This is a genomic window from Acinetobacter sp. H1(2024), assembly GCF_046557555.1.
Classification (GTDB): Bacteria; Pseudomonadota; Gammaproteobacteria; order Pseudomonadales; family Moraxellaceae; genus Acinetobacter; species Acinetobacter seifertii.
On the sequence record NZ_JBKGFO010000001.1, the window covers coordinates 576,714 to 634,384 of the forward strand.

The 57,671-nt window shown below is 38.6% G+C and carries 54 protein-coding genes (2 of these 54 cut by a window edge); 30 read left to right on the top strand and 24 right to left on the bottom strand.

Annotated elements, in window-relative coordinates; genetic code table 11:
• Positions 1-237: the 5' end (the start) of a glutathione S-transferase family protein gene (locus ACLCEG_RS02740; protein WP_191105351.1), read on the bottom strand. It extends 528 nt beyond the left edge of the window; only the first 237 of its 765 coding nucleotides appear in the window; the start codon lies at positions 235-237; the stop codon falls past the left edge of the window.
• A gap of 345 nt (positions 238-582) precedes the next feature.
• Here ACLCEG_RS02740 and ACLCEG_RS02745 point away from each other — a divergent pair, with 345 nt between their 5' ends.
• From ACLCEG_RS02745 to ychF, 8 genes are all read left to right on the top strand, one after another.
• Positions 583-1,818 carry an SfnB family sulfur acquisition oxidoreductase gene (locus ACLCEG_RS02745; protein WP_191105352.1) on the top strand — a complete coding sequence of 412 codons (1,236 nt, stop codon included), beginning with the start codon at positions 583-585 and terminating at the stop codon, positions 1,816-1,818.
• 12 nt (positions 1,819-1,830) lie between these two features.
• Positions 1,831-3,054, top strand: a complete 1,224-nt coding sequence (locus ACLCEG_RS02750; RefSeq protein ID WP_032048245.1) for an SfnB family sulfur acquisition oxidoreductase — start codon at positions 1,831-1,833, stop codon at positions 3,052-3,054.
• Positions 3,054-4,466, top strand: a complete 1,413-nt coding sequence (locus tag ACLCEG_RS02755) for an LLM class flavin-dependent oxidoreductase (protein WP_410565571.1) — start codon at positions 3,054-3,056, stop codon at positions 4,464-4,466. The genes ACLCEG_RS02750 and ACLCEG_RS02755 overlap by 1 nt, the downstream gene beginning before the upstream one ends.
• A gap of 14 nt (positions 4,467-4,480) precedes the next feature.
• Positions 4,481-5,311, top strand: a complete 831-nt coding sequence (locus ACLCEG_RS02760) for a MetQ/NlpA family ABC transporter substrate-binding protein (RefSeq protein ID WP_410565574.1) — start codon at positions 4,481-4,483, stop codon at positions 5,309-5,311.
• Between the two features lie 13 nt (positions 5,312-5,324).
• Positions 5,325-6,158, top strand: coding sequence for a MetQ/NlpA family ABC transporter substrate-binding protein (locus ACLCEG_RS02765; RefSeq protein ID WP_410565577.1), 834 nt, complete (start codon positions 5,325-5,327; stop codon positions 6,156-6,158).
• Positions 6,159-6,163: 5 nt separating this feature from the next.
• Positions 6,164-7,240 (top strand): methionine ABC transporter ATP-binding protein, encoded by a 1,077-nt coding sequence (locus tag ACLCEG_RS02770; RefSeq protein WP_410565580.1) that lies wholly within the window; start codon positions 6,164-6,166, stop codon positions 7,238-7,240.
• A complete protein-coding gene (locus ACLCEG_RS02775; RefSeq protein WP_410565583.1) occupies positions 7,221-7,880 on the top strand; it encodes a methionine ABC transporter permease in 660 nt (219 codons plus the stop codon). The genes ACLCEG_RS02770 and ACLCEG_RS02775 overlap by 20 nt, the downstream gene beginning before the upstream one ends.
• Positions 7,881-7,973: 93 nt before the next feature.
• Entirely contained in the window at positions 7,974-9,065 is a 1,092-nt protein-coding gene (ychF, locus tag ACLCEG_RS02780; RefSeq protein ID WP_004642544.1) for a redox-regulated ATPase YchF, read from the top strand.
• 41 nt (positions 9,066-9,106) lie between these two features.
• Here ychF and ACLCEG_RS02785 read toward each other — a convergent pair whose 3' ends face one another.
• The gene (locus tag ACLCEG_RS02785) at positions 9,107-9,631 is read right to left on the bottom strand and encodes a DUF962 domain-containing protein (protein ID WP_200002375.1); all 525 of its coding nucleotides are present in this window, start codon (positions 9,629-9,631) and stop codon (positions 9,107-9,109) included.
• Between the two features lie 92 nt (positions 9,632-9,723).
• Between ACLCEG_RS02785 and ACLCEG_RS02790 the strand changes: the two genes are divergently transcribed.
• Positions 9,724-10,431 carry a Crp/Fnr family transcriptional regulator gene (locus ACLCEG_RS02790; RefSeq protein ID WP_410565587.1) on the top strand — a complete coding sequence of 236 codons (708 nt, stop codon included), beginning with the start codon at positions 9,724-9,726 and terminating at the stop codon, positions 10,429-10,431.
• 171 nt (positions 10,432-10,602) lie between these two features.
• Positions 10,603-10,899 carry a hypothetical protein gene (locus ACLCEG_RS02795; protein WP_410565590.1) on the top strand — a complete coding sequence of 99 codons (297 nt, stop codon included), beginning with the start codon at positions 10,603-10,605 and terminating at the stop codon, positions 10,897-10,899.
• Between the two features lie 62 nt (positions 10,900-10,961).
• On the opposite strand, the gene ACLCEG_RS02800 is transcribed toward ACLCEG_RS02795, so the two are convergent.
• The gene (locus ACLCEG_RS02800; protein WP_025465257.1) at positions 10,962-11,429 is read right to left on the bottom strand and encodes a hypothetical protein; all 468 of its coding nucleotides are present in this window, start codon (positions 11,427-11,429) and stop codon (positions 10,962-10,964) included.
• A gap of 119 nt (positions 11,430-11,548) precedes the next feature.
• Here ACLCEG_RS02800 and ACLCEG_RS02805 point away from each other — a divergent pair, with 119 nt between their 5' ends.
• The 6 genes from ACLCEG_RS02805 to dapC all read left to right on the top strand — a co-directional run bounded on the left by ACLCEG_RS02805 (position 11,549) and on the right by dapC (position 18,340).
• Positions 11,549-12,271 (top strand): AzlC family ABC transporter permease, encoded by a 723-nt coding sequence (locus ACLCEG_RS02805; protein ID WP_019458924.1) that lies wholly within the window; start codon positions 11,549-11,551, stop codon positions 12,269-12,271.
• 1 nt (position 12,272) lies between these two features.
• Positions 12,273-12,614, top strand: a complete 342-nt coding sequence (gene ygaH / locus ACLCEG_RS02810; protein WP_004702171.1) for an L-valine transporter subunit YgaH — start codon at positions 12,273-12,275, stop codon at positions 12,612-12,614.
• A 130-nt stretch (positions 12,615-12,744) separates the two neighbouring features.
• Entirely contained in the window at positions 12,745-13,134 is a 390-nt protein-coding gene (locus tag ACLCEG_RS02815; RefSeq protein ID WP_410565594.1) for a tautomerase family protein, read from the top strand.
• A 102-nt stretch (positions 13,135-13,236) separates the two neighbouring features.
• On the top strand, positions 13,237-14,454 hold the full coding sequence (gene purT / locus ACLCEG_RS02820) for a formate-dependent phosphoribosylglycinamide formyltransferase (RefSeq protein WP_410565597.1): 1,218 nt from the start codon (positions 13,237-13,239) through the stop codon (positions 14,452-14,454).
• A 27-nt stretch (positions 14,455-14,481) separates the two neighbouring features.
• Complete coding sequence (glnD, locus tag ACLCEG_RS02825; protein WP_191011312.1) at positions 14,482-17,145, top strand: [protein-PII] uridylyltransferase; 2,664 nt, start codon at positions 14,482-14,484, stop codon at positions 17,143-17,145.
• A 25-nt stretch (positions 17,146-17,170) separates the two neighbouring features.
• Positions 17,171-18,340: a succinyldiaminopimelate transaminase gene (gene dapC / locus ACLCEG_RS02830; RefSeq protein WP_410566541.1), complete on the top strand. Its 1,170-nt coding sequence runs from the start codon at positions 17,171-17,173 to the stop codon at positions 18,338-18,340.
• 60 nt (positions 18,341-18,400) lie between these two features.
• Here dapC and ACLCEG_RS02835 read toward each other — a convergent pair whose 3' ends face one another.
• The 4 genes from ACLCEG_RS02835 to msrB all read right to left on the bottom strand — a co-directional run bounded on the left by ACLCEG_RS02835 (position 18,401) and on the right by msrB (position 20,844).
• Entirely contained in the window at positions 18,401-19,033 is a 633-nt protein-coding gene (locus tag ACLCEG_RS02835) for a LysE family translocator (RefSeq protein WP_410565601.1), read from the bottom strand.
• 64 nt (positions 19,034-19,097) lie between these two features.
• The gene (locus ACLCEG_RS02840; protein ID WP_410566543.1) at positions 19,098-19,943 is read right to left on the bottom strand and encodes an AraC family transcriptional regulator; all 846 of its coding nucleotides are present in this window, start codon (positions 19,941-19,943) and stop codon (positions 19,098-19,100) included.
• A complete protein-coding gene (locus tag ACLCEG_RS02845; protein WP_004702185.1) occupies positions 19,943-20,428 on the bottom strand; it encodes a glutathione peroxidase in 486 nt (161 codons plus the stop codon). The genes ACLCEG_RS02840 and ACLCEG_RS02845 overlap by 1 nt, the downstream gene beginning before the upstream one ends.
• Positions 20,425-20,844 carry a peptide-methionine (R)-S-oxide reductase MsrB gene (gene msrB, locus ACLCEG_RS02850; RefSeq protein ID WP_004702186.1) on the bottom strand — a complete coding sequence of 140 codons (420 nt, stop codon included), beginning with the start codon at positions 20,842-20,844 and terminating at the stop codon, positions 20,425-20,427. Before msrB ends, ACLCEG_RS02845 begins: the two co-directional genes overlap by 4 nt.
• Positions 20,845-21,084: 240 nt before the next feature.
• Between msrB and ACLCEG_RS02855 the strand changes: the two genes are divergently transcribed.
• The 8 genes from ACLCEG_RS02855 (at position 21,085) to ACLCEG_RS02890 (ending at position 34,637) form a co-directional block, all read left to right on the top strand.
• Entirely contained in the window at positions 21,085-22,515 is a 1,431-nt protein-coding gene (locus ACLCEG_RS02855) for a pyridoxal phosphate-dependent aminotransferase (protein WP_410565604.1), read from the top strand.
• A 466-nt stretch (positions 22,516-22,981) separates the two neighbouring features.
• Positions 22,982-24,289, top strand: a complete 1,308-nt coding sequence (locus tag ACLCEG_RS02860) for a dicarboxylate/amino acid:cation symporter (protein WP_004702190.1) — start codon at positions 22,982-22,984, stop codon at positions 24,287-24,289.
• Between the two features lie 684 nt (positions 24,290-24,973).
• A complete protein-coding gene (locus ACLCEG_RS02865) occupies positions 24,974-26,041 on the top strand; it encodes a type II asparaginase (RefSeq protein WP_049065923.1) in 1,068 nt (355 codons plus the stop codon).
• A 203-nt stretch (positions 26,042-26,244) separates the two neighbouring features.
• Entirely contained in the window at positions 26,245-29,808 is a 3,564-nt protein-coding gene (gene dnaE, locus ACLCEG_RS02870) for a DNA polymerase III subunit alpha (protein WP_410565607.1), read from the top strand.
• Between the two features lie 14 nt (positions 29,809-29,822).
• Positions 29,823-30,662, top strand: coding sequence for an RNA methyltransferase (locus ACLCEG_RS02875; RefSeq protein WP_077164070.1), 840 nt, complete (start codon positions 29,823-29,825; stop codon positions 30,660-30,662).
• On the top strand, positions 30,655-31,470 hold the full coding sequence (gene cysE, locus ACLCEG_RS02880) for a serine O-acetyltransferase (protein ID WP_004702199.1): 816 nt from the start codon (positions 30,655-30,657) through the stop codon (positions 31,468-31,470). Before ACLCEG_RS02875 ends, cysE begins: the two co-directional genes overlap by 8 nt.
• A gap of 105 nt (positions 31,471-31,575) precedes the next feature.
• A complete protein-coding gene (locus tag ACLCEG_RS02885; protein ID WP_004702201.1) occupies positions 31,576-32,517 on the top strand; it encodes an ABUW_2363 family tetratricopeptide repeat lipoprotein in 942 nt (313 codons plus the stop codon).
• A 113-nt stretch (positions 32,518-32,630) separates the two neighbouring features.
• Positions 32,631-34,637: an esterase/lipase family protein gene (locus ACLCEG_RS02890; protein WP_410565610.1), complete on the top strand. Its 2,007-nt coding sequence runs from the start codon at positions 32,631-32,633 to the stop codon at positions 34,635-34,637.
• 53 nt (positions 34,638-34,690) lie between these two features.
• On the opposite strand, the gene ahpF is transcribed toward ACLCEG_RS02890, so the two are convergent.
• The 3 genes from ahpF to ACLCEG_RS02905 form a co-directional block, all read right to left on the bottom strand.
• Entirely contained in the window at positions 34,691-36,256 is a 1,566-nt protein-coding gene (gene ahpF / locus ACLCEG_RS02895) for an alkyl hydroperoxide reductase subunit F (protein WP_410565613.1), read from the bottom strand.
• Positions 36,257-36,431: 175 nt separating this feature from the next.
• On the bottom strand, positions 36,432-36,953 hold the full coding sequence (locus ACLCEG_RS02900) for a chromate transporter (protein ID WP_004702206.1): 522 nt from the start codon (positions 36,951-36,953) through the stop codon (positions 36,432-36,434).
• The gene (locus ACLCEG_RS02905; RefSeq protein WP_410565616.1) at positions 36,953-37,513 is read right to left on the bottom strand and encodes a chromate transporter; all 561 of its coding nucleotides are present in this window, start codon (positions 37,511-37,513) and stop codon (positions 36,953-36,955) included. Before ACLCEG_RS02905 ends, ACLCEG_RS02900 begins: the two co-directional genes overlap by 1 nt.
• Before the next feature lie 101 nt (positions 37,514-37,614).
• On the opposite strand from ACLCEG_RS02905, the gene ACLCEG_RS02910 reads away from it, so the two are divergent.
• Positions 37,615-38,517, top strand: a complete 903-nt coding sequence (locus ACLCEG_RS02910; protein WP_410565619.1) for a LysR family transcriptional regulator — start codon at positions 37,615-37,617, stop codon at positions 38,515-38,517.
• A 61-nt stretch (positions 38,518-38,578) separates the two neighbouring features.
• Here the strand turns inward: ACLCEG_RS02910 and arsH are convergent, their stop codons facing one another.
• The 3 genes from arsH to ACLCEG_RS02925 all read right to left on the bottom strand — a co-directional run bounded on the left by arsH (position 38,579) and on the right by ACLCEG_RS02925 (position 40,759).
• Positions 38,579-39,292 (bottom strand): arsenical resistance protein ArsH, encoded by a 714-nt coding sequence (gene arsH / locus ACLCEG_RS02915; protein WP_198071193.1) that lies wholly within the window; start codon positions 39,290-39,292, stop codon positions 38,579-38,581.
• Positions 39,279-40,325 carry an ACR3 family arsenite efflux transporter gene (arsB, locus tag ACLCEG_RS02920; protein ID WP_410565623.1) on the bottom strand — a complete coding sequence of 349 codons (1,047 nt, stop codon included), beginning with the start codon at positions 40,323-40,325 and terminating at the stop codon, positions 39,279-39,281. The genes arsH and arsB overlap by 14 nt, the downstream gene beginning before the upstream one ends.
• 104 nt (positions 40,326-40,429) lie before the next feature.
• Entirely contained in the window at positions 40,430-40,759 is a 330-nt protein-coding gene (locus ACLCEG_RS02925; protein WP_207693402.1) for an ArsR/SmtB family transcription factor, read from the bottom strand.
• Between the two features lie 84 nt (positions 40,760-40,843).
• Here ACLCEG_RS02925 and arsC point away from each other — a divergent pair, with 84 nt between their 5' ends.
• Positions 40,844-41,272 (top strand): arsenate reductase (glutaredoxin), encoded by a 429-nt coding sequence (gene arsC, locus ACLCEG_RS02930; RefSeq protein ID WP_207693403.1) that lies wholly within the window; start codon positions 40,844-40,846, stop codon positions 41,270-41,272.
• Between the two features lie 69 nt (positions 41,273-41,341).
• Here arsC and ACLCEG_RS02935 read toward each other — a convergent pair whose 3' ends face one another.
• The 3 genes from ACLCEG_RS02935 to ACLCEG_RS02945 all read right to left on the bottom strand — a co-directional run bounded on the left by ACLCEG_RS02935 (position 41,342) and on the right by ACLCEG_RS02945 (position 44,231).
• Entirely contained in the window at positions 41,342-41,503 is a 162-nt protein-coding gene (locus ACLCEG_RS02935) for a DUF1427 family protein (RefSeq protein ID WP_000784879.1), read from the bottom strand.
• A gap of 57 nt (positions 41,504-41,560) precedes the next feature.
• The gene (locus ACLCEG_RS02940) at positions 41,561-43,435 is read right to left on the bottom strand and encodes an amidohydrolase (RefSeq protein WP_410565627.1); all 1,875 of its coding nucleotides are present in this window, start codon (positions 43,433-43,435) and stop codon (positions 41,561-41,563) included.
• Between the two features lie 109 nt (positions 43,436-43,544).
• Complete coding sequence (locus ACLCEG_RS02945; protein WP_019458906.1) at positions 43,545-44,231, bottom strand: hydrolase; 687 nt, start codon at positions 44,229-44,231, stop codon at positions 43,545-43,547.
• A gap of 200 nt (positions 44,232-44,431) precedes the next feature.
• Here ACLCEG_RS02945 and ACLCEG_RS02950 point away from each other — a divergent pair, with 200 nt between their 5' ends.
• Positions 44,432-45,322: a LysR family transcriptional regulator gene (locus tag ACLCEG_RS02950; RefSeq protein WP_004792929.1), complete on the top strand. Its 891-nt coding sequence runs from the start codon at positions 44,432-44,434 to the stop codon at positions 45,320-45,322.
• Between the two features lie 39 nt (positions 45,323-45,361).
• Here the strand turns inward: ACLCEG_RS02950 and ACLCEG_RS02955 are convergent, their stop codons facing one another.
• Positions 45,362-46,111: a GntR family transcriptional regulator gene (locus tag ACLCEG_RS02955; protein ID WP_410565630.1), complete on the bottom strand. Its 750-nt coding sequence runs from the start codon at positions 46,109-46,111 to the stop codon at positions 45,362-45,364.
• Positions 46,112-46,509: 398 nt separating this feature from the next.
• On the opposite strand from ACLCEG_RS02955, the gene ACLCEG_RS02960 reads away from it, so the two are divergent.
• Together ACLCEG_RS02960 and ACLCEG_RS02965 are read left to right on the top strand one after the other, a co-directional pair.
• On the top strand, positions 46,510-47,979 hold the full coding sequence (locus tag ACLCEG_RS02960) for an NCS1 family nucleobase:cation symporter-1 (RefSeq protein WP_410565633.1): 1,470 nt from the start codon (positions 46,510-46,512) through the stop codon (positions 47,977-47,979).
• A complete protein-coding gene (locus tag ACLCEG_RS02965) occupies positions 47,976-48,710 on the top strand; it encodes an aspartate/glutamate racemase family protein (protein ID WP_410565636.1) in 735 nt (244 codons plus the stop codon). The genes ACLCEG_RS02960 and ACLCEG_RS02965 overlap by 4 nt, the downstream gene beginning before the upstream one ends.
• A gap of 66 nt (positions 48,711-48,776) precedes the next feature.
• On the opposite strand, the gene tauD is transcribed toward ACLCEG_RS02965, so the two are convergent.
• The 4 genes from tauD to tauA are packed head-to-tail and all read right to left on the bottom strand — an operon-like array spanning position 48,777 to position 52,377.
• Entirely contained in the window at positions 48,777-49,658 is an 882-nt protein-coding gene (gene tauD / locus ACLCEG_RS02970) for a taurine dioxygenase (protein WP_410565639.1), read from the bottom strand.
• 8 nt (positions 49,659-49,666) lie between these two features.
• Entirely contained in the window at positions 49,667-50,536 is an 870-nt protein-coding gene (tauC, locus tag ACLCEG_RS02975; RefSeq protein ID WP_410565642.1) for a taurine ABC transporter permease TauC, read from the bottom strand.
• Entirely contained in the window at positions 50,533-51,327 is a 795-nt protein-coding gene (locus ACLCEG_RS02980) for a taurine ABC transporter ATP-binding protein (RefSeq protein ID WP_410565645.1), read from the bottom strand. Before ACLCEG_RS02980 ends, tauC begins: the two co-directional genes overlap by 4 nt.
• A gap of 9 nt (positions 51,328-51,336) precedes the next feature.
• On the bottom strand, positions 51,337-52,377 hold the full coding sequence (gene tauA, locus ACLCEG_RS02985) for a taurine ABC transporter substrate-binding protein (RefSeq protein ID WP_081038546.1): 1,041 nt from the start codon (positions 52,375-52,377) through the stop codon (positions 51,337-51,339).
• 442 nt (positions 52,378-52,819) lie between these two features.
• On the opposite strand from tauA, the gene ACLCEG_RS02990 reads away from it, so the two are divergent.
• Positions 52,820-54,004 carry a hypothetical protein gene (locus tag ACLCEG_RS02990; RefSeq protein WP_410565648.1) on the top strand — a complete coding sequence of 395 codons (1,185 nt, stop codon included), beginning with the start codon at positions 52,820-52,822 and terminating at the stop codon, positions 54,002-54,004.
• 61 nt (positions 54,005-54,065) lie between these two features.
• Here ACLCEG_RS02990 and ACLCEG_RS02995 read toward each other — a convergent pair whose 3' ends face one another.
• The 3 genes from ACLCEG_RS02995 to ACLCEG_RS03005 all read right to left on the bottom strand — a co-directional run.
• Positions 54,066-55,532 carry an MFS transporter gene (locus ACLCEG_RS02995; RefSeq protein ID WP_410565651.1) on the bottom strand — a complete coding sequence of 489 codons (1,467 nt, stop codon included), beginning with the start codon at positions 55,530-55,532 and terminating at the stop codon, positions 54,066-54,068.
• A 194-nt stretch (positions 55,533-55,726) separates the two neighbouring features.
• Entirely contained in the window at positions 55,727-57,118 is a 1,392-nt protein-coding gene (locus ACLCEG_RS03000) for an LLM class flavin-dependent oxidoreductase (protein ID WP_410565654.1), read from the bottom strand.
• Between the two features lie 177 nt (positions 57,119-57,295).
• Positions 57,296-57,671, bottom strand: the 3' end of a protein-coding gene (locus ACLCEG_RS03005) for an acyl-CoA dehydrogenase family protein (RefSeq protein ID WP_410565657.1). 920 nt of this gene lie beyond the right edge of the window; 376 of the gene's 1,296 nt are visible here — the last part of the coding sequence; the start codon falls outside the window, past its right edge; it ends in the stop codon at positions 57,296-57,298.

Below are 57,671 nucleotides of genomic sequence, written 5' to 3' on the forward strand. Positions count from 1 at the left end.
AAGTGCATGTTCTGGATAAGTATCATCCAGATAAAGCGCAATTTTAGTTGATTCAGCAATCCAGCGATGGTCATCTTTCAAAATCGGCAATAAGTTTTGCCCTGTTTTGAGTTGTGCAAAAGCACGATGAAAGCCAGGAATCAAATTATGTGCAACGTAATCAAGTTCTTTATGGTCTAACAACCAGCGAGCTTTTTCACAATAATGAGATAAAGGAAACTGATACAAAACCCGCATAAAATCTCCATGTTTATTTTTATTTGACTATTCGTACAAAAATCGTCTTCGGTAAATAGATACTTTAGAAGCTATTTTTAATGAAAACAATGGATATTGTGCTCATTTTTCACTGACAGTTAGGTCTATATTTTTTATATCTTTTTTTACCGTACTTATAGCTCTTTTTCATATTAAAAAGGCTTTAGTAATTCATTTTGCAAATAAAAATCATAATTCTTTGATTTTTAATATGTTTCTATATCTCTATTTATCTATTAAAAATCAAAAAAAGTGCTTTGCATTTTTATTCATAAGCTGAGCATAAGTCCTCGTTTAGTGGAAAAATATTTCTTTTGTAAGGTAATGACAGCAATACAAGGTGTCATTATGTCTAATTCTCTATCTAAAACGACGGCATACGTCCAAGTCATTCAAAATGATCAACAAGCGATTAATGCTGCTTATCAAGTGGCTGATTTTGCTTTAGAGGGTCGTAATACACGTGATCAACAACGCCAACTTCCTTATGAGCAAATTGAAAGTTTTAGCCAAAAAGGTTTAGGTGGAATTCGCATTGCAAAAAAATATGGCGGTGCATTTGTTTCCAATAAAACACTGGCACAAGTTTTCCGTATTTTAAGTAAAGGCGATGCCAATGTTGGTCAAATTCCACAAAATCAGATTAGCCTGTTGAACCTGATTGAAATCATGGGTACAGAACAACAAAAACAATTTATCTTTTCAGAAATATTAGCTGGCAAACGTCTTGCCAACGGTGGTCCAGAGCGTAATACACATGACTCAAAAACACTAAAAACTACCCTTACCATTGAAAATGGAAAATATATTTTAAACGGCGAAAAGTTTTATTCGACAGGAACAAGCTTTGCGCATTGGCTCGCAATTAAAGCGATTCATCCTGAAGGCCATGTTGTCTTAGTCATTGTTAACCGTGATGCTCAAGGTATTGAAGTTATTAATGACTGGAATGGGTTTGGTCAGCGTACTACAGCGAGTGGTACAGTTAAATTAAATCAAGTTGAAGTTAATCCTGATCTTATTTTTGATGAACGCTTATTGACACAAGTTCCTACCTATCGCGGTGCGTATTCGCAGTTATTACAAGTGGCAATTGATGTCGGTATTGCGGAAGCTGCTTTTGAAGATACTTTATCGACTATACACAAAGCACGCCCAATTATTGATGCAAATGTTGAAAAAGCCAGCTTTGAACATTACACACTGCAAGAAGTGGGTAAGTTAAATATTTTACTCGACGCAGCAATTTTACTGCTTGATGAAGCTGCTGAATATTTAGATGAACTTGACCAACTTGAAAATGTGACTGATGAACAAGTAGCTAAAGCTTCAATTTTGGTTGCGGAAGCAAAAGTCTACGCCAATGATGCGGCTCTACAAATCTCTGAAAAACTACTAGAGCTAGGTGGTAGCCGTTCAAGCTTAAGCCAACACAATTTAGATCAACATTGGCGAAATGCCCGTGTACATACCCTACACGACCCTGTTCGCTGGAAATTACATGCCATTGGCAATTATTACCTTAATGGTCATTTCCCTGCCCGCCATGCCTGGATTTAAGGAGCAATTGTCATGACTTCATATCAATCGGTTCAAACCAAACAAACATCGGCATCTGGTCAAGCACATATTATTCAAAATGATGCTGAAGCTTTAGAAGTCGCCAAACAATTTGCCGAACAATTTAAAAAAACCGCAGTTGAGCGAGACGCTAAACGAATTTTACCGTATACCGAAATTGATGCCTTGAGCCAGTCTGGACTTTGGGCAATTACAGTACCCAAGCAATATGGAGGTGCGGAAGTTTCAAGCCATACCGTTGCCAAAGTAATTGCGCTTTTAAGTGGTGCCGATGGTTCAATCGGACAAATTCCACAAAACCATTTTTATGCATTAGAGGTATTACGTAATACGGGCACAGAAGCTCAGAAACAACGTTTATACGGCGAAGTTTTAAATGGCACTCGCTTTGGTAATGCACTTGCTGAGTTTAAAACCAAAACTTCAACCCATAAACAAACCAATATTCGTCCGCATGAAAATGGATATCTCATTCAGGGTGAAAAGTTTTACTGCACAGGAAGTTTATTTGCTCACCGTATTCCAACCTTAGTTTTAGATGATGCAGGTCGAGAGTATCTGGCATTTGTAAAAAGTGGTTCACAAGGATTAAAACTTGTTGATGACTGGTCTGGCTTTGGACAGAAAACCACAGGCAGCGGTACAGTTAAATTTGATCAGGTTTTTGTAGATGCAGATGATGTCATTCCTTTTGATACTGCATTTTTACAACCAACCTTAGTCGGCCCTTTTGCCCAAATCATGCATGCATCAATTGAGGTAGGCATTGCACGTGGAGCCTTTGAAGAAAGCTTGCAAAGAGTGCATCAAGCGCGCCCATGGATTGATTCAAATGTAGAAACTGCAAATCAAGATCCTTTAACAATTTATGAATTAGGACGCATTGCGGTAGATGTACGAGCAAGTGAAGTGTTATTAAAACAAGCAGCTCAATCAATTGATGCCGCAAAAATTGAAACCACACCTGAAAGCATTGCTAAAGCATCCATCGATGTTGCCAAAGTACGTGCTCATAGTACTGATATCGCACTCAAAGCATCATCTAAGCTGATTGAACTTGCAGGGAGCCGTGGTAGTCAGTCACAAGACGGCTTAGACCGTTTCTGGCGCAATGCACGTGTGCATACGTTACATGATGCCGCACGATGGAAATATTACTTTATTGGGAACTATGTTCTTAACGGTGTTCTACCACCTCGTCGGGGGACATTGTAATGGCAGATTTCAAAGCGAAAGAGATTTTATTCAATGCCTTTGATATGAACTGTGTTGGGCATATCAATCATGGTTTATGGACACATCCACGTGATGAATCACACCGCTTTAATGAACTGAGCTATTGGACAGAACAAGCCAAAACCTTAGAAAGTGGTTTATTCGATGGTTTATTTATTGCAGACATTACAGGTGTGTATGACGTCTATCAAAATGGTATTGATCTGACTTTAAAAGAGTCCATTCAGCTTCCGAGCCATGACCCATCTACACTTATTTCAGCTATGGCAGCAGTTACTCAAAACTTAAGTTTTGGAGTCACTGTGAACTTAAGCTATGAGCATCCGTATCAATTTGCACGCCGCTTTGCGAGTCTCGACCATTTAACTCAAGGTCGTATTGGCTGGAATATCGTTACGGGTTATCTAGATAGTGCGGAACGCTTAATTGGTCAAAAAGGTTTAAAAGACCACGATGCTCGCTATGAACAAGCCGAAGAATTTTTAGAGCTTTGCTATAAATATTGGGAAGGTTCATGGGAAAACGACGCCGTTAAAAAAGATAAAGTACAGCGTGTTTTTACAGATCCATCTAAAGTTCACACCATTCACCATCACGGAAAATACTACCAAAGTGAAGGTGTATTTCAGGTGTCTCCTTCTGTGCAACGCACCCCAACACTATTTCAAGCAGGTGCTTCACCAAAAGGTATGCAATTTGCGACTCGTCATGCTGAATGTGTATTTATTGGCGGTGACAAACCCGAAAAAATACGTGAACAAGTGAAAAAGATTCGTGCTCTTGCAGAACAGCAAGGCCGTTCAGCGGATGACATTAAAGTGTTTGTCGGTATAACCGTTGTTGTTGCCGAAACACATGATCTCGCTGTACAGAAACTTAATGAATATCGTCAGTATGCGAGCCCTGAAGCAGGCTTAGCGCATTATGCGAGTTCAACAGGCATTGACTTAAGTAAGTTTGCTGACGATGAAGCGATTCCTTACCAAAAAAGTAACAGTATTGTTTCGATTACCGAAAAGTTTAAAGAGCAACAAATCACAAAAAATGACTTAAAAGCTCAGCATGTTCTAGGTGGTCGTTATCCCCTCATCGTGGGTAGTGGCGAAGAAGTTGCTGAATACTTAATTCATCTTTTAGATGAGACAGATATTGATGGCTTTAATTTGACACGTACAGTTGCACCTGAGTCTCACCACGACTTTATTCGCTTGGTTATTCCTGAGCTACAACAACGTGGTCGCTATAAAACTGCATATAAAGCGGGTTCACTACGGAACAAAATTTTTAATCGGGGTGATCAATTACCAGAACAGCACCCTGTTCAAGCGTTCCGATGTAGTCCCTATAACAACAGCAAAAACCTAACAAAAATTGAAGAAATAACCGCTTAAATTTGGAGATAGACATGGCTCAAACAGCCTCTAAAAAATGGCTAGGCGTAGGCTTAGTCGTTGTAGTCCTTTTTGTTGCTTTATTCTTATGGAATAAACATCGTCAAAGTGGCTCAAATGAACTTGTGATTGGCATTAGTCCACCATTTGCAAAACCTTTACAAGCTGCTGCCGATGAAGCAAAGAAACAAGGTTTAAATGTAAAACTTGTCGAATTTTCTGACTGGAATACACCAAACATTACTTTAAATCATGGGGATATTGATGCGAACTTTTTCCAGCATCAACCTTTCTTAGACAATGCAATTAAAGAAACTGGCTTTAAATTAAAAGCATTTGCAGTAGGTGCAGCATCACATGTGGGACTTTATTCAAAGAAATATAAAAGCCTTGATGAATTGCCACAAAACGCACGTGTAGTCATTCCAAATGATCCAGTGAATCAAGGTCGTGCCCTACTACTTTTACAGCAAGCTAAATTAATTACGCTTAAAGATTCAAACAACCATTTATCTGCACTTAAAGATGTTGTTTCAAACCCTAAAAACTTGCAATTCATCGAGGTTGAAGGACCACAAACTGCTCGTGCAATTGATGATGTTGACTTGGCTTTTGGCTACCCACATTACTTGCGCTTAGCAAAAACAGCTGACCCTGAAAGTGCGCTTTTACTGGATGACAATACCAATAAACGTTATGCCATTTTGTTTGTAGTGCGTGATGACTATCAAGATAAGGGCGACAAATTAAAGAAATTTGTTGAGATCTATCAAAACTCGCCAAAAGTTAAAGCTGTGTTAGACGCTGAAATTGGGCCAAAACTTTGGTTCCCTGGCTGGAAGTAATAACGGAAAGATTATGGCGATTCAGTTCAAACAGCATAAGCCTTGGTTACTCGGAATTACGATTTTAATCGTAGTTCTGGGCCTCGTCGGTTACCGTTATATTAAAAATAAACAAGTCGACGATGTTTTAACGATTGGCATTAGCCCGCCTTATGCTGAGCTATTACAAAGCGTTGCCAATGAAGTAGAAAAGCAAGGCGTTCATGTCAAGCTTGTTGAATTTTCTGATTGGCGGGCACCAAACGTTGCCGTACAAAACGGTGATATTGATGCAAATTTTTTCCAGCAAAGCGTATTTCTACGTAATGCTGTTAAAGAAACGGGCTATGACTTACATGCATTTGGTGTGGGCTCAGGAAGTCATGTCGGTTTATATTCAAAAAAATATAAGTCACTTGAAGAATTACCTTCAAAAGCACGTGTGGCTATTCCAAATGATCCCGTCAATTTAGCTCGTGCTTTAATTTTATTGCACCGTGCAGGTTTAATTCAGCTTAAAGATATAAATAATGAGCTCTCAACAACCCAAGACATTATTACTAATCCTAAACAGCTGAGCTTTGTTGAAGTTGAAGGTCCTCAAACCGCACATGCATATAATGATGTCGATTTAATTTTCGGCTTCCCTCACTACTTAAAAATGGCAAAGGTAACCGACCCACATAGCGCATTATTTTTAGATCCAATCGATAAAAAATATGCAATTTTGTTTGTGACCCGTCGCGATTACCAAGACAAAAACCAAAAACTTGCAACCTTTGTTAAAGCATTCCAGAACTCAAAACAAGCACAAGACATTCTGGATAAAGACTTTGGTAAAGGTTTGTGGTTTCAAGGCTGGAAATAAGGAGAATGGCAATGGTGAGTTTTGGATCACAAGTTGATTTTTCTCTACCTCATATCAAAATTCGTGGTTTAAATAAGTTTTACCAATCTCAAGGTCAAAAACTGCATGCGTTAAAAGAGATTAACCTTGATATCCCACAAGGTAAGATTTTAGGCATTATTGGTAAAAGTGGTGCGGGAAAATCTTCCTTACTTCGCACATTAAATGGTTTAGAACAAGTAAATACTGGCAGCATTCATATTCATCAACAAAATATTGCTGAATTGAGTCATGCTGAACTCATTCAAACCCGCCAGCGTATTGGAATGATTTTTCAACATTTCAATTTGATGTCTGCAAAAACAGTTTGGGAAAATGTGGCTTTGCCCTTGAAAGTTTCCAATTATAACAAAGCAGATATCAATGAGCGCGTAAATGAAGTTCTGGCACTCGTAGGTCTTGCAGATAAATCTAACTATTATCCATCACAACTTTCTGGCGGACAAAAGCAACGTGTTGGTATTGCACGTGCACTTGTTCACCACCCTGAAATTTTACTATGTGACGAGGCGACATCAGCACTCGACCCTGAAAGTACTGCCACTATTTTGGCTTTACTTAAAAAGATTAATCAGGAACTTGGCCTCACCATTGTATTAATTACTCACGAAATGCAGGTCATTCGAGAAATTTGTGATCAAGTCGTGGTGATTGATCAAGGTGAGATTGTAGAGGCTGGACAAGTTTGGTCGGTATTTTCACGACCAGAACAACAGATTACTCAAGAACTGTTAAACCTTGAGCAAATTACCCTGCCTTTTAAAATCAGCCCTCTACCGGATGAAAATTCGACGCATATAATCCTAAAACTGAAATATGAGGCGGAAGCACATCAGGTTCCGGATATTCAAGAACTCCTTGCTAGATTTAAAGCACCAGTCAATTTATATCAAAGTCAGGTGGATACCATTCAAGGGCATATTATTGGCTCGCTTTTAGTTGGTATTCCTAACGTAGAAATTGATCTTTCATCTATACAACAAGATGTATTAACAGCAAATGCACAATTTGAGGTACTTGGCTATGCAAGACCAGCTCATTGATTTATTAATTACTGGAACTCTAGATACCTTACTCATGGTAGGTGCATCTGCATTTATTGCTTTTTTAATTGGCTTACCTATTGCTGTTGTTTTAGTCAGCACTTCTGAGCACGGCATTCATCCGTCACAAAAGATTAATCAAGCTTTGGGTTGGGTCATCAACATTACTCGTTCTGTACCCTTTCTAATTTTAATGGTTGCACTTATTCCGCTTACTCGCTGGATTGTGGGTACAAGTTATGGCGTTTGGGCAGCCGTTGTTCCACTCACTATTGCTGCAATTCCCTTCTTTGCCCGTATTGCAGAAGTTAGCTTACGTGAAGTCGATCAAGGCTTAATTGAAGCAGCACAAGCCATGGGTTGTAACCGTAAACAAATTATTTGGCATGTGCTTTTACCCGAGGCTTTACCGGGTATTGTGGCAGGCTTTACCGTGACTATTGTGACTATGATTAACTCATCAGCAATTGCAGGTGCCATTGGTGCAGGTGGCTTAGGAGACATTGCTTATCGATATGGTTATCAACGTTTTGATATGCAAATTATGTTGGCTGTCATTTTTGTGCTCATTGTTTTAGTCATGTTAGTACAAGCGACTGGTGATGCATTAGCCCAGCAACTTGATAAACGTAAAGTTTAAAAGCAATACAACCCAGCTCTAGCCATGACTTTGTCATGGCTTTCATGTAAAATCAGCGACAATTTTTAATTTACACATTTGTGAGTGGTTTTCATGGGTTTTAATTGCGGTATTGTTGGTCTGCCAAACGTAGGGAAATCTACCCTTTTCAATGCATTAACGAAAGCAGCGATTGCAGCGGAAAACTTCCCTTTCTGTACCATTGAACCAAACACAGGTATTGTTCCTGTACCAGATCCACGTTTAGACAAACTTGCTGCGATTGTTAAACCACAGCGTATTTTGCCAACTACAATGGAATTTGTGGACATTGCAGGTCTTGTTGCTGGTGCATCAAAAGGTGAAGGCTTAGGTAACCAGTTCCTTGCTAACATCCGTGAAACTGATGCGATTGCTCATGTTGTACGTTGTTTCGAAGATGAAAACGTAATTCACGTAAATGGTAAAATTGATCCATTAGACGACATCGCAACGATTAATACTGAACTTGCGCTTGCTGATCTTGAAACTGTTGCTAAAGCAATTTTACGCTTAACTAAAGTTGCTAAAGGCGGTGACAAAGAAGCTGTAGCAACTAAAGCAGTTTTAGAAAAAATCCAACCTTTACTTGACGAAGGTAAGCCAGCTCGCGCAGCTGATTTGTCTGATGACGAACGTAAATTAGTTCGTGGTTTTGGTTTAATGACTTTAAAACCAACCATGTATATTGCAAACGTTGCAGAAGATGGTTTTGAAAACAACCCACACTTAGACGCAGTTAAAAAACTTGCGGCTGAAGAAAACGCTATCGTTGTTCCTCTTTGCAACCAGATTGAAGCTGAAATTTCATTATTAGAAGATGAAGATCGTGCTGAATTTTTAGAAGCAATGGGTATGGAAGAACCAGGCTTAAACGTGGTTATTCGTGCCGGTTATGCGCTTTTAGGTTTACAAACTTATTTCACTGCTGGTGTACAAGAAGTACGTGCTTGGACAGTAAAAGTTGGTGCAACCGCTCCTCAAGCAGCTGGTGTGATTCATACTGACTTTGAAAAAGGCTTTATCCGTGCTGAAGTTGTTGCATACGATGACTTTGTACAATACAACGGTGAGAACGGCGCTAAAGAAGCTGGTAAATGGCGTTTAGAAGGTAAAACTTACGTTGTTCAAGACGGCGATGTAATGCACTTCCGTTTTAACGTTTAAGTTAAAGCTAAAAAAGCCCCAATATATTGGGGCTTTTTTTATTATGAATGATTTAAATCCATTGTCTCTCGTTTACTACGAGCCTCTTGTAAAATACGCGCATGCAAAGGCTTTCTAAAACCCAGCATAAATATAAATTCTGCCAATACAAATAACGGCCCTATCGCAAGTCCAATCACATCATCAACAAAGGCAGGTTTTTTCTTTTCGAAATAATGTCCAACAAACTGAAAGACCCAACCCACTACAAAGAAACCAATACTTGCCGCTAACCATTGTCCTAAAGAAAGCTCGGCAATTTGGCTTGCCAATGGATACACAGCGACTAAAATAATCAGCATGAGTAAACCAAATACTTTATCTAAAATGAAGTAATAGATCGTACTAACTGCAATCAACACCATAGCGAAAGTAAATTTGAAACTACTTATATCGATCCCAACTCTCGCTGTTAAACATAAAATTGAAAATACAATAAGTGGAATACCAACAAAATGCGTCAAAATATTTTGATGGTTTAAATGATAAGCAGCATATTTGCTAAGCTGTTGCTCCAGATTTGTCATGAGTGATTCCCTATTCATCTACATATAGTCATACTGTACAAATACGGAAAATTTAAAGTTGTCAGCTATTTGACAAAGTAATGATTTTTTTCATGGATGGACTGATATTGGATCTTATTTATATTAATCGACTTAAGGAAAATACATGGTTTAGTGTGCTTCCAGAAGCATTCCAAAATTTTATTTTAGAACATGGTAAGCAAATTACTTTTGAAAAAAATAGTTATGTGTTCCGCGCTCAAGATATCTTTGATGGCATTTACACTGTACTTGAAGGCTCAATTAGCTTGGGTTATGTCGATGTAAATGGTAATGAAGCTCTTTCTGCAATTGCTGAGCCAATTATGTGGTTTGGAGAAATATCCCTGATTGACCATGAACCGCGTTCACATGATGCCATTGCCTTGAAAAAAAGTACGGTTTTACAGATTCCAGCAAATCCATTAAATGAATTACTCAAAGACAATCCATATTATTGGTACTACTTTGCCCGTTTAACCAGTCAAAAACTCAGATATGTTTTTTTAGAACAGATTGCTATACAAACACGCAGTATTTCTCAAAGACTTGCTCAACGTCTTTTGTTTATTTTGGAAGGTTATGGTAATCACATTCTTATACAAGAAAGACAAATTCATATTTCTCAAGAACAATTAGCAAATATGCTCACTACCTCAAGACAGACTGTTAATCATGAGTTAAACTTATTAGAAAAGCAGAATATTATTAAAATTGCGTTCAGAAAAATTGAAATTTTAGACATAGAAAAGTTAAATTTAATCGCAAAATCTACTAGTTAAATAGATTAAAAAAATCTATATAATAAAAACTTAAAATTAAATTAAAAAATTAGATAACACTGCAAAATAAAACATTGTTCAAACTCTATTTCACAAAATAAATATTCCAAAACAGAATTTTTCATCTTACACTCGAACTGAGCAATAATACTCAACAAGGCGCTGATTAACATGAAAAAATTATCAACAATTCTTACAGCTGGCGTATTGGCAATGTTAAGTGTTTCGGCATTTGCATGTCCAAAAGGAACTCAACTCCAAGGAGGAACTGGACCACATCATAAAGGCGGTAAATGTGTTGCTATAAGCGGCAAAACGACTGCTAAAAAAGAAGCTAAGAAAGATATGAATGAGAAGAAACATGCTGCTATGACTAGCGCGACTAACGCTAAACAAGAAGCAAATCAAGCTACTCATCAAATGAAACAAGATGCTGTAAAAACTGCAAACACTGCTAAGAAACCATAATTAATATTAATTTATGTGTTAAAAAAGCGAGATTCTAAATCTCGCTTTTTTTATTATTACCATTATTTCGGAGATGTATTTCCCAAATTTGGGTTATCAATTGCTTCCTTACACTGCTGTTTATCACGTTCGTAGTCTGTTTGTTTTTGAGCAACTGTTTTTTCATTTTCCAGTGTTTCTCGTGCCCATACATCTAGACTAGTTAAGGCTTTTCGGCAAAGTGCATATTTTCCTTCAGTTACCGAATCTGTCATTTTTACGTTAATACGCCAGTCCGTACTCAGCTGACGTAGTGGTTTGCGAACCTTATCATTTATCTGATTAAGCTGTTTTCCATAAACTAAAGGGTCAACAGAGTTAATTAATGTCCATGCCTTTTTCGCATAGACTGTTGCATCATTGGTTAATTTCGGCGCTGGTTTAATTTCAACTTTTTTATCTGGGTTATGTCCATCATCACAACCCTGCAATATAAATGCGCTTGCACTCAGGATGGCGATATAAACTAAACGAGTCTTTGATTTGAACATATCAAACTGCCGAATTAAACATTTCGGCACTATGCTATTAAATTCGGCTACAATACTCAATCTTTCAAGTTTTTATAATTGTTTTACAGCCAAGGTGTATCGTGTCGAATCAACAACAGATGGCTGCTCAAAAAGCAACTTTTTGGCAAGGTGCCAAAGATAGCCAAGCCATCGTACTCACCTATTTACCTGTTTCTTTTGCCTTTGGCGTTTCTGCATCTCAATTTGGTTTCAGTCCTTGGGAAGCATTTTTTCTTTCTTGTTCAATGTATGCTGGTGCAAGCCAATTTCTTGTGGTTGCGCTTTTGGCTAGTGGTTCATCTATTTGGTTAACGGCGCTAACAGTCATTGCACTAGATATTCGCCATGTACTCTATGGTCCAGCACTGTATAACTTAATTCCCAATAAATTAAATCTAAAAAAAACGGCTGTTTGGGCTTGGGGGCTTACAGATGAAGTTTTTGCCAGTGGAATGATTCAACTTTCGCAACGTAAACAGCAGTGGTCTGAATCTTGGATGTTAGGCTTAAGTCTGTTCAGCTGGATGTCTTGGGCAACTGGTTCATTGTTAGGTGGCTTATTTGCAGATCAAGTCGCCCATCTTCCAAAATTTTTACAAGCAGCTTTAGACTTTTTACTACCCGCTTTATTTTTAAGCTTTTTGCTCGCAGCTTTTGAGCGCAAACATACTTTAGTCGTTGCAGTATCTTTAGTTGTTTCAGCCTTGGCATGTTATTGGATTAACTTATCAGCAGCTATTTTTATTGGTATTTTTTCAGGCATTTTAGCTGGTTTATTTAAACACTATGTGCTGAAACAGCATGAAGAGGTTGAAGCCTAATATGAACTTAGAAATTATATTGGTCGGCATTATTGTCGGTATTGCCAATTTTGCTTCACGTTTTGGCCCGTTCTTCGTTATACAAAAACTACAAGGTACTCATCAAAAACGTGGCTCTGTCTGGATAAAAATTGCTTTAGGGAGTATTGGTATCTCTGCCATTAGCGCCATGCTTGTAGTTGCAACTCTCCCCCCTTTACTTGAAACTCCCAACAAGAGCTTCGCAATGTTTATGGGTTTTATAGTTTTAGCAGCTCTTTATTTTAAATTTAAGAAAATTGTTCCAGCGACTTTAACTGCTGCACTCGTTTATGGTTTGATCTACACATATTTACCTTTATAAATAGATAAACTGATCATCCTTATATAATATATAAAGGCTAGAAGTGATTAATAGTAATAGCTTCTAGCATGAAAAACTCATTTTTTTAAATTTATTAAAAGATAACACCATCTAGCGATTAGAGATAAAAATGTCACAAGTTAAAATTTATGCAAATGAACAAACCATCATGCAGTATCGAGAATTGCTTTCTCATGCTATTCATCAGGCTCTTATTGAAGAGTTGAAATATCCTGTCGAGAAAAGATTTCAACGCTTTATGAGTCTCAAACCGGAAAACTTTATCTATCCTTCAGATCGAAGCCAACGCTACATCATTATTGAACTTTCAATGTTTGCTGGCAGAAGTACTGAAGCGAAGAAAAGACTCATTCAAACTTTATTTCGTAATATTGAACAGTATTGCAAAATTACCCCACAAGATATTGAAATCACTATTTTTGAAACACCTAAAGAGAATTGGGGCATCCGTGGTCAAAATGCAGATGAAATGCGTCTAAACTATCAGGTTAACGTTTAAAAATTATCTGCATCATTGTCTGACAAAATTCATTTTTTTATGTGTGATAAGGCTTAACTCCACCATAAGTTCTGCTATGCTTAAAAAAATAATTTTGTCAGGATGATTCGCATGAGCGTGACACTCGGTACCCCACTTCAATCTTCTGCATTTAAAGTTTTATTGTTAGGTTCAGGAGAGCTTGGTAAAGAAGTTGTAATTTCCTTACAACGCCTTGGTGTTGAAGTACATGCAGCCGACCGTTATGATCACGCACCAGCTATGCAAGTTGCACATTTTTCTTATGTGTTAAACATGGCTGATCCAACTCAATTAAAACAACTCATTGAAAAAGTTAAACCGAATTTAATTGTTCCAGAAATTGAAGCAATTGCAACCGAGGTTTTGCTTGAAATTGAAGCAAATCAAACCGCTACTGTCATTCCTTCTGCTAAAGCAGTAAACCTGACCATGAACCGTGAAGGTATTCGCCGTCTTGCGGCTGAAGAGCTTGGTTTGCCTACTTCGGCTTATCGCTTTGCTGACTCTTTAGAAAGCTTCCGTGCTGCTTGTGATGACATTGGTTATCCTAATTTTGTAAAACCAGTCATGTCTTCTTCTGGCAAAGGCCAGTCTCGTGTAAAAAGTTTTGATGAAGTTGATGCGGCTTGGGAATATGCGATGCAAGGTGGCCGTGTTAACCAAGGCACAGTCATTATTGAATCTCAAATTGATTTTGATTTTGAAATTACGTTACTCACGGTGCGTGCTAAAAACCCTGAAACTAGTGAAATTGAAACTCACTACTGTGACCCGATTGGTCACCGTCAAGATGCAGGCGATTATGTAGAAAGTTGGCAGCCTCAACCCATGACTCCTGCAGCACTTGAAGAAGCAAAACGTATTGCAAATAAAGTGACAACAGCACTTGGTGGCTGTGGTATTTTTGGTGTAGAACTATTTATTAAAGGTGACAAAGTTTGGTTCAGTGAAGTCTCACCTCGCCCACACGATACTGGTCTTGTGACTTTAGCATCTCAGTATCAAAGTGAATTTGAATTACATGCACGTGCAATCTTAGGTTTACCTGTAAACACAGCACGCCACAGTGTTGCTGCAAGTGCCGTAATTTATGCTGGAGTAGATGCCAACAATTTAAGTTATAGCAATCTGAATGTAGCTTTAGCTCATCCAGACACAGACTTACGTTTGTTTGGTAAACCAGAAGGCTTCAAACGACGTCGCATGGGTGTTGCAACTGCTCGTGCTGAAAATACTGATCTTGCCCGTACTTTAGCGAAAGAAACCGCTGATCAAGTAATCGTTCAAACAAACTCTTAATTTTTATTTATTGGTAGACCCATTTTCATGATCAATACATCGCCACTGTTGAACTACGTCTCAAGTCATCATGATATTAAAGCCATTAATCAATGGCGAACGGATGTAGAAAAGCAGTTGCAGGATTCATATGAAAATGGGCAATCTATTCGTGAAATCATTAAAGCACGTTCAGATTTAGTTGATGAAGCGCTGATCTTTTTATGGAAACATGCTGAACTGGATCAGACAGGTCTAGGCCTTTTCGCTGTAGGTGGTTATGGACGCCGTGAAATGTTGCCCTATTCCGACGTCGATATCATGATTTTGTCAGAACATGAAATTACTGAAGAAAATGAAAAGCGAATTTCTACCTTTATTTCTTCATTATGGGATGTTGGAAACTTTAAACCTGGTATTAGTGTTCGAACTATTCAAAGCTGTGTTGAGCAAGCCGCTACTGATTTAACAGTTGCAACCACACTCATTGAAGCCCGTTTAATTACCGGTAATACTCAGCTTGCAAAATGGCCTCGTCGTATTGTCTCTCAGACTTGGACAGATAAAACCTTTTATGATGCGAAAATGGCAGAACAAGCCAAGCGCTACCATCAACATAACAACACAGAAAGTAACTTAGAGCCTGATATAAAAAATGCTCCGGGTGGTATTCGTGATATTAATCAGATCGGTTGGATTGCTAAACGTCATTTCCGCGTAAACCGTATCTATGATTTAGTACATTTAGGATTCATTTCAGAATTTGAATTAGCCGTTCTAGAAGAAGCTGAAAGTTTCCTTTGGGAAATTCGTCACCATTTACACCGTTTAGCCAAACGTGATGAAAACCGTCTACTCTTTGACCACCAAAGGGAAATTGCAGCAAAGTTTGGATATGTGCGTCAAGAAGGCCAACCTGTCAATTATGGTGTTGAGCAGTTCATGAAGCGCTACTACCGTACTGCGCAACAGGTTTCGACACTCAATGAAATGTTACTCGCGTATTTTAGTGAGTCTGTCATTACACCTCGACTCCCCAACTACGAACGCAAAATTGAAGTGATTAATGATCATTTTAAAATTGTCGATAACAAACTTGCCGTACAACATCATAAAATATTCGCAGAACATCCAAGCGCTATTTTAGAGTTGTTCTATATTTTAGCGAATCGACCAGATATCGAAGGTATTCGTGCTCGTACTTTGCGTTTACTGATTCTTGCAGCGAAAAGAATTAACCAAAGTTACCGTAATAACCCAGAAAACCAAGCGCTGTTTATGTCAATTATTCGCTCACCGTATCGCCTATACGATACATTGGTTGCGATGAAGCGTTATGGTGTTTTAGGAAACTATATTCCCGCTTTTGGGCAAATTATGGGGCTTATGCAATATGACCTGTTCCATATCTATACAGTTGATGCCCACACATTATTATTACTACGTAACTTAAACCGATTTAGAGAACCTGAATTCGCTAAAGAGTTCCCTGTGGTCAGTTCAGTTTTTCAGCGTCTTGCTCGCCAAGATATCGTCTTTATAGCGGCATTATTCCATGACATCGCCAAAGGTCGTGGTGGTGACCATAGTGAACTTGGTGCCGAAGATGCGATTGAGTTTGGCCGAGCACACGGATTTACAGAGCGTGAATGTAAATTAATCGCATGGCTTATTCAAAACCATTTACTCATGTCTTTGACAGCGCAGAAAAAAGATATTTCTGATCCTGATGTCGTAAAAGATTTTGCAGAAAAACTTGGCGATATGGAACATCTCGATTATCTGTACACTTTAACGGTGGCGGATATTAATGCGACAAATCCAAAACTTTGGAACACATGGCGCGCATCCCTCATGCGTCAACTTTATACGCATGCTCGTGATGTAATTCGTACTGGCTTAGGCCGCCCTGTTGACTACCAAATGCTGATTGAAGATACCAAATTTGCAGCAAGTGAATTACTGGTAAATAACTTCGCATTGGCAGATGTCGAAAAGGTATGGCAAGAACTTGGTGATGAATACTTCATTAAAGAATCTGCCGATGAAATTGCCTGGCATACACAAGCAATTTTAAAACACGGTGATAATCCTGAACCATTAGTACTTTTACGTGCTCATCGTAAAGCTGCTCAAGATGCCGTTCAAATCTTTATTTATACACGTGATCAGCCAAACCTGTTTGCGACCACAGTTGCAGTGTTAGATCGCATGAATTTAGACGTTCAAGATGCAAAAATTATCACAGCAATTACTGCATTTAGTTTAGATACCTATGTTGTACTTGATCGTTTTGGTACATTGCTGACTGATCCTGAACGTGAAGAAACCGTTAAAACTGCATTAGTGAAGGCACTTAGCCAACCAGATCAATATCCGGGACTCATGCAACGCCGTATTCCGCGTCAATTGCGTCACTTTGATATTGAAAATACAGTCGACGTAACATTAAATGAAGCTTTACAGCAGAACATGGTCGAAATTTCAACACTTGACCATCCTGGCCTACTTGCACGTGTAGGTGGTTTATTTATGATGCAAGGTTTAGACATCCATTCAGCTCGAATCGCAACTTTAGGTGAACGTGCAGAAGATATTTTCTTTGTCACCAAAAAAGATGGAAAACCGCTAAATCATGAAGAGGTCAAACTCTTCTCGGAAAAACTGAAAGCTGCATTAGATGAAGCGTCTAATCAAATTTGTCAGCACTGAAACTCAACTACTTGGTAACTGTTTAATGAACTCTAGCTTGTCGTTATTACATCCGTATCCGTTTGAAAAGTTAAACCAGCTTTTTAAGGATACTACTCCTGCTAATCTCCCTTTGATTCCTCTATCAATTGGTGAACCTAAGCACCCAGCACCAGAGTTTGTTAAACAGGCTATTATTGATAACTTTAACCATCTATCAACTTATCCAAACAGCAAAGGCTTACCTGAACTTCGCCAAAGCATTGCAAACTGGTTAACTCAGCGTTTTAAACTTAACAGTCTTAGCGCTGAAAACCACATTTTGCCAGTGTCTGGTACGCGTGAAGGGATTTTCTCTTTTGTTCAAGCTTTGATTAATCGTGAAGATGCACCATATGTGGTAATGCCTAACCCGTTTTATCAAATTTATGAAGGTGCAGCGTTACTTGCAGGTGCAAAGCCATATTTCATTAATTGCACAGAAGAAAACGGTTACTTAGGCGATTTTGATGCTGTGCCAGCCGAAGTGTGGGAAAAGACAGCCCTTCTTTTTGTATGTACTCCGGGTAATCCAACAGGTACAGTGCTTTCTAAAGAGCAATTTAAAAAGCTGATTGCTTTATCAGATCAATATAATTTTGTGATTGCTTCTGATGAATGCTACTCAGAACTTTGGTTTGACCAAGCGCCTACAGGTTTATTAGAAGTTTGTGCTGAACTTGGACGAGATGACTACAAAAACTGTATCGTATTCCACTCACTTTCAAAGCGTTCTAACTTACCGGGTCTACGTTCAGGTTTTGTAGCTGGTGATGCTGATTTATTAAAACCATATTTGCAATATCGTACCTATCACGGTGCGGCAATGCCAGTACAACACCAGCTTGCTTCAATTGCAGCATGGAATGATGAAGACCATGTTGAAGAAAACCGTAAACAGTATCGTGCAAAATTTGACTTATTCCAATCTGAGCTAGGCCATTTATTGCCATTACAAAAACCGGATGCTGGTTTTTACTACTGGTTAAAAGTAGATAATGATGAAACTTTTGCCAAAATGCTGATGGAAAAAGCACATATTAAAGTTTTACCGGGTCGCTATTTATCTCGTGATACTGAGCAAGGTAACCCAGGAGCTAACCATGTACGCATGGCTTTAGTGGCAGATTTAGCACAATGTGAGGAAGTAGTTAAACGCTTAAAAGCGATTCTTTAAGTCTTTTCTTACCAGTTGTATAGTCTTTTAACGATTAAGACTATACAACTGGGCTATACACTATTTATATGTAATCAAAAGCACAGCAAAAATAATAAAAGCAATACTAGAACAATAGTACAAACCTGTCGCAGAACGCTTGATTTTTTCTAAAACCCGCCCCTGAGCAAGTAATCCAACCAGCAAAATATTCCAAACAAGAACAACACCAACCATCCATGTACTCATGAGCAGTTTTTGAATTAAACTGAACTTATATTGAACAAGCAGCATCAAACTACTATAAAACATAATATTTTTTGGATTTAGAAGACTAGACTGCACACCTAACATTAAACTTTTAATTTTGTTCTGCTTAATATTGGCTTGATCAATTAAATTGTTTTCTTCAGTCGAGAATGATAAATCACTTGCTCTAGCAGCGTTAAAGCAAAGAAAACTCAAATATGCCAGATAAGCCGCACCAAACCATTTAAAAAGTGTAAGGAGGCCACTACTCAAATCTCCAAGCAACATAAAACCAAACAAACACGCGGCTAAAATTAATGCATTACCTAAAGTGATTCCTAAAATAACCCCATAAGTATAATGGCGTCCTTTTTGCAAAAGGCTCGTGAGAATAAGAAAGAAATCTGGTCCTGGTGATAACAGTGCTAAAAAATGAGTAAATGCAATAACTAAAAAAACGTCCATAACAGCTTCATCTATAAAACAGTATGGTAAATCTTAAAAATAGGAACTTATTATTTCTTGTAAATTATTGCGCGACTGCAAGTTGAAACTGTCGAGGAGTAACTCCTGTATGGGCTTTAAATGCTTTATGAAAATGACTTTGATCACTAAAGCCTAAATTAACAGCCAGCTCTACGAGTGAAATCCCCTGTTTAAGGAGTTCTCGAGCTTGGTTAATCTTTAAATTAATTTGAAATGCATGTGGAGTTAGACCGACATTTGCTTTAAATAGCCGAATGATTGCATAACGACTCAGGCCAACCTGCTGTGCAAGTTCTTCAAGGGAAATAAAACTCTCAGAAGAAGTAACGGCCTCAACTAAATCTAGAAAATCTTTATATAAGTACTGCGGTTTTTGTATTTCTTCTAAAATGAAATGCGGCAACAACAAGCCCATAAGACAATCAAGAAGTGATTGTTCCTTTTCAAGAATTAGCTTTTGTTCATCAAAAAGCGCATCATTCATTTCAGTAAAAGCTTTATAGAAAGTTTCATCCCTTATGATGAGAGGCTTATGTTGAGGTAGATGCAAATCAAAGCCTTGCTGTTGAAATTCAGAATACAACTGACTTAACCACATTATATCCAGATGCAACATTTGATAACTCCAAGCCTCATTTGGCTTAGGGTTACAAGAATGTTCAATATGGGCAGGTACAATAACTAAAGTACCCGCCGAGATCTCTTGAGCAGTGCCAAAAGAACTTTGAAAAATGCTATTCCCCTCGTCTACCGCACCAATTGAAAATGTTGGATGGCTATGAGACTTATAACATGTCCGGCTACGACACGACTTTCGAGTTTCAACATAAGGCATTCGCCGATCTTGCCAAAACTCGAAAGTTTGAGGAACAGCATTCATTAAATTAATTAGCCTGCTAATGCTTTTTCAATATCAGCTTCTAAAGCTTCAGGTTTAGTCGTAGGTGCATAACGATTCAAAACTGAACCATCTTTACCGACCAGAAACTTGGTAAAGTTCCATTTAATTGTACTACTGCCTAAAATCCCTTTAGCTTCACGTGTTAAATATCTAAAAATTACATGCGCTTCAGGCCCTTTTACATCGACTTTCGCAAACATAGGGAACTTAACCCCATAGTTTCGCTGGCAGAAAGCCCCAATCTCTTTATTATTTCCTGGATCTTGCCCACCAAACTGGTTGCAGGGAAAACCTAAAACTTCTAAACCTTGATCTTTATATTTTTCATAAAGTTTTTCGAGACCCGCAAACTGTGGAGTAAAACCACATTTACTGGCGGTATTTACAATTAATAAAACTTTACCTTTGTAATCAGCAAATTGCTTAATATCACCTTCTAACAATTCAGCTTCAAACTGATAAATGTTACTCATGGATAAGTTTCCTCGTCATTTTTTTCTTGTGTTTTAAGTTGTAATGATGCCGAGTTCACACAATAGCGCAAACCTGTCGGCTGTGGTCCATCTTCAAAAACATGCCCAAGATGAGCTTCGCAATCATGACAAACAATTTCTGTTCTGACCATACCATGCGTTAAATCTTCATGTTCTTCAATTACTGTTCCATTCACTGGACGAAAGAAACTTGGCCAACCGCAACCGCTATCGTATTTTGCATCTGACGAGAACAATTCAGCGCCACAGCAACGACAAACATAGGTACCATGTTGCTTAGTGTTCCAGTATTGCCCCGTAAAAGCTGGTTCAGTGCCCTTTTGTCGTGTTATCCGATATTCTTCTGGTGATAACTCTCTTTGCCATTCCCGGTCTGTTTTATTAACTTTTCCCATGACATGCACCTTTTATTCTGATGTAAACATAAATTGATAATCGTGTTTTATATTTACGCCATTCGTCAAAAAAACACTAGTCTCTGAACGTAAAATTTGTTGGAATTTAATCATCTAAGTAACAGTAAGCAAAAAGTAAGCAAATAACAAAAACAAAAGTAAGCAAAATTATATATTATCTCCTTTCAAGGAAGCAAAGATGGTGCTATTCTTATTTGGCACGGTTGTATAGGACAAAACATGTCTCAGAAAAAAAGTGTGCTTTTCCAGCAACTATTACCAGTTATCAAACAGTATCAGCAATCGGGTTTTACCCACGAAAGAATTGTTGAATTACTAAAAGATCAACATGATCTAAATTTGGTAACAGTTAAAACATTTAAAAGTTATTTATACCGATATGCAAAAGTGAATCCAGCTATGTCTAAAAATACTGCTACTCTCCAATCCATGCCAACTTCTCGGGAAATTAAGAAATCATCGAAGCTTGAGCATGTTTGCTATGACATTCGCGGACCTGTATTACGAGCCGCCAATGAAATGGAAGAGCAAGGACATAAAATCATTAAGCTAAATATTGGCAACCCTGCTCCATTTGGTTTTGAAGCACCACAAGAAATTATTAATGACGTTGCTTTAAACCTACCAAATGCAATTGGCTATGTTGATTCGAAAGGTATCTTTCCAGCACGTAAAGCGATCTGTCAGTACTACCAACAAAAAGGTATCCTAAATATGCACGTAAATGACGTGTATATTGGTAACGGCGTATCTGAACTCATTGTAATGGCGATGCAAGGCTTACTTGATGATGGCGATGAAATGCTAATTCCAATGCCAGATTATCCGCTTTGGACAGCAGCCGTTAATCTTTCGGGTGGTACTGCCATTCACTATAAATGTGATGAAGAAAATAGCTGGTATCCAGATATTGCTGACATTGAAAGTAAAATTACTTCAAATACACGTGGTATTGTGATTATTAACCCAAATAATCCAACTGGTTCAGTATATCCGCGCCACGTGCTTGAACAAATTGTGGCTCTTGCCAAGAAATACGATCTCATTCTATTTGCTGACGAAATTTACGACAAAATTGTTTATGACGGAATTGAGCACGTTTCAGTTGCTTCTTTAGCTGGCGATCAGCTATGTATTTCATTCAATGGTTTATCAAAAGCTTATCGTATTGCGGGTTTCCGTTCAGGATGGATGGCAATTACAGGTGATAAAAGCTGTGCAGCAGATTATATTGAAGGCTTAGATATGTTGGCGTCTATGCGTCTATGCGCAAACGTACAAGCCCAATATGCAATCCAAACTGCCCTTGGTGGTTATCAGTCTATTAATGACCTAATCCGCCCGGGTGGCCGCCTCTATGAACAGCGTAATATCGCTTGGGAAATGTTAAATGAAATCCCAGGTGTAAGCTGTGTTAAACCAGAAGGTGCAATGTATTGCTTCCCACGACTTGATCCTAATATTTACCCAATCGAAGACGATGAAAAGTTAATGTTAGATTTACTTCGTGCCGAAAAAGTACTTTTAGTGCAAGGAACAGGCTTTAACTGGCCAACTCCAGACCATTTCCGTGTTGTTTTCTTACCAGCAGAAAATGAATTACGTGAAGCAATTGGTCGTTTAGGTCGTTTCTTAGCCAATCGCCGTTAAAAAAATGCATAATCAAAAAGGCATCTTAAATTAGATGCCTTTTTCATTTTTATATGATCCATGCATATATTTAAAAATACATAAGACCCAATTTAAATATCATTAAAAACTGACACAATATTTTGATTTTCATTAATTTTTAATAAATTTAATTTATATTAGTTCCCAATTAAAAATAAACTCATATTTTTTACCATTCGATTAAATTATTATAATTTCCCTCATTTTCCATTTTAGCTGTTATGCAAAAAATGCATGAGTTGATATTTTTTTGCATTTCACACTGCTTCAAAATAGAGCAACAATCCCTTTCCATAACAACATCATCATATTCGATTCGGTTAACACTGATGCAGATTTAGGAAGATGAAATCAGTTAAAGGATCGAACCGAACTTACAAGGAAAGCTTTTCAATCATCTCTAGCCCATCTAAAAGATGATTGAACCCAAAGGATAGAGGTTCATATGAAGCAAAAGAAATTGCTCAAGTATATTGTGGTTGCCATTTTATTCGGAGTATTGACGGGTTGGATCTGTCACCACTTCTTTAATGAAGGTGATCAACTGAAGCAAATCGCTTCTTATTTTAATATCATCACAGATATATTTTTACGTCTTATCAAAATGATTATTGCTCCATTGGTATTTGCCACAATTGTTTCTGGCATTGTTTCAATGGGTAAATCGACTTCAATTGGTAGCATTACACTCAAGTCAATGACTTGGTTCATTACTGCTTCCTTTGTCTCACTAGCCATCGGTATGGGCTTAGCCAATTTTTTCCAACCTGGCGCAGCACTAAATTTAGTATTACCGACAGCTCAAGAACTCAGTAGCGCTTCTCTCCCAGCGACTACTGGCTTTACACTACAGTCATTTATAAGCCACGTATTCCCGCGCAGTATTGCTGAGGCGATGGCTAATAATGACATTTTACAAGTACTTGTTTTTGCGATTTTCTTTGGCTCAGCTTTAGCTTTTGTTAATCAAGGCAAAGAACAAGACTCGGTTATTATTCGCTTGACCGAAGAACTTAGCAAAATCATGTTCCGTATCACTGATTACGTCATGAAATTTGCACCTGTCGCAGTTTTTGCAGCAATTGCATCTGCAATTACTGTACAAGGCTTAGGCTTAATTGTTGACTACGGTATTTTAATTGCAGAGTTCTACTTCGGCCTTTTATTACTCTGGGTTATTTTATTCTCGGTAGGTGCGATCGTACTCAAAAAGGATATCTTCCGTTTAGGCAAATTAATTCGTGAACCTGTAACCCTTGCTTTTGCTACAGCTTCGAGCGAATCAGCTTATCCAAAAGTTATGGATGCCCTAAATAAATTTGGTGTACCAAAGAAAGTGACAAGCTTCGTTTTACCTTTGGGTTATTCATTTAACCTAGATGGTTCAATGATGTACACCACCTTTGCAGTACTCTTTATTGCACAGGCCTACCATATTGACCTTAGCTTTACTCAACAAATCTTGATTTTGTTGACTCTTATGGTGACAAGTAAAGGTATTGCTGGTGTTTCAAGAGCTTCTATTGTCGTAATTTCTGCAACACTAACCATGTTCCATTTACCTGAAGCCGGCATTTTATTACTGCTCGGAATTGACCAATTCCTTGATATGGGCCGTACTGCAACAAATGTAGTCGGTAATAGTATTGCAACAGCTGTAGTGGCTAAACTTGAAGGTGAAAAAGTAGCTGATACTGAAGAATTACCAGAAACAGTATTAATTAAATCGACTCAAGAACAAACGACTGCTTAAGTCTATATTTTCTCCCACTCTCCCAATTTCAGAGCAATTTTATATGACCTTATAAAATTGCTCTTTTTTTTGCTCTAAAATTTAACAGTAGAAACTTACTAGTATTTTCATATTAAATAAAGGTAGAAAAATTAGATTCCAATCACTATTAAAATTATTAAGAACAAACCTTAAAAATAGAATACAAACCAATCAATCAAATTTTATTTTTTTAAAAATTCAGATCAAATGCTTATTTTTTAATACACTTTTAAATTCATTATTTTCATTAAACAACTGAATTTATTATTGAGTTTGCCTATATGGTTTTCAATACTATTAAAATAATTAAACTTATCAATAAAAAACAACAACATAAAATTATCATTTGTTAAATAAGTCTTTGAATTATTCTATTATTTTTTATTTTTATATCATCAAAAATTTCATTTGTATTCTTTATATAAAAATTAAAAAAATAGAGATAAATTAGAAAAACTTAATAGATTTTTTATTTTTTTCATGATATTTATTAGCACTGAATAAAAGCAATGACTAAATGATTGTTGTCGAAACAAAATGATATTCAGGGATGCTTTTTATTCAGACAAGTTACGAATATGTTTTATATGGTATGTATTTTGCTTAGGACAAGCAGGCGTATTCGGCAAACTTCTACTTCGTCACTTCATAAGGATATTTTCGATGTTGACTAAAACTGTTAAATCTTTCGGTTTAGCTATGGGCTTATTGGCCTGCTCTCTCCCTCTTTACGCAAAAAACAATGTTGTTGTCGTTGCTACTGGCGGTACAATCGCTGGTGCTGGCGCAAGCTCGGCAAATAGTGCAACTTACACAGCAGCAAAAGTTCCAGTTGATGCTCTAATCAATGCAGTTCCACAAATCAAAGATTTGGCAAATGTAAGCGGTATTCAAGCATTACAGATCGCTTCTGAAAGTATTACTGACAAGGAATTATTACAAATTGCTCGTCAAGTAAATGAACTTGTTAAAAAGCCATCTGTGAATGGTGTCGTAATCACTCACGGTACAGATACTTTAGAAGAAACAGCATTTTTCTTAAATCTTGTTGTTCATACTGACAAGCCGATTGTTGTTGTTGGTTCTATGCGCCCTTCAACTGCACTTTCAGCAGATGGACCACTTAACCTTTATAGCGCAGTTGCTTTAGCAGCTTCTGATGAAGCAAAAAATAAAGGCGTAATGGTTCTTATGAACGACTCTATTTTTGCTGCACGTGATGTAACTAAAGGCATTAACATTCATACAAATGCTTTTGTTAGCCAATGGGGTGCTTTAGGTACATTAGTTGAAGGTAAACCATACTGGTTCAGACAGTCTGTTAAACGTTTTACAAATGCTTCAGAATTTAATATTGAAAATATTAAAGGTGATGCACTTCCAATGGTACAAATCGTTTACGGTTCAGACTCTATGCTTCCTGATGCTTATGAAGCATATGCAAAAGCTGGCGCTAAAGCGATTATCCATGCGGGTACAGGTAACGGTTCTGTTGCGAACTATATCGTTCCAACTTTACAGAAACTTCATGATAAAGACGGTATTCAAATTATCCGTTCATCACGTGTACCACAAGGTTTCGTATTACGTAATGCTGAACAACCTGACGATAAATATGGTTGGGTAGCTGCTCATGACTTAAACCCACAAAAAGCACGTCTTCTTGCAGCTTTAGCTCTTACTAAGACGAATGATGCTAAAGAAATTCAACGTATGTTCTGGCAGTACTAAGTTTTTCAACCAGTCCAAATCCGTTTGGGCTGGTTCTTTTATTTTCACTCGATAAAATAACTAAAATATTTGATCAATCTTTCATTTTAATATTCTAAACATTTGCTTAAATACTAAAATCCTAAACAGTTTGCCAAAATATTAAGCATTTCCTTTGAACTTTGCATGCTAAACTATGCTGCGGTCGTATTAAGGATTGGTTTATGCAGTTTGTTCATCTCGGTATTTATACAGAATTTTCGATTACAGAGTCGATTGTTCGCATACCCGACTTGGTCAAGGCTGCTGTAAAGGATGAAATGCCTGCACTGGCTCTTACAGACTTATCTAACCTTCACGCTGCCGTAAAGTTTTATAACTCTTGCCTTAAAAAAGGTATTAAACCTATTTTAGGTAGTACCATCCGTCTTAATGATGCTCAGCATCGTGTAACTTTACTTGCAATGAGTAATGTTGGCTGGAAAAGCCTGACCGAAATCGTTTCACGTGGTTTTATTGAAGGTCAACAACTTAGTATCCCTTGTGTACAAAAAGAATGGGTACTTGAACAGCATCAAGATATTATTGTTCTGCTAGGTCAACACAGTGATGTTGGTCAAATGCTTTGCTCATCTAACCCACAAAAAGCTGAACCTTTACTTGAAGAGTGGATTGAAAAGTTTGGTAATCGTGTTTATCTTGCTTTAACACGTACTGATCGTCCTGGTGAAGAAGACTTTATTCAAGAAGCAGCAAAACTTGCTGCCAAATATAATGTTGGTGTAGTGGCGCATAATGATGTGCACTTTGTTGAAAAAGAAGATTTTGAGGCACATGAAGCACGTGTTTGTATTGCTGATGGTTATGTATTAGCAGATGATCGTCGTCCACGCTTATATAGTCCTGAACAGTATTTTAAAACCTCCGATGAAATGATCGAATTGTTTTCTGATATCCCAAGTGCTATCGAAAACACCTACAACATTGCAAAACGCTGTAATGTTAGCCTACAACTTGGCACCTACTTTTTACCTGATTACCCAATTCCAGATGGATTTACCATCGACACTTACTTTGAGCACTTGTCAAAAGTAGGTTTAGAAGAACGCTTAGATTATCTGTATCCTGTTGAAAAACGTGGTGAAGACTGGCCAGAAATTCGTAAACCTTATGATGAACGAATTGATTATGAAGTTGGAATTATCCTTAAGATGGGATTCCCTGGCTACTTCTTGATCGTAATGGACTTCATTCAGTGGGCTAAAAATAATGGCGTTCCTGTTGGTCCTGGCCGTGGTTCAGGTGCAGGTTCATTAGTAGCCTATAGCTTAAAAATTACTGACCTTGACCCACTTCGTTATGACTTGCTTTTCGAACGTTTCTTAAACCCAGAACGTGTATCGATGCCCGACTTTGACGTCGATTTCTGTATTGCTGGTCGTGACCGTGTTATCGACTATGTATCACGTACCTATGGTCGTGAAGCAGTTTCGCAAATTGCAACTTTCGGTACAATGGCTGCAAAAGGTGCGATTCGTGACGTTGCGCGTGTTTTGGGTAAATCTTACGGTTTAGCTGATCGTATTTCAAAAATGGTGCCGACTAAGCCACTTGGTGTAGATTTGGCAACTGCTATTGAGATGGAGCCTCAGCTTAAAGATATTGTCACTAACCCATCTAACCCAGATAATGATGATGCCAGTGAAATCTGGGAAATGGCATTAAAACTTGAAGGTATCACTCGAAATACTGGTAAACATGCCGGTGGTGTTGTTATTGCACCCGGTAAGATTACCGATTTCTCTGCTGTACTATGTGATGAAGACGGAACCAGCCGTGTTGCACAATACGATAAAGACGATGTAGAAGCTGCTGGTCTGGTAAAATTTGACTTCTTGGGTTTACGTAACTTAACCGTTATTGAAGATGCTATTCAAAATATTAATAAAAATCGCGATAGCAATGACCCTCTAAATATATCTCACGTCCCACTCGACGACGCTAAAGCATATTCTGTGTTTGCTGATGCAAATACAACAGCGGTATTCCAGTTTGAATCCGTCGGCATGAAACGAATGCTTAAAGAGGCACGTCCAAGCAAGTTCGAAGAAATTATTGCGTTCGTATCTTTGTATCGTCCGGGCCCAATGGATCTGATTCCTGACTTTATTCATCGTATGCATGGTGGGGATTTTGAATATCTTCATCCTTTGCTTGAAGGCGTATTAGAGCCAACCTACGGGATTATGGTTTATCAGGAACAGGTAATGCAAACTGCACAGATTTGTGCGGGTTATACGCTCGGTGGCGCTGACTTACTTCGCCGTGCAATGGGTAAAAAGAAACCTGAAGAAATGGTGAAACAACGCCAAATCTTCCTTGAAGGTGCTGGACAAAAAGGTATTGATGAAAGCACCGCCAACCATATCTTTGACTATATGGAAAAGTTCGCGGGCTATGGTTTCAACAAATCACACGCGGCTGCTTATGCTCTTGTTGCATATCATACAGCATGGTTAAAAGCTCATTACCCTGCCGAATTTATGGCAGCGGTAATGTCATCGGAAATGCAGAACACTGACAGCGTCGTATTTTTGATTGATGACTGTCGAAATAATGGACTCGAAGTTCTACCTCCGTCAGTTAACATGTCGACTTATCATTTCCATGCCAGTGATGATAAAACCATCGTTTATGGTTTAGGTGCAATTAAAGGTGTTGGTGAACAGGCAATGCAGTCTGTTATTGACTCACGCCGTCAACAAGGGCCGTATACAGACCTATTCGACTTCTGCCACCGTATTGATTTAAAAAAAATCAATAAACGAACCTTAGAAGCGCTTATCCGTGCTGGTGCACTAGATTGTTTAGGTATTGAACGTTCTAGTTTAATGGCTCAACTGCCAGAAGCAGTACAAGCAGCCGAACAAGCACGTAGTAACCGTGAAAGCGGCATTATGGACTTATTTGGTGAAGTTGAAGAAGTTCAGCGTAAACCCGCTAAGCCAGTTAAACCATGGAGTGATGAAGTTCGTCTTAAAGGCGAAAAAGATACGCTTGGTTTGTATTTAACAGGTCACCCTATTGATGTTTACCGTCAAGAACTCAAAGCGTTTATTCCAGCAAAACTTAATGAAATTACTGCGACTCGTCGTGGGGTAACGACTGTTTATGCGGGTCTGGTTCTGGATGTAGCCAACTTCCCAAATCGCGTGGTTATTGTGCTAGACGATGGTACAGCACGTATTGAAGTCAGTTGTAATCATGAACGCTTCCAGCGCTTTAAAGATATCATACAAGTTGAACATGTAGTTGTCTTTGAAGGCGAAATTTATGAGCGTGAAGGCTTTGATCGTCCAATGGGCCGTTTAAACAAAGCCTTTAACTTAAATGAAATTAGACAAAAACGAGCCAATAGCATTCAAATCAAGTTAACCAATGATTTAATGCAACCAAGTTTGGCAAAAGATCTACAAAATATCTTATTGCCTTATTGCAATGTTGATATGCATCAGCATATTGCACTAAATTTACACCTTGACCAACCATATGCTCAGGCCGAGCTTCAACTTGGCCCACAATGGAAAGTCGCTCCTTTAGATGAACTTCTAGCCAAGCTAAGAGATTACTTTGGTAAAGATAATATTCATGTTGAATATCAGGTAAAATCTAAGGCAGCTAAAGCAGCAGACCCTGTTCGTCCGCAACCTGTTGCCTCACCTCCTGTGGACATGACTATTGATGATGCATTGGATTCATACCAAAGCGAAGTTTCTCAATATTCGTAATTTCTGGAAATCTTATGAGTTTGTTTGACGACACCGCTGTGTCAAAACAATTAGCACAAGTGCGTATTGTGATGGTCAATACCACTTTACCTGCTAATATTGGCAGTGCTTTACGCGCAATGAAAACAATGGGCTTGAGTAAGTTGGTTCTTGTTTCACCAAAGACCTATCCACATCCAGATATTCAAGCGCTTGCTGCTGGTGCACAAGATTTATTAGAACAAGTCGAAATTGTTGAAACGCTCGAAGACGCGATTAAAGACTGCCATTTAGTTTTTGGAACAAGTGCCCGAAGTCGTACTATTCCATGGCCATTGCTTGATGTACGCCCTGCGTCAAAAGAAGCAATTAAGGCTGCTTCGCAAGGCCAACAAATTGCAATTGTTTTTGGACGTGAAGACCGCGGCTTAACCAATGAAGAATTAGCTTTGGCAAACTATCACCTTACTATTCCTGTAAATTCGGATTATGGTGTACTGAACGTTGCCCAAGCGATTCAAGTTGTATGTTATGAACTTCGCATGTCGGTATTAGAACAAAAAGAACTTGTTTCTGATGATGGACAAATGCCACTTGCACAAGGTCAAAGCATGCAGTGGGATGAGCCTTTAGTGACTCAGCAGCAAATGGAAGAGTTTTATCCTCATTTGGAAAAAATGCTGACTGAAATTGAATTTTTAGATCCAGAAAATCCACGTTTATTACCTTTACGCTTGCGTCGTTTATTTGGTCGTATACAATTAGATCGTATGGAATATCATTTACTTCGCGGTATTTTTAGTCGAGTTCAAGCCCTCACAAGCGGCAAATGGAAAAAAGCATCATCGGACAAGGAGGATCAATCCAATGCTTAAACAGCTTAAAGAAGATATACAGGCTGTCTTCGCGCGAGATCCTGCTGCACGAAATACGCTCGAAGTACTTACTAATTATCCAGGTATTCATGCCCTAGTGTTGCATAGACTTGCACATGAACTTTGGAAAAAAGATTGCAAAGGAACTGCCCGCTTTGTATCAACATTTAGTCGTTTTGCAACAGGAATTGAGATTCACCCTGGTGCAAAGATCGGCAAACGTTTTTTTATCGATCATGGTATGGGTGTTGTGATTGGTGAAACTGCCGAAATTGGTGATGACGTTACGCTATATCATGGAGTTACCCTAGGCGGTACGACATGGAAAAAAGGTAAACGTCACCCAACTCTAGAAGATGGCGTAGTCGTTGGTGCTGGTGCAAAAATTTTAGGACCTTTTACAGTTGGTAAAGGCGCTAAAGTGGGTTCAAATGCTGTGGTGACAAAAGCTGTTCCCGCTGGTGTAACAGCCGTTGGTAATCCTGCGCGCTATATTTATAAAGATGCAGATAAAACCAAAGATCAAGATGAAGCACGCCGTCGTGATTATGCTCAGAGTATTGGTTTTGCCCCGTATGCGACCACTGCTGATCAATCTGATCCGATTTTAGAAGGAATGCGAGTTTTACTTGATCGTATTCAACACAACGAAACTCGTATGAATAATTTGTGTCAACGCTTATCCGAACTTGATCCAACTTTCAAAAAAGAAAGCCAAGATGAACAACCTTTTAGCGATGAAGAGCTAAAAATTCTTGAAGAAGTTCGTCGTGAATGCGGTGCGCAAAACAAGACATCAAAAACGTAATATTCTTGATTCATAATGTAACACGCTTACCCTTGCATGTCGGTTTAGGTTTTCCTAGACTTAGCTGTACCAAATCTGACTTTACTAAAATGAACGGAAGATCCTATGAATTTAAAGCCATTGGCGTATTTACTCCTTGCAACTTCTAGTTTAACAGCGTGTACAATGGCGCCTGTAAAAGAACAAAAAAATGAACCTTTTGTTTTCAAGGAACCTGACCTTACTCCTCCATTTTATGCTTTAAACCCATTTAATTATGATGCTCCGCCAGCATTTGAAGTTGCTTTAAAAGATGCTGCTGCTCAGCCTGTAACAAAAATGGTGGTCACTCGTCAGGATGATCCAACTAAATCGCTTACTTTAGATACAAACAAACTGATTGTACCTACAATTAATAGTTCACAACGTTCAGTGAAGTACGCAGTTTTAGCTGGCGATAATGAAATTGATGTGACAGAAATTGACGACTTCTTACAGCTTGTAGAAGGTAAAGCTCGTCACTACCCGCCTCGCTTTACAGACCGTCAGGAACGTAAAGGTTTTGAAAGCAAACTTAAAGAAGTGACTCAGCGCTTAGATACTTTAGCTGCTAATCCAAATGCTTCATTTGATATTTTAATTCGAGCATTCAAAGCAAGCGTACTTGCACGTAATTTAGATTTAGGTACTGTTCACACAACTAAATCTTTAGAATATGCTCAAAGACTTTTAAAAATTAGCCCAGACGATCCGGAAACGAATTTCTGGTTTGGTTTTGGTTTATCTGAAGGTGGTGGTCAGCGTGAAGCCATTCCATATTTAGACAAAGCCATTAAAGGCAATGTTCAAGAAGCATATTTAGCCGCTGCAAATAACTATATTGCAATGGAACAAAAGAAAAATGCGATTCAGACTTTAAAAAATTATAAAGTTAAATACCCTGATGAAGCTGAAGTGGCTGACCGTTTAATTCAAGAAATTGAAAAACAAGGTCGTTGGAATGTATGGCAAGTTTTAACAAACCCAGCCATGACACCAGCTACCCCAGCTCAACCTGCAAAAAAATAAGTTTAAACTTTAAAAAAGGGCTGATTTGACAGCCCTTTTTTATATTTGATCAATTGAAAAAAACTTTAAAATTTGTATGATCGGCATATTACTGATCCACATATTTGACCATAATGTTTGTTAGAAAAAGAAATTCAGCGCTCTTCACGGTCATAATCCTCGGTTCAATTCTCGGTGGATGTCAGGTCGTCAATGTTAAGCAACAAGCTCTCAACGTTACTATTGCAAATGAACGTAATAGTATTCTTACGCAAGATAAACTGAGTGAAGCAAGTCTTAACGTTTTATCTATGTCAGGGCAAGAAGCCAAAACTTGTACCGACTCCCCTGACACCTGCGTAAATCAACTCAAAAACCTTCCTCAAATTTTAGACGAACAGCTTTTATCTACTGCGAGCGAAATGTATCTCGCAAAAGCGATGGCTTTATCAGATTCTTCCGAGTGTAAAATTAGTCGATTCACTAAACACAAAGCGACTGATGAACAAAAAGCGATTCAGAATAAATATGACGATTGCTTAGACCAACAATTAACCTTTCTCGATAAGAGCATTCGTTATAGCTATGCCTATCTGTTTTCAACAAAACGTCAGCCGACCGACCGTATTTTTGATAACAGACAAGTTCAAATACGCGACTTTTATAATCAAGCCATTGCCAAAATGGTCAGTGTGTATGATTTAAGGTACCCAAAAAAAAATGTGGTAGAGCCGCAAATTCATATTGGCAAGAGTGTTTATTCAATTGACTTTGAGTTTCATAGACAATTATCAGGCCAAAAATTAGAGAAATTAATTTCAAGCTATAACTTAAATTTTTCAGGGTTAAGAACAATTAACCGTCGTGACGGTTTCGGTTCTGAGTTTGTCGCCGTTTTTCCGAGCTCAGGAAAAGAAGATATTAATGAATATATTTTAGATCCACTTAATTACAGCTATAAAAATGGTGTGAATCCGAATATTCACCATGCACGTTATTTAGCTGCAACGATCGTGGCTGAGCCTAAAAATGCTAAAACTGTTCAAGACATTATAAATAATCCAGAATTTGTAATTCGAGTTTATGATCCTTATCGCACAGATAATATTAATGTCGCTGGTAAGCAATACCCTCTAGCTGCGAACTTCTCTGCACCTTATGGTTTATGGCTAGCTGAAAATAACTTAGGCGTAGCGGCTTATTTAAGCCTGATTGATCGTGATCAGCATTTAACTATGCCACATTTATATATGCTCGAACCTTATAATCCAAATAAAAAAATTATTGTGTTAGTACATGGTTTAGCAAGTAGCCCCGAGGCATGGATTGCGCTCACCAACGATGTGATGGGTGATACTGTTTTAAGAGATAACTATCAAGTTTGGCAAGTTTTTTACTCGACTAACATGCCAATTTTAGAAAGTCGCTTCCAGATTTATGCTCTGCTTAAACAAGCGTTTGGTTCGCTAAACCCAAGTGACCCTGCTGCACATGATGCTGTGCTTGTAGGCCATAGTATGGGTGGTATTATTAGCCGTTTGCTGGTCAGTGATGGAGATATTACTCAACCAGCCTTAAAACTGATGACTGTACGCCAACAGAACCGTTTCAAGAAACACCCTATGGTAACTGAGCGATTGCAAATGCATTCAATTGGAAACTTTGATCGCGCAATTTTCTTGGCATCACCTCACAGAGGTACAGATTATGCAGATCGATGGTTTACGTTAGCTGCTCGTAAAATTATTCGTTTGCCGGGAGCTTTTTTATCTGCTGTAGCGACATCACTAACCACTGAAAACCTAGATGTTAAAGATTTCTTGAATAACATTGATAATGGTCTGATTCAAAATGGACCAAGTGACTTAAGCCATCAATCTAAATTTATGGAACTCACGGAAAATATTAATCCACATCAAGGATTAGTCTTCCACTCAATTATGGGTAACATTACCAAGAGCGATGATCCAAATGTGATTACCGATGGTATTGTTCCCTATAAAAGCGCTCATTTAGATGGAGCAAAGTCTGAGAAAGTCCTTCCAGGTGGACATTCTATTCAATTAACACCACAAGCTGTACTAGAGCTACGTCGGATTTTACGAGAGCATTTAGTCGAACACGGTTTATATAAACCATAAATATAAAAAGAGCCAAAGGTGATACTTTGGCTCTTTCGTTTGGGAACTAAATTTTACTGTCCAGAACGGATGATGTAATCAAACGCAGAGAGCGATGCTTTAGCGCCTTCACCTGTAGCAATAATAATTTGCTTGTAAGGCACAGTGGTACAGTCACCTGCAGCAAACACACCTTGTACATTGGTTTCGTTGCGGTCATTCACAATGATCTCACCACGGTTGGTTAACTCAACTTCACTGTCTTTTAAGAAGTCAGTGTTTGGCAATAAACCAATCTGTACAAAGATCCCTGCCAGTTCCACTACATGCTCTTCATCAGTGGCACGGTCTTTATATTTAAGACCGGTTACTTGTGAGCCGTCACCTAACACTTCTGTACTTAAGGCATTCATAATTACAGTGGTGTTCGGCAAGCTATGCAATTTGTTTTGTAAAACTTGGTCTGCACGAAGTTTAGTGTCGAACTCAACCAAAGTTACATGTTCAACAATACCTGCGAGGTCAATTGCAGCTTCAACACCTGAGTTACCACCACCAATCACCGCAACACGTTTGCCTTTAAACAATGGACCATCACAGTGTGGGCAGTATGCGACACCACGGGTGCGGTATTCAGCCTCACCCGGTACATTCATTTCTCTCCAACGTGCCCCTGTTGAAAGGATAACTGTCTTCGATTCAAGTTTGGCACCGTTTTCAAGTTCAACTGCAACCAGACCATTTGCCGTTTGGTTGGCCCCTGTGATTTTGCTGACACGTTGCAGGTTCATGATATCGACATCGTATTCACGAACGTGTGCTTCCATCTCGGCAGCAAACTTAGGACCTTGAGTCTTTTGCACAGACGTGAAGTTTTCAATGTCCATGGTATCCATCACCTGACCACCAAAGCGTTCAGCTACGATACCAGTGTTAATACCTTTACGTGCTGCATAGATGGCTGCTGTTGCACCCGCAGGCCCACCACCAATCACCAATACATCAAAGGCATCTTTGGCATTCAGTGCTGCTGCATCTTTTTCAGCTGAGTTGGTGTCGAGTTTCGCCACAATCTCTTCAAGGGTCATACGACCTTGACCAATGTGCTCATTGTCTTGGAACACCATTGGTACAGCCATGATTTTGCGTTGTTCAACTTCATCTTGGAAGAATGAACCGTCAATCATGGTTGCTGTGGTGTTCGGGTTATAAATGGCAATCAGGTTAAGTGCCTGTACCACATCTGGACAGTTATGACAGCTTAAGGATACAAACACATCAAAGTTTGCTTTGAGGTTTAGGCCTTTAATTTGGTTGAGCACTTCATCAGAAACCTTCGGTGCATAACCAGACACTTGTAACAGAGCCAAGATCAAAGACGTAAACTCATGACCCATTGGTAAGCCTGCAAAGAACACACGTGGCTGTTCACCTTCTTTAGCTACACCAAAGCTTGGACGACGTGTATTGTTGCCATCAAAACGGGCAGTCACCTTGTCAGAAAGCTCAGTGATTTCTGTCACTAACTCTTTAATTTGAGCAGCTTTATCTGATTCATCTAAAGCAGCCACTAATTCGATTGGACTTTCTAAACGTTCTAAGTAAGCTTTTAATTGAGTTTTAATGTTTTGATCTAACATCTGTTTTTACTCCAATACATCCAAATTCTTTTCAATAGATGCATAGTACGTTAAAACAATAAATAGGTAAAACAGTATGTTTTTATAGATTTAATCGGTTTTTTAGATTTTATTCTTTTCATTCAAAAAAAACCAACCTGAACTTATCCCAGCGCAGGTCGGCAAACTGGCTAAACTAAAGTAACACCACACCAAATACAGCCCCAGCAATTAAGACATGTAAAGGATGAACTTTTTTAATTAAAGATAATAAAGTTGCAATGACTACCATAATAATAAGTAAAGTATTTATTGCTGCTGCCTCAGAAATAATCCAAGCACTGGCAAGTACCGTCCCCACTGTGACGGGTTGTAAAGCAAGCTGTAAAACACGGCGCCATTTTTTGTCTTTAAACTTAGACCAGCCTCTCATTACAAATACAGTAATAAGAGATGACGGTAAAAATTTAGCAGTGGAAGCCACAAGTAAACCTGACAACCCTGCTACATGCCATCCCACCAACGGTACAATCATCATGTTTGGACCAGGAGCTGCTTGCGCCATGGCAAACAAAGCACTAAATTCTTGTGCCGTCATCCAATGATGAATGTCGACTACTTGGCGTTGCATTTCAGGTAAAATTGTATTCCCGCCACCAAAAGCTATAAGAGACAACTGAGTAAAAATGATCGCTAAAGCAAGTAGAACTGCGCCCATTACACACGTCTCCAAATAATAGATGAATAAAGTGCCAATAAAATCAACATAGTCAAAAGTAAGGGAACTTTTAGAAAAGCAATACAGACAATTGCAGCTACGACAACACACATCGCTATTGGATTACGTAATAAAGGCTTAATCATTTTCAATCCAGTTGCAACCAAAAGCCCAGCTGCTGCTGCCCCTAAACCTTCGAAAAGATGCTTAACCATCAAGTTATCTTGGAACTGTTCATAAACATAATGTAAAAGTACAACAATTACGGTAGGTGCAAGAATCAAACCAATAAGTGAGCTCACTGCACCACGAACACCCCGAAATTCCATGCCAATCGCAACCGAGAGATTAATGATGTTGCCCCCTGGTAAGAATTGACACAGACCAAGTAACTCAGTGAATTTTTCAGGACTTAACCATTGTCTCTGCTCTACAATGACTTTTCTTGCTAAAGGTAAAACACCACCAAATCCAATTAAACCTAATGTTAAAAAACCTAAAAATAACTCTGTGCAGGTGGGTAAACTCTCCTTCCGCATGGCAATCTCAACATGGTTCATTTTCGTTACTTTTCACTTTATCTGACCAAGATAGAATGATACTTTTGTGATATATCTACAAATGCTTTTATTTTCACTAAGCATACCCTAAAGGTATTTCTATGCTCGATTTACATAAGCTTCACGCCTTTGTAGTAGTGGTTGAAGAAAGAAATATTACGCATGCAGCAAATCGATTGTTTATACAACAGCCGCCTCTAACGCGTTTACTCAAAAAACTTGAAGAAGAACTCGGTACACAATTACTTATTCGTCAACCGCGCGGGATTGAACCAACTGAGGCAGGTCTAGCTTTATTTAAAGAAGCACAGCTGTTATTAGAGCATGCTAAACATATACCCCAACTCGTCCAAGATGTTAGCCAAGGCAAAACTGGACAACTCAATATTGGTTTTACAAGTTCCGCAGGTTTACATCCGCTTATTTCGCTGGTATTGCGCTCATATCGTGAAATGTACCCAGCTGTACAGACTAAACTTGAAGAAGCAGGCAGCCAAAAGCAATTAGATTGGTTAATTTCGGAAAAGCTTGATATTGCTTTTTTAAGAGCGCCGATTAGTCGTGATATTGGTTTGAAACATCTACATATATTAGATGAATCAATGGTAGTGGCATTGCCCATAGGCCATCCACTTACAAAAAGAGAGAAAATTAGTTTAGTTGACTTATCTGATGAGAATTTTGTTTTATATCGTCGTTCTTCAGGACAAGGCTTATATGACAATATTTTATATAGTTGCTACCAAGCAGGTTTTAGTCCGCGCATTGTTCAGGAAGCACCTCGACCTACCGCAACATTAAATTTAGTCGCTGCTGGAATTGGTATAACGATTGTGCCAGCCTCAATGCATAACTTTTGGGAACATGGAATTGTCTATCGAGAATTTGATGATTCAATAAAACTGAATGCGCCTATTTACTTGATTACACGAGAAAATGAAAATTCGGCTAAAGTTTCAAACTTTATTGAACTTATGCAAAAACTTTTGCCCACAATGGCCTGAGTGCAAAATCTAGGCAATAAAAAGTGCTCTAATGTGAGCACTTTTTATTATCATCAATCTACTATTTTTGATTAATTCGTTTAGATAATTCTTCTGCCGATTCTTTGCGCTCAGAATAGCGATCTGTCAAATATTCTTTTTGCCCACGCGTTAATAATGTGAACTTATACAGTTCCTCCATCACATCAACAATTCGATCATAGTAAGAAGAGGGTTTCATACTGCCATCTTCCTCAAACTCCAAAAATGCTTTTGCGACAGATGACTGATTTGGGATGGTAATCATACGCATCCAACGACCTAAAATACGCATTTGATTGACTGCATTAAAAGATTGCGAACCACCACTGACTTGCATGACTGCTAGGGTTTTACCCTGAGTTGCACGGATTGCTCCAGCTGCTAAGGGAATCCAGTCAATTTGAGCTTTTAAAATAGAACTCATCGCACCATGACGTTCAGGCGAACACCAGACCATGCCTTCTGCCCAAGCTAATAGTGTATGTAATTCTTGGACTTTAGGATGATCTGTTCCTGCATCCTCAGGCAAAGGTAAACCTTTAGGATGAAAGATTTTGACTTCAGCACCTAAATATTCAAGGATTCGGCCAGCAGTCAGCACAGCAAAACGACTATAAGAGCGTTCACGATTAGAACCATATAGCAATAAAATGCGAGGTGGATGCTCAAGCTGCTGCGCTTGAACTTGCTCAAATGCAGGCTTATCTAGAAGATCTAATGCTACATTTGATAAATCATTATTAGGACTGTTCATGTAAGAAATACTTTTTCTTTAACCAAAGAGAAACTGTAACGAGTGAAATTAAAACTGGCACTTCAACCAACGGCCCAATCACTGTGGTAAATGCCACAGGTGATGCCAAACCAAAGGTTGCAATAGCTACAGCCAATGCCAACTCAAAGTTATTACCTGCCGCGGTAAATGAAATAGCAGTAGTACGTGGGTAGTTATTCCCCATCCGTTTACTCATAAAGAAGCTAATGAAGAACATTACGACAAAGTAAATTGTAAGTGGAATCGCAATACGTAATACATCTAAAGGTAAGCTCACTACATCACCACCTTTTAGACTAAACATCGCCACAATAGTAAAAAGTAAAGCAATTAAACTAATCGGGCTGATCTTTGGTAAAAATTTACTTTGATACCATTCCAACCCTTTCGACTTGACTAAAATCAAACGCGTCAAGAATCCCATTAAAAATGGAATACCTAAGTACACCAAAACCGCGTGTGTAATCGTCCAGAAATTCACATCAATGACTTGCCCTGCCACACCAAAATACGGCGGCAAAAAGGTCAAAAATAGCCAAGCATACGTACTGAAAAATAAGATTTGGAAAATACTGTTAAATGCAACTAACGCTGCAACATATTGGTTATCTCCACAAGCCAAGCCATTCCAAACCAATACCATGGCAATACAACGTGCTAAGCCTATCAAAATAAGGCCCGTCATATACTCTGGATAGTGATGTAAGAAAATAATCGCAAGGATAAACATTAAAACTGGAGCAATAATCCAGTTTTGTACCAACGATAGAGTTAAGGTTTTCTTATCTTTAAATACTTCTGGTAACGCAGCGTAATCAACCTTTGCCAACGGTGGATACATCATCAAAATTAAGCCGATTGCGATCGGGATATTAACGTTATCTACACTTAATTCATTCAAAGACACAGATGCCTTAGGAAAGAAAACTCCAATCGCTAAACCTAAAGCCATTGCAATGAAAATCCATAGCGTCAGGTTTCGATCTAAAAAGGAAAGCCCTTGTTTGGTCATGTTTTACTCGAAGAAAGAATTGATTAATTTTGCTCAATACACACAAATGACTAATACACTTATACTAAGAAAATCCGAATTTTTAAGACAAAAATCTAGAAAGATTAATCACAACATGTTGTAGTGATAGAAGAATGATCTTGTTGTTTTACCCTTGTCTCAATCTCGTCATTTTCTATCACCTTTAAAATATCTAAAGCCCATACAGGTAAATCAGGATTTAAGCTGTAATAAACCCACTGTCCTTTTCTTTCATCCAGTAATACGCCATGAGTTCTTAGTAAAGCTAAGTGTCGAGAAATTTTGGGTTGGCTCAACTCGAGTTGTTCGGTGAGCTCACAAACACAAATATTTTGTTTGTTTAGAACTAATTTAAGAATGTTTAACCGAGTTTGGTCAGATAGACATTTAAAGAAATCGACTTGGTTGATCATATCTTCAACAGAGTATATTTGTTATTGCAAATATACGGATATCCATATATAAATGCAATAACTTAATTTGAAGATCAATTTATCATGAGCGATCAATTGAAAATCTATCATAACCCTACTTGTGGAACTTCACGAAATACATTGGCGCTTATTCGTCATGCCGGGATTGAGCCTATTGTTATTGAATATTTACACACACCTCCAAGTAAAGATGAACTAATCCAACTCATTCAGGATTCAAACTTAACTGTACGGGAAGCCATTCGTAAAAATGTTGATCCCTATAAAGATTTAGAGTTAGAACAAGACCACTGGACCGATGAACAGTTAATTGACTTTATGATGCAGTATCCAATTTTAATTAATCGTCCATTTGTGGTTACACCCAAAGGGACACGACTTTGCCGCCCTTCTGAGGTTGTATTGGACATTTTAGATTCAAAAAACTTAGGCTATTTTGCAAAAGAAGATGGTGAAGTGATTATTGATGAGCAAGGTCATCGTATAAAGTAATTGAAGACACTTACCAATATAAAAAGCTAAATGGCATGACACCACTTAGCTTTTTATAAATGAAACGGATTAAAAATAGGATTTAATAAAAGGAAGCAGCTGCTCTCCTATTACCATGCCCAATAAACCGACTAATGCAACAAGAGGTGGAGCTGGTGACTTAACATTTAAAACATAATATAAGACACCAACAAGCAACCCTACAGCCAAAGATAATAAGTACATTTTCATGGTACATACCTTAGAAAACCAAGCCATTTAAAGCGGCAGGTTCCCATACTGTTTTATTTAAAATGCAAAACACGAGCACCCTAGTGCGCCCCAGAAAGACTTTTTGTCTTTATCGTTTACAGGAACATCAAGCATCCAAGCGTGGCTGTGTCCATGCATGCCACAGCTGCTAGCACATGCACACAATGCACTTTGTGACTGTAGTGACTCATTGGAAGGCGCATTACGGTTTTCAGATAAACGCCACTGACCACCAAAGCGTTTTACCGGCGACCATGTTGGAGATGCTGGTGGTAACGGCGGATCATCCTGCTTAAACTCTGCCCCTGCGTACACCACTTTGCCACCTAAAACAGTGAGTACAGACTCAATCCACTGAATATCTTTTGCTTCAACTTTAAAGTAGTCATCGGACAGCACAACCAAGTCAGCAAGTTCTCCTGCTGTGAGTGAACCTTTGATATCTTTTTCACCCGAAAACCATGCCGAACCTTTAGTCCAGAGTTTTAGGGCTGTTTGACGGTCTAATAGATTTTTTTCATCATAGAGCGGTAAGCCACCCACTGTTTTACCTGTAGTCAGCCAATACAAACACACCCAAGGGTTATAAGATGCAACACGAGTCGCATCTGTCCCCGCACCAACTGGAACACCGAGTTCTAACATTTTCTTGACTGGTGGCGTTGCCTGAGCGGCTTCGGCGCCATAACGTTTTACGAAAATCTCACCTTGATATGTCATACGGTGTTGAATGGCAATACCACCACCCAACGCACCAATACGTTCGATATTGCGCTCAGTTACAGTTTCGGCATGGTCAATAATAAATCGGGTCGCAAATGGCTGTTTAGCATTTACTCGCTCAAATACATTGAGCAAACGATTAATACTTTCATCATAGGTTGCGTGAATACGGAATGGCCATTTCTTTTCAGCCAAGTACTCTACAATGGCTTCGAGTTCACCTTCCATTTTTTCTGGTAAATCTGGACGTGGCTCATAAAAATCTTCAAAGTCCCCCGCAGACCACGTCAAATTCTCACCGGCTCCATTCATTCTAAATAGTTCATCACCATCGCCCGGAAATGTCATTTCTGTCCAGCGGCGGTAATCATCAAGCTCTTGGCCTGCCTTCTGAGCAAATAGGTTATAAGCAATACGTACAGTCATTTGATTTTGGTCGTGTAATTGCTTAATCACATCATAATCTTCAGGATAATTTTGACCGCCACCGCCTGCATCAATTGCAGAAGTAATACCTAATCGGTTCAGCTCACGCATGAAATGACGAGTTGAATTGACTTGATCTTCAACTGGCAATTTCGGTGCTTTCCCTAAGGTTGAATATAAAATCATAGCGGATGGCGTTGCGAGCAACAGACCTGTTGGCTCACCTTTTTCATCTCTTACAATCTTGCCACCTGGCGGGTCTGGCGTGTCTTTGTTAAAGCCTAATACATCAAGCGCAGCTCGGTTGAGCATCGCACTGGCATATAGATGTAAAACAAAGACAGGAGTATCTGGCGCAGCTTTATTAATTTCTTCTAAAGTTGGTAACCGCTTTTCGGCAAACTGGAACTCAGTCCAACCACCAACCACACGTACCCATTGTGGAGCTGGCGTATTATCTGCTTGTTCTTTAAGTAATCGTAGAGCATCAGCAACGGATGGCACACCTTCCCAGCGCAATTCCATATTGTAATTTAGGCCACCACGAATAATATGCAGATGACTGTCATTTAGCCCCGGTATAACGCGACGACCATTTAAGTCTACGACTTTGCTTGTAGGAGTTGCGAGCTTCATAACCTCATCATTTGTACCCGTACGTACGACTTTACCATCTGCAATGGCAATTGCTTGTACTTCGGGATTCTGAGGATCTAGTGTTGTGATTTTACCGTTTATGAGTATGAGGTTTATTTCGGTCATTCTGAACTCCATTCTTGTGAATTATCGTTCTAAAAAATAAAGGCATGTCTGTATTAATATCACTTAAATATTGAATACTAGACATACCTTTACCTAAATCAGTACTGTTTTATTTTGCAGGAACTGGTGCAAGTACTTCGTGTTTTGAAGTTGTACGTTCAGGTGCCTTATGTACCATCGTATAGGCATAATCAACGCCCATACCATAAGCACCAGAATGCTCGCGTACAATTGCCATAACTGCATCATACGTATCACGGTGTGCCCAATCACGTTGCCATTCAAGTAAGACTTGCTGCCAAGTTACTGGAATAACACCTGCTTGAATCATGCGCTGCATAGAATAATCGTGAGCTTCTTTCGATGTACCACCTGACGCATCGGCAACCATATAAATTTCATAATCACCTTCAAGCATAGCGCCAAAAGCAAAAGTGTTATTGCACACTTCAGTCCATAAGCCTGAAACAATCACTTTTTTACGATTATTTTTTGCAAGAGAATCACGTACTTTTTGGTCATCCCATGAGTTCATAGAAGTACGTTCTAGTAATGGAGCATCTGGAAATACATCTAAAAGTTCTGGATAGGTATGACCAGAGAAGCTTTCAGTTTCAACCGTAGTAATGGTGACAGGAATATTGAATGTTTTAGCTGCTTTTGCTAACCCTACAGTATTATTCTTTAATACTTGGCGATCTATTGACTGTACCCCAAAAGCCATTTGTGGCTGATGATCAATAAAAATAACCTGACAATTCGTTGGTGATAATTGTTCTAAAAGTGATTTATTCATGAATAACTCCGTTATTACTGATAAGTTTTGTGTTTAAGTAAAAAATCTAATGTTTATTATCAAAACAGATAAAAATGTAAAAAAATAGACAGTAAATCAGCTCGAATCTGTATGCTGTACGAATACAATAAAATCAATGATTGCTTTTTAATTTTTATAGTTTAATCATTGATATATATTTTTTTAACTTTTGCTTATCCATGGATCGATTAGACTGTATTTCCACTTTTGTAAGTGTCGTAGAGCATGGGAATTTTAGTAGCGCAGCCAGAGCACTCGACATCTCTCGTGACTTAGTAGCCAAACGTGTTTGCTACCTCGAAAATGACCTGAAAACCACACTGTTAACCAGAACAACAAGACAGATGAATCTCACCTCTTGTGGGGAAAAATTTTATCAACATAGTAAAGTCATTTTAAGTGAATTTGAATGGGCTGCTTATGAAATTAGCTACAATCAGCAGTACCCTGAAGGCGAACTTAAGCTCAATACCCCCATGTCTTTTAGCAATATTTTTCTTCAGCATATTATTTCAGACTTTATAGAGAAATATCCCAGTATCAAAATTGATTTATTCATGACTGATCAGCTATTAGACACGAATAATAATAAATTTGATTTAACCATTCGTGTAGATGGTTCACCTCCAAATTTGGCAAATAGTAAAATATTAAATACCTATCAACGATATTTATATGCAACACCTGAATATTTTAATCAGCATGGCCTGCCAACCTCTTTAGAAGAACTGAAAGAACATAAATTTCTGATTTACTATCAAGATAGCCGACATAAAAAATTGATTTTCCAAAAAGATCAAAAAGAGGTGTCCTTTAATTGCTTCCCTGTGATGACCTGTAATAATGGGGAATTATTATTAGATATGTGCTTGAAAGATCACGGTATCGTTTTTCTTCCAGAGTTTATTGCAGAGCCTTATTACAAAGAAGGTAAATTACAGAAGTGTTTGGAGGATTACACTAGTCAGCCGCTTCACTTATATGTGACATGGCCAAACCGTAAAATTTTATCGAAGAAAGTAAAACTATTTATTGATTTTTTAACGCGTCAAATCGTTCCCATAAAATAACCAATCTGGGCCTTTTCCATAGGAATTGGCCCATAATTTTTAGTTAGTTTGCGGCGTTTCTATCTTCTTATTTTTAAATAAATTTAATAAATTTTGATCTGCAGACACTGTACTGTTTTCTTCAATAAATGTGGTTGCGTAGTGTTCTAAATGCTCTTCCATCAATTGAGTTGCGCGCTTTTCATCGCCTTGTTCAATGGCATCTAAAATTGCACGGTGTTCATCTACAGAACAATTATTATGTTTTGGAATCTCATACAATCCAATTAATAACGAAGTTCTCGCAATAAGCGTCTGCAAATAACTAGACATGATCGAATTTTGATTAGCTTCAATCAGCTTTAAATGAAATTGACCTGATAGCTTAATCCACTCGGCCCAATTTCCAGCTAAACGCTCTTTAGACTCTTGATCGACCAAGCCTCGAAGCTCACTAAAATCTAGCTTATGTGACTTTTGAGCCAGCTTTTTTACAGTGGCAATTTCAAGCATGCTGCGTGCTTCAAAAACCTCTTTTGTTTCATGAGCACTATGTTTTGCGATGAGTGCCCCACGATTGGGCTGAATTTCAATAACCTTATCATGGGCAAGTTTGACAAAAACACGTCTTAACACGCCTCGCGTTACACCAAATGCTTCACATAAGGGTGCTTCAACTAAACGTGCACCAGGGGCAAGTTGTCGATTTAAAATAGCATCTACAATTGCGTTATATATATGTTCATCAATTTCATCATTGCTCATTTCTACGGCTTTTTTTGGTGCACTCGATGACATTGATTTCTCCATTTTTATTAATGTCCCCCTTTTTTAGAACTTTATCTATTTTGAATAGTGTAAGTTTAACTTAAGCATTTGGAAATATTTCTATAACTTTCACAACATCTATGCTGAGCTGAACAATTCAATATTAGACCTCTAAATATCTACTTATACACCTAAATTTATTTACTTTTTATAAAAAATTAAGCCCGTCTCAGTTTATAAATCTCTCTCTTCATATTCTAAAATCGTATCAAGCTAAATCACTCATCAATACTACATCTCAAGTTTGGCATAACTTTTGCTCAATAAATTGTGCACAATCAAAATATCACATTGTGCACAATTTTAATTTCATTCTTTTAGTCAGTATTTCAAGCTGCTGAAGAACGTGCCCGCCCAACATAGGGAAGTGAGTGTTCAAGATGAATAATAGCGAAGCAATAATTAAACCTTCTTATGATGCAAAACTAACAAATCAAGACTTAGCTCCTTTAAAAAAGCAAACTTGGGGCGCTTATAATATTTTTGCCTTCTGGATGTCGGATGTTCATAGTGTCGGCGGTTATGTCATGGCTGGGAGCCTTTTTGCACTAGGGCTCAATAGCTGGCAGGTACTTCTCTCTTTACTCATCGGCATTGCCATAGTTCAGTTTTTTACAAACCTGATTGCCAAGTCTAGCCAACAAACTGGTACGCCCTATCCTGTTATTTGCCGTGCAACCTTTGGTGTGCTTGGTGCAAATATTCCTGCTGTTATCCGTGGGCTTATTGCTGTCGCATGGTATGGCATTCAAACCTATTTGGCCTCAAGTGCTTTCTTATTGGTCATTTTAAAGTTCTTTCCAGAATGGTCGGTCTATGCCGATGTTTCAACTTATGGCTTTCTTGGGCTTTCCTATTTAGGATGGGTTGGCTTCATGCTGCTTTGGCTACTACAAGCGATTGTTTTCTGGTCTGGCATGGACAGTATTCGTAAGTTCATTGACTGGGCGGGTCCGGCTGTCTACATCGTAATGTTTGCCATGGCAGTTTGGCTGATCTGGAAAGCTGGCTGGCAAAATATTGATTTAAACTTGAGCGGTGTTCAATACGACGGTTTTGCGGTTGTACCAGTCATGATTGGTGCTATTGCGCTTGTTGTTTCATATTTTTCAGGGCCTATGCTGAACTTTGGCGACTTCTCTCGTTATGGCAAAAGCTTTAACGCGATTAAAATGGGGAACTTTCTTGGGCTACCGATTAATTTCTTAGGCTTTTCTTTACTTACTGTGGTGTGTATTGCGGCAACGCTTCCAGTCTACGGCAAGCTCATTACCGACCCTGTCGAGATGGTTGGTAAATTAGATAACACCTCTGTGGTGATTCTAGGTAGTTTGACCTTAATGATTGCCACCATTGGGATTAATATTGTTGCTAACTTTGTTTCACCTGCCTTTGATTTTTCTAATATTTCACCAAGCAAAATTAGCTGGCGTATGGGTGGAATGATTGCAGCAGTAGGTTCAATTTTCATTACCCCATGGAATTTGTTCAATAATCCTCAAGTGATCCATTACACCATTGATATTTTAGGTGCATTTATCGGTCCACTTTTTGGTGTATTGCTCGCCGATTTTTATCTCGTTAAAAAACAGAAAATCGTGGTAGATGATTTATATACTTTAGATACCAAAGGTTTGTATTGGTACAAAAATGGTTATAACCACTCTGCCTTTTATGCCTTAATTCCAGCTTCATTAATTCCTATTCTCTGCGTACTTTTACCACAACTGTCTGGGCTGGCTAATTTCACATGGTTTATTGGTATGGGATTCGGTTTTGTCATTTACCGATTTCTTAACCAACCGCTTACCCATGCTAAATCGGCAATGACTAAGGTAAAAGTACAATGAAAATTAAAATTATTAATCCCAATACTACTCAAAGCATGACTGACAAAATTGCTGCATCAGCAAAGATAGTCGCAAATTCTGGTACTCAAATTATTGCTGTAAGTCCTCAAATGGGACCTGCAACGATTGAAAGTTATTATGATGAAGCTCTAAGTGCAGTAGGTGTGTTAGAGGAAATACGCCAAGGTGAACAGCTAAATGTAGATGCCTATATCATTGCCTGTTTTGGTGACCCTGCGCTTTACGCTGCCCGAGAAATCACTTCAGCACCGGTGATTGGGATTGCTGAAGCAGCTATGCGAACTGCAAGTTATGTCAGTACTGGTTTTAGTGTAGTCACCACCTTACAACGGACAGTGAATATGAGCTGGCATCTGGCACATCGTTATGGCGCTACGCCATTTTGCAAAAATGTTCGGGCATGTGATATCGCAGTTGAAGAGTTGGAGCTTCCTTACTCAGACGCTTATCAAACCATACGAGATGAGTGCAAAAAAGCGCTCGTTGAAGATAAAAGCGATGCGATTGTTTTGGGCTGTGCAGGTATGAGTGATTTATGTCTAAAGCTACAAAACGAGTTGGGAGTAATCGTTATAGACGGCGTTACAGCAGCCATTAAACAAGCTGAAATGCTAGTTCAATTAAATTTAAAAAACAGCAAAGTTGGTGATTGGGCCTCACCTCCTGTAAAGAACTACACAGGCATATTGTCAGAATTTGGAATGCACTAAAGAGCTATTGTTTCAACTCCAACTCAAAACGCTGCGTTGGAATTGAAACGGCTCAAAATCAAAGAATTAAACTTCGGCTAACTCTGGCTGTTGTTCTTCTTTATAAAATGGCACATCACCGTTAATGGTTGCACGGTGCATGATGCGATGAGCATCGCCATAATCGAATAATGCTTTATGTTGTGTACAACGGTTATCCCAAATCGCGACGTCACCGTCTTGCCATTTCCAGCGTAAATGAAATTGCTCTTGGGTCGCATGTTCAAACAAGAAATCAAGTAATTGCTCACTTTCTTGTTCAGGTAACTCATTAATGCGAGTAGTAAAGCCTTCACTTACGAACAACAAAGGCTCACCTGTAACCGGATGAGTACGCACCACTGGGTGAACCACTGGCGGGTTACGTTTAAAGGTTTGCAAAAGCTTTTCACGTTCTTCTTCGTTATGGGCAAAACGCTCAAGTGGAAAAGACTTACGAATATCGTGTGTTGCAGTTAAGCCACGTAGTTTTTGCTGCAACTCAAGCGGGAGCTCTTTAAAAGCTGCTGTATTGCTCGACCATAATGTATCGCCGCCTACAGGTGGAATTTTAATGGCTTGCAACACACACCCTAAAGGTGGAGTTTTACTAAAAGTCACGTCTGTGTGCCAAAGTTCATTGTCACGCAAATCTTGTTTCCAACTGTCGAGCACCATCACCTCAGGTACATCTTCAATTGAAGGATAAATCGGGTGCACATGTAAGGTGCCAAAACTACGTGCCAAGTCTGCTTGTGCTTGTGGTGCTAATTGTTGCTTTCGAAAAAAAATGACCTGATGATCAACCAAAGCCTGCTGGATTTGTTGCGTTGTCTGTTCATTTAACGCATTCAAATCAATATCGTGAATAATTGCGCCAATGGTAGGCTTGATCACTTCAATATTTAAGTTTGCTACTTCTGTATTCATCTTCTTTACTACAACTGCTGACCATACCAAGGAGAAAACTGTTTTTGTAACCAACGTAAAAACAGCTCAAAACTAACTGCGACAATCGCAATCACAATAATGCCCAGAATCACCGTATCGGTAATTAAGAACTGCGCTGCCGATTGCACCATAAAACCAATACCACGGTCCGCTGCAACCAATTCTGCTGCAACTAATGTTGACCAGCCCACCCCGAGACCAATACGAATACCGGTAATAATATGAGGCAAAGCCGTTGGTAAAATGACATGCCAAAAGACTTGTGACTGACTCGCACCCAACGACAATGCCGCACGCTCACGATTAAGCTGATGGCTTAAAACACCATGCGCACTACTAATAATGACAGGCGCCAAAATCGAGAAGAAAATCAAAAGTACTTTTGTGGTTTCGCCAATACCGAACCAAATAACAAGTAACGGCAAATACGCTAACGGCGGAATTGGACGTAATAATTCAACCAAAGGATCTAGAACAGCACGAACCCATTTGTTCAGCCCCATCCACAAACCCAGCGGAACACCAATCACCACGGCAGCAATCAAAGCCAAAAACACACGAGAGATACTAGCGGCCAAGTGTTGCCACAAAGTAGCCTTCATAAAGCCTTCTTGGCTGACCGATATAAATTTTTGCCAGACTGCCTGTGGGCTCGGTAAAAACAGTTCAGGTACGATATGCAAAGCAGTAATGAGAAACCAGAGTGCGACCACACTTCCCACACTAATTATGCTAACTGCCAAAGTGCGATGCTTCTCAAAAAATGACGATAGAAATGAAGCATTTTCTGTTTGCACATCTGGCTTAAGTTTTAGCCCTACTTTGTCATATTCATAGACGTTATCTTTAGTGTTCATGTGGTTAACGCCTCCTTACCGCTTTGTTTTTGCGCCCTTAAACTTTCAAACAGCTGTTCTCTGAGCTGAATAAATTGAGGGTCCGATTTAATTGAGCGAATAGACTCGCCTTGACGATATTGATTAGCAAAATCGAGATGTAGAGTTTCTACAATTTTGCCTGGATGCGCTGTCATCAGAACTAACTGATTGCTGAGCAATAATGCTTCTTCAATGTCATGAGTAATTAAAAAGAAGCTTTTATTTTGTTGAATCCATAAATCGAGCACTAACTGCTGCATGTTTTCACGTGTAAAAGCATCTAATGCGGCAAAAGGTTCATCTAATAAAATAAACGGTGCATGACTAATCAAAGCTCTAGCAATACCAACACGTTGTTTCATACCACCGGAAAGTTCCCAAATATTGGCTTTTTCAACGTGGCTTAAACCTACAATTTTTAAAATTGCGTTCACTTGTGCTTCGATATCTGCGCGCTTTAAACCTTTTAACTGCAAAGCGAAGCCAACATTATCTGCAACATTCAACCAAGGAAGGAGTGCATGATCCTGAAACACGACAGCGCGGGTTACATCTGGTCCATTTACTACTTCATGATTTACAAGCACATCACCTGAACTCGGCTTTTGAAACCCTGCCAAGATATTAAGCAAAGTTGTTTTGCCACAACCAGACTCGCCCAAAATCACGGTTAAAGAACCTTCTTCAATGGTTAGGTTAATGTCTTGTAAAACTGGCTTTTGCTGTTTAGGAAAAGTCAGATGAATATGTTTGGCTTCTAGTACACTCATGACAACTCCTTAAGGCTGCAAAAATGAAGAATTCACATTGCCTTTATAATCGGCTTTAAGTTGATCGACCTTGCCCTGACCTTTTAAGAACTTCGCTGTATCAAAAATATTTTGCGCAAATTCACCATCTAAAGTTTGTTTTTGCTGAGCGTGGTCTAGGTAAATATTTCCACTTAATAAAAGCGGGATATCTTTTGGATCAGAACCTGTGAGCTGCGCAATTTTTTGCACGTTATCGGCATCTTTAACGTAAGCGGCTGGGTCTTGATTGTATTTTTCAAGCTGCTCAAGCGTAGTTTTAACAAAAGCTTTTAAGAAATCAGGATTTTTCTCTGCAAAATCTTTACGCACAACCCATAAGTCATAAGTTGGAGCGCCCCATTCACCTACTTGTTTTGAGTCAGTTAAAACCGTACCAGATGCTTTGGCTTTACTTAAAGCAGGTTCCCACACATAGGCAGCATCAATATCACCACGTTCCCAAGCAGCTGAAATTTCAGGTGGACGCAAGTTAATAATTTTTACTTTGTCTTCTGGAATGTTCCAATGTTTAAGTGCCGACAAAAGGCTGTAATGGGTTGTTGAAACAAACGGTACAGCAATGGTTTTGCCAATTAAATCTTGAGGAGTTTTAATGCCTGATTTATTACTTACCACTAATGCTTCAGATCCACCAAGTTTTGATGTAATTAAGAATACTTCAATCGGTAAATCACGGCTTGCCGCAGCAGCAAGTGGACTTGAGCCAATATTGCCAAGTACGACATCACCTGAAGCAAGGGCGTTTACAACGTCTGAACCCGCATCAAATTTTTTCCATTGAATGTTACGTTGGCTATGTTTTTCATATTCCCCATTGGCCTGCGCAACTTTGCTTGGGTCCACCCCTGTTTGATAGGCAATTACGACAGGTTTACTGTCGCGAACTGAAGCACTTGTATTATTGTCTTTTTTATTTTGCCATACGATAAATGCAACAATTGCTACAACCACAATTGCCGTGATAATCAACGGTTTGGTCTTTGTGCTCATAATTTCATGATCTTTCAATAATATAAGCTCATGGTATGCAGCTGGCTTTATAATGAAAAATAAAAAAATATGAGTTGCTTATCTATTTTTGATAAATAACTTTTTCATATAAGTTTTTATCTTTTGGTAAAAAGAAAATATCAACCAAACTTACAGATTAGCCATAAAATTAAAATACTTATATATCAATAATTAAAAAGCATATTCAAAAAACACATGATGAGAAAAACCTGACACATCTACTCTAATTATTTTATCCTACTCATTTCGTCATTTTTATTTTTTGCTTATCGCATCCAGAGTTTTGCATCTAATTAATTTTCATTCTTTTATATAAAGTTCAGATTTTATTATCTTTTTAACTTAAAACCTCTGCAAATATTGAGATTTAGACAAATCTTTTTCTGGTTTATACATGACACAAGTTTCATTTTTTATTTTTAAGAGGAGAAAATATATTTTGTTTAAACATCCCCAAAATTTAAAAAAAATATTCATCGCTACGACTTTGACTACCTCTAGTCTTTCAAGCCATGCAGCGCTTACCTTTGGTAATGCTGAAGAAGGCCAACTTAAAGTGAGTGGTACTGTTCGGGCTAAATATGTTTATGATTTTGACTCTGAACCTTCTACAAGTAAATTTTCTTTTAATGACGCCGTATTATGGCTAGATTACAACTCCCCGAAATGGATTGGCCGCTTAGATTATCGGGTTTATGAATATTACGGGCGTTTAGGTGATGCAAATTGGCTCACCGATGCATGGTTGGGTTATAAAATTAATGACAATAGTAAAATTATTGCTGGCTTAAACCCCGTTCCTTTTGGCTTGGGTCGCTTTTGGGGAAATACTTATTATTTAGGCATTGCCAATAGTGCGGGCTGGGAAGATGTACACAACCTTGGCGTGAAATATGATTTCAATGATGGAATCAATGAGGCACAATTTGCCTTTTATCCTACCGATGGTGGCACCTATAGAGGTAAAAGCAAAGACTCGAGTCGATTTAGTATCAACCCTGTCAATGCAGATGACTCTGTACCAGAAGGCACCAATACCAAAGAAAAGAACTCCATTGTTGTTCGTGGTGCTCATACCTTTAAAAATGTCTTAGGCCAAGAAAATTTCTCTACCCAACTAGGTGCTTCTGCATGGTATTCCACCATTGAAAACAAACGCTCAGAGCAAGATGGGAATCGCCAAGTCTATTCGGTTTTTAGCAACACCAATTATAACCAATGGAATTTACAGCTTTTGGCTGGTTATCAAGACATTGATAATGCCGACAATCAATATAAAGACCACCTGACTTTAGGTGGTTTCGATTATTCATTTAACTCGGCAACTAAAGGTCAGATTTATTCAGCCGAACTCAGCTATTTGTTCCCTCAGCAATTTGGCCCAATTACCTCTGTTCGCCCCTACCTAAATTATAGTTCTTATCGAAAAGAGCAAGATGGTTTTAAAGACTCCACCCGTTTTATTCCCGGCATTGCCTTTAACTATCAAAAATTGACAGTACAAGCCGAGTTACTGATGGGTAAACATGATCCATATCTAGGAGACAGTGAAGGCCTTGCAGCTGGTGGAAGCAATGATAAATGGAATAAAAAAGCGTTTGTGATTTTTGCTTATTACTTCTAACTCCAAAAACAAAGGCCAACAAATGTTGGCCTTTGTTTTCATTTAGATATCTAATTTTACGCTAGTCGATTACTGGTGAATTATTGAGAGGAAGTTCTGTTTTATCTTCATCAATCACATCGACATCTTGGGCGGTAGGCTCAAACTTAATCAGTAGCCCAATCACAATTAAAGGAATAAATGCAAAGATAGAAATAATCAGGTAAACATCAGTTTTATATCCCGCCATCCAGATGGGTAAAACAAATAAAGCAATTGCTTGAGCAACACCCGTTACCGCACGGTTAAAGCCGACACCAACGCCACGAATCGAAGCTGGATAAGCCATGGTTGGATAAACCATCATTTGTGCCCCAGGCCCAAAGCCTTCAGCAAAAAGCCATAAACCGAGCATGCCAATTGCGGTATAGAGTAAAAAGCTATTACCGGGTTCACCAATTAATGCCAGTGCAATGAGTGCTATAAACTGGAGGAAAAAGCCTGTAAGCAACACATGACGAGATTTAAATCTGCTAGCAACAAATACGCCCAACAACCCGCCCGTAAATGCAAATAGCAAATTGAGCCCGAGTGTTGTAGTAATGGTCGTCAAGACATCGGTATGAAAGAACCGTGTTAAAATAGAAGGTAAAAAGAAGGCAATAGTCGTGTACTGAAATGCCACCGAAATGTGAATCACAATGGCCACAATAGTTCTTGGCAAATAGGTTTTATTAAATAAAACTGCAAAACCCTCACGCTTTTTCTTTTCAGCAGTTCTTTCTACTTTTTCAACTGTAGCGATTGCATGAATTGCATAGGATTCTTGTAGAACTTTAGCCGCACCTTTTAAATCACCTTGGTTTGCAAGCCAAATGGGTGATTCAGTTAAATATTTACCGCGAATAAAAATAATGAGTAACGCTGGCACTGCTCCAAAAATTAAAGATGCTCGCCATAACCAGTTGCTATGTTCAGGGGGTAAAAGAAAATAAAGCGCCAGAACTAGACCAAAACATACCGAAGAAGCGGCATACCACATTGGGCACCATGCTGCTAAACGCGCTGCCTTATTGCTACTACCGTTAAACTTGGAAAACTCAGATAAGTATGACATTGCAACAGGCAAATCAATACCAACACTAATTCCCATAATAAATCTGGCTAAAATCAAAACCCAGACATTCGGTGCAAAGCCTGCAACAATTGCCGCAATGACGAAAAGCACCATGTCCGCCATGAAGACCCGATAACGGCCAATTTTATCTGTCAGCCAACCACCAATCAGATTACCCACAATGGTTCCGCAGACAATTGCTGAAGCCACCACCCCAGTCATCACAGGGCTTAAAGAAAACTCTGAGATAACTTGCTCAATACCAAAGGACAGTGTTGTTAAATCATAGGCATCAATAAACACACCAATCAGTGCCAACCAAATGACTTTATTTGACTTCCCCTTCCCTGCAAATTTGGAAATTAATTGTGAAACATCATCGGGAGATTTAATTTCATAACGATAGTTATGATCGAGTTCTTGTGTGCTCACTTAATAATTCCTGAATTTTAATAACAGAAACAAAATAATGATTATTCACACAATACAAAAACAAATTAATCTGATTTTTTAATCTAAATTATAGAATTATCTTTTCATTATTAACTCAGCAGTAAAACCGATATAAAAACACAAAATAAAAGCTGGTATTTAACCAGCTATTTATTTAATGGTTTTGCAAAATATTAACTCGCCTCAGCAAGTTTTAACTCTTTTAGATTACGATATTTTGCACCGCGGTGATTTTCAGGCAAATATGGCCCGGCACCAAATAATTTTTCTCTTAATGTTCCTTTTGCATATGAGGTTTGATATACCCCACGTTTTTGCAACTCTGGCACAATAAACTCAACCACATCAGCAAAGGTTTGATGCGCCAAAATATAGGCCAAGTTAAAGCCATCAACATCGGTATCTTCAACCCATTGCTGTAGAGCATCTGAAACTGTTTCTGCCGAACCCACCAATACTGGCCCATTACCTCCTAAGCTGTTCCAGTTTGCAATTTCTTCAATCGTCCAAACACGTTCAGGGTCTGCATTTACATAAGAATCCAATAAAGATTGAATCGCATTGGTTTGAATATATTCAACTTTATCGGTCGGTTGATATTGTGAAAAATCAACACCAGACCAGCCAGACAGTAATGTTAAAGCGCCATCGTAGCTTCCATAGCTTTGATATTCTTTAAACTTAGCTTGTGCTTTTGCATCGGTTTCATCAGTGACAATCGATAGAAGTGCATAAATTTTAACTGAGTGCGGATCGCGGCCTTCCTGAGCCAATTTCTGGCGAATGCCCTGCACCACTTTTTTTGTAGCAATTTTAGACGGCGCTGCGATGAATACACACTCGGCATTTTGACTAGCAAACTTCTGTCCGCGTGAAGATGCGCCTGCTTGATAGAGTACTGGCGTTCGCTGTGGTGATGGTTCACAAATATGGATGCCTGGTACAGTAAAGTATTTACCTTCGTGCTGAATTGGATGCACTTTTTTATGGTCAGCAAAGATACCGCTTTCACGGTCACGAAGTACCGAACCTTCTTCCCAAGAACCTTCCCAAAGTTTGTAAAGGACTTCTAAGTATTCATCAGCAATATCATAACGATTGTCATGATTAACCTGAGTTTTTAGACCCAAGTTTTTCGAACCGCTTTCCAAATAAGACGTCACGATATTCCATCCAACTCGCCCTTTGGTTAAATGGTCTAACGTGCTAATACGTCTAGCAAAAGGATAAGGATGTTCAAAGGAAATCGAAGTTGTGACACCAAAACCCAAGTGCTTTGTGACTGCTGCCATCGCTGGCACAATCTGTAGCGGATCATTGACTGGAACTTGTACTGCACCTGTTAAGGCATGTTCAGCACTTTGATGATAAACGTCATAAATACCAAGCACATCTGCAATAAAGATACCGTCAAAAAAACCACGCTCAAGAATTTGTGCTAAATCTGTCCAATATTCTAAATCTTTATATTCAACAGATCGATCTTGAGGATGTCGCCATAATCCAGGAGATTGATGGGCAATACAATTCATTTCAAAAGCATTAAAACTAATTTTCTTAGTCATAAAATATCAACCAGCATTTTATTTAATTTTTATACTAAAGCAATTTTTAGGTTTTCTTTATAATATAAACCCCAAACAAAATATGATTTTATTCTAATAGTTTTTTATAATTTAATTTAAACAATCAAAATAATATTAAGCCGCTAAAAATAGCAGCTTAATATCTAAAAGTATAATTTATTGTTTAGCAACATTCCCTATTCGCCATTGATACGGTGGTAATGTGCCGTTTACACTAAAATCACCGATAATACGATTTTTAAATACTCTCGGGTTATGTGAAGATAAAGTTCGTACATTACGCCAGTATCGATCTAGACCTAAATCTTTGTCTGTTGCGGAAGCACCTAAAGCATCAAATAAAATCGTAGAAGCATTTAAAATTAGATCGGTAATGACCGTTTGAGACTGCGCACTTTCAAGTTCGGCAAGCGCATTTTGCTCCTCTTCAAGTTGCTCATTATTTTGAAATGCAGCTAAGTAAGCACGTTGTAAGCTTTGTGCGACTTTTTCAACAATTGCCCCTGCACTGTAAGCTGCACCACGGATTTGG

Excerpts from the sequence above, each read along its gene's own strand:
- ACLCEG_RS02745 (WP_191105352.1), top strand. The coding sequence starts at position 583 with ATGACAGCAATACAAGGTGTCATTATGTCTAATTCTCTATCTAAAACG.
- ACLCEG_RS02750 (WP_032048245.1), top strand. The coding sequence starts at position 1,831 with ATGACTTCATATCAATCGGTTCAAACCAAACAAACATCGGCATCTGGT.
- ACLCEG_RS02755 (WP_410565571.1), top strand. The coding sequence starts at position 3,054 with ATGGCAGATTTCAAAGCGAAAGAGATTTTATTCAATGCCTTTGATATG.
- ACLCEG_RS02760 (WP_410565574.1), top strand. The coding sequence starts at position 4,481 with ATGGCTCAAACAGCCTCTAAAAAATGGCTAGGCGTAGGCTTAGTCGTT.
- ACLCEG_RS02765 (WP_410565577.1), top strand. The coding sequence starts at position 5,325 with ATGGCGATTCAGTTCAAACAGCATAAGCCTTGGTTACTCGGAATTACG.
- ACLCEG_RS02770 (WP_410565580.1), top strand. The coding sequence starts at position 6,164 with ATGGCAATGGTGAGTTTTGGATCACAAGTTGATTTTTCTCTACCTCAT.
- ACLCEG_RS02775 (WP_410565583.1), top strand. The coding sequence starts at position 7,221 with ATGCAAGACCAGCTCATTGATTTATTAATTACTGGAACTCTAGATACC.
- ychF (WP_004642544.1), top strand. The coding sequence starts at position 7,974 with ATGGGTTTTAATTGCGGTATTGTTGGTCTGCCAAACGTAGGGAAATCT.
- ACLCEG_RS02785 (WP_200002375.1), bottom strand. The coding sequence starts at position 9,631 with ATGACAAATCTGGAGCAACAGCTTAGCAAATATGCTGCTTATCATTTA.
- ACLCEG_RS02790 (WP_410565587.1), top strand. The coding sequence starts at position 9,724 with ATGGATGGACTGATATTGGATCTTATTTATATTAATCGACTTAAGGAA.
- ACLCEG_RS02795 (WP_410565590.1), top strand. The coding sequence starts at position 10,603 with ATGAAAAAATTATCAACAATTCTTACAGCTGGCGTATTGGCAATGTTA.
- ACLCEG_RS02800 (WP_025465257.1), bottom strand. The coding sequence starts at position 11,429 with ATGTTCAAATCAAAGACTCGTTTAGTTTATATCGCCATCCTGAGTGCA.
- ACLCEG_RS02805 (WP_019458924.1), top strand. The coding sequence starts at position 11,549 with ATGGCTGCTCAAAAAGCAACTTTTTGGCAAGGTGCCAAAGATAGCCAA.
- ygaH (WP_004702171.1), top strand. The coding sequence starts at position 12,273 with ATGAACTTAGAAATTATATTGGTCGGCATTATTGTCGGTATTGCCAAT.
- ACLCEG_RS02815 (WP_410565594.1), top strand. The coding sequence starts at position 12,745 with ATGTCACAAGTTAAAATTTATGCAAATGAACAAACCATCATGCAGTAT.
- purT (WP_410565597.1), top strand. The coding sequence starts at position 13,237 with ATGATTCGCATGAGCGTGACACTCGGTACCCCACTTCAATCTTCTGCA.
- glnD (WP_191011312.1), top strand. The coding sequence starts at position 14,482 with ATGATCAATACATCGCCACTGTTGAACTACGTCTCAAGTCATCATGAT.
- dapC (WP_410566541.1), top strand. The coding sequence starts at position 17,171 with ATGAACTCTAGCTTGTCGTTATTACATCCGTATCCGTTTGAAAAGTTA.
- ACLCEG_RS02835 (WP_410565601.1), bottom strand. The coding sequence starts at position 19,033 with ATGGACGTTTTTTTAGTTATTGCATTTACTCATTTTTTAGCACTGTTA.
- ACLCEG_RS02845 (WP_004702185.1), bottom strand. The coding sequence starts at position 20,428 with ATGAGTAACATTTATCAGTTTGAAGCTGAATTGTTAGAAGGTGATATT.
- msrB (WP_004702186.1), bottom strand. The coding sequence starts at position 20,844 with ATGGGAAAAGTTAATAAAACAGACCGGGAATGGCAAAGAGAGTTATCA.
- ACLCEG_RS02855 (WP_410565604.1), top strand. The coding sequence starts at position 21,085 with ATGTCTCAGAAAAAAAGTGTGCTTTTCCAGCAACTATTACCAGTTATC.
- ACLCEG_RS02860 (WP_004702190.1), top strand. The coding sequence starts at position 22,982 with ATGAAGCAAAAGAAATTGCTCAAGTATATTGTGGTTGCCATTTTATTC.
- ACLCEG_RS02865 (WP_049065923.1), top strand. The coding sequence starts at position 24,974 with ATGTTGACTAAAACTGTTAAATCTTTCGGTTTAGCTATGGGCTTATTG.
- dnaE (WP_410565607.1), top strand. The coding sequence starts at position 26,245 with ATGCAGTTTGTTCATCTCGGTATTTATACAGAATTTTCGATTACAGAG.
- ACLCEG_RS02875 (WP_077164070.1), top strand. The coding sequence starts at position 29,823 with ATGAGTTTGTTTGACGACACCGCTGTGTCAAAACAATTAGCACAAGTG.
- cysE (WP_004702199.1), top strand. The coding sequence starts at position 30,655 with ATGCTTAAACAGCTTAAAGAAGATATACAGGCTGTCTTCGCGCGAGAT.
- ACLCEG_RS02885 (WP_004702201.1), top strand. The coding sequence starts at position 31,576 with ATGAATTTAAAGCCATTGGCGTATTTACTCCTTGCAACTTCTAGTTTA.
- ACLCEG_RS02890 (WP_410565610.1), top strand. The coding sequence starts at position 32,631 with ATGTTTGTTAGAAAAAGAAATTCAGCGCTCTTCACGGTCATAATCCTC.
- ahpF (WP_410565613.1), bottom strand. The coding sequence starts at position 36,256 with ATGTTAGATCAAAACATTAAAACTCAATTAAAAGCTTACTTAGAACGT.
- ACLCEG_RS02900 (WP_004702206.1), bottom strand. The coding sequence starts at position 36,953 with ATGGGCGCAGTTCTACTTGCTTTAGCGATCATTTTTACTCAGTTGTCT.
- ACLCEG_RS02905 (WP_410565616.1), bottom strand. The coding sequence starts at position 37,513 with ATGAACCATGTTGAGATTGCCATGCGGAAGGAGAGTTTACCCACCTGC.
- ACLCEG_RS02910 (WP_410565619.1), top strand. The coding sequence starts at position 37,615 with ATGCTCGATTTACATAAGCTTCACGCCTTTGTAGTAGTGGTTGAAGAA.
- arsH (WP_198071193.1), bottom strand. The coding sequence starts at position 39,292 with ATGAACAGTCCTAATAATGATTTATCAAATGTAGCATTAGATCTTCTA.
- arsB (WP_410565623.1), bottom strand. The coding sequence starts at position 40,325 with ATGACCAAACAAGGGCTTTCCTTTTTAGATCGAAACCTGACGCTATGG.
- ACLCEG_RS02925 (WP_207693402.1), bottom strand. The coding sequence starts at position 40,759 with ATGATCAACCAAGTCGATTTCTTTAAATGTCTATCTGACCAAACTCGG.
- arsC (WP_207693403.1), top strand. The coding sequence starts at position 40,844 with ATGAGCGATCAATTGAAAATCTATCATAACCCTACTTGTGGAACTTCA.
- ACLCEG_RS02935 (WP_000784879.1), bottom strand. The coding sequence starts at position 41,503 with ATGAAAATGTACTTATTATCTTTGGCTGTAGGGTTGCTTGTTGGTGTC.
- ACLCEG_RS02940 (WP_410565627.1), bottom strand. The coding sequence starts at position 43,435 with ATGACCGAAATAAACCTCATACTCATAAACGGTAAAATCACAACACTA.
- ACLCEG_RS02945 (WP_019458906.1), bottom strand. The coding sequence starts at position 44,231 with ATGAATAAATCACTTTTAGAACAATTATCACCAACGAATTGTCAGGTT.
- ACLCEG_RS02950 (WP_004792929.1), top strand. The coding sequence starts at position 44,432 with ATGGATCGATTAGACTGTATTTCCACTTTTGTAAGTGTCGTAGAGCAT.
- ACLCEG_RS02955 (WP_410565630.1), bottom strand. The coding sequence starts at position 46,111 with ATGGAGAAATCAATGTCATCGAGTGCACCAAAAAAAGCCGTAGAAATG.
- ACLCEG_RS02960 (WP_410565633.1), top strand. The coding sequence starts at position 46,510 with ATGAATAATAGCGAAGCAATAATTAAACCTTCTTATGATGCAAAACTA.
- ACLCEG_RS02965 (WP_410565636.1), top strand. The coding sequence starts at position 47,976 with ATGAAAATTAAAATTATTAATCCCAATACTACTCAAAGCATGACTGAC.
- tauD (WP_410565639.1), bottom strand. The coding sequence starts at position 49,658 with ATGAATACAGAAGTAGCAAACTTAAATATTGAAGTGATCAAGCCTACC.
- tauC (WP_410565642.1), bottom strand. The coding sequence starts at position 50,536 with ATGAACACTAAAGATAACGTCTATGAATATGACAAAGTAGGGCTAAAA.
- ACLCEG_RS02980 (WP_410565645.1), bottom strand. The coding sequence starts at position 51,327 with ATGAGTGTACTAGAAGCCAAACATATTCATCTGACTTTTCCTAAACAG.
- ACLCEG_RS03000 (WP_410565654.1), bottom strand. The coding sequence starts at position 57,118 with ATGACTAAGAAAATTAGTTTTAATGCTTTTGAAATGAATTGTATTGCC.